Genomic DNA, 57,671 nt, shown 5'->3' with positions numbered 1-57,671 from the left:
AAACTCTGTTGATTTCTTAGTAGCTCAAGCTGATATGATGCCACTTGTTGGTAGGTTCTTAGGTCCAGTACTCGGTCCTCGTGGTAAAATGCCAAAACCAGTACCTGCAAGTATTAAATTAGCTCCTCTTTTAGACAGATTACAAAGTACTGTCAAAGTTGGTGTAAAACAACAAGCAAGTATTCAAATTGTTGTTGGAAGCCAAGACATGTCAGACGAGGATATAGCTGAAAATGTGGAAACTGTTCTTACAGTCTTAGACCGCAATTTAGAAAAAGGAAGAAGTCAAATCAAGTCCATGTTTATTAAAACAACTATGGGACCAGTAGTGAGGGTGATCTAATGGCTCATGTTGCAGAATGGAAAAAGGAAGAAGTCCAAGAGCTCAAAGAACTCATTAATCAACACGAAGTAATCGGTATTGTTGACTTAATGAACATTCCTGCAAAACAGCTCCAAGAAATGAGAAAATCTCTCAACGGTAAAGCTGTAATCAGAATGTCTAAAATCAATCTTATTGAATTAGCTCTTGAAGATTGTAATGCTGATAAAAACAACATTGTTGATTTATCCGAACATATGGAAGGTCAAGTTGCAATTATTGCTACTGAAATGAATCCTTTCAGATTATACAAAATATTAGAAGACAGCAAAACTTCAGCTCCTGCTAAACCAGGATCTATCGCTTCTGATGATATTATTGTACCTGAAGGAGACACCGGTTTTGAACCAGGTCCTTTCTTAGGTGAATTACAACAAGTTGGAATTCCTGCTAAAATTGATAAAGGTAAAATCTGCGTACAAAAAGAAACTGTCGTCGTAAAAGCTGGCGAAGAAGTTTCCAAACAAGTAGCAGCAACCTTATCCAGAATGGATATTAATCCTATGGAAGTAGGAATCGATTTAAAAGCAGTATATGAAGAAGAAGCAGTTTATACTTCCGACATACTTGCAATCGACGAAGAACAAACATTAGCTGACGTTCAAAATGCATTCAGAAATGCATTTAACTTATCTGTAAACGCAGCAATCCCTACTGATGAAACTATTTCCACTATCATTACTCTCGCATACACCAGAGCTATTAATGTTGGTGTAGAAGGAGCAATTGTAACCTCTGAAACTGCTGAACCGATCATTGGTTTAGCTCAAGCTAAAATGTTAGCAATCGCATCCGAAGTAGCTGATACTGAAGGCGCAATTGACGACGAATTAGCTGACAAACTTTCCAACGTTGCTGTAGCAGCTGCTCCAGTAGTTGAAGAAGTTGTTGAAGAAGAGGAAGAAGAGGAAGAAGAAGAAAGTAGTGAAGAAGAAGCAGCAGCTGGGTTAGGAGCTCTCTTCGGTTAAAATTATTATAATTTTTATTGTAAAAACTAACACTTTATAAAATTAATGGTGATAACATGGAATACATATATGCGGCAATGATTTTGCACAGTGCAGAAAAAGAGATTAACGAAGAAAATGTTAAAAGTATTATTGAAGCAGCAGGTATTGAAGCTGATGATGCTAGAATCAAAGCTTTAATCGCAGCTTTAGAAGATGTTGACATTGACGAAGCTATGGAAACTACTGCTATGGCAGCAGCAGCTCCTGCAGCAGCTCCTGTAGCAGCTGAAGCAGCTGAAGAAGAAGAGGAAGAAGAAGAGGAAGAAGAAGCTTCTGAAGAAGAAGCAGCAGCTGGATTAGGTGCTCTCTTCGGATAGGTTTTTTAAATCTATCACCTTTCTTTTTTTTTTATTTACATAACTGAATAATTCTTATTTTTACTTAAAAACCAACTATTTATTTACTGCTATTTTTACTAAAAATCAAAGTTTTTCTGACATTTTTTCACTAATTATTTATTTAACAAAATTCATAGTATATACTAATAAATAATTTGAACTGATTCATATGGTAGAAATTTTTGATAAACTTGGTTATAAACTACAAACTTGTAAAACTTGTGGACAAGAGTTTTACTCTCAAGTTGATAGGGAAACTTGTGGGGACGCTCCATGTGACGAGTACGGTTTTATTGCAAATCCTGCTACTGATAAACCATACAACTTATATGAAATCCAAAAAGTTTTCAGAGAATTTTTAGAAAGTGAAGGACATGTACACGTCCCAAGATATCCAGTTCTTGCTAAAAGATGGAGAGATGACGTATTTTTAGTTGGAGCATCAATTTTCTGTTTCCAACCATGGATTACATCTGGACTTGTTAAACCACCTGCAAACCCTATTGCAATGGCTCAACCTTCAATCAGACTTAACGACGTTGACAATGTTGGAAGAACCGGAAGACACATGACCTGTTTTACTATGGGTACTCATACAGTTATCAACAAAGAAGATGACTTCATTTACTGGGAAGATGAAACCATCAGAATATGTCACGAGTTTTTCAACTCAATTGGAATTAATACTGAAGAGATTACTTTCATCAAATCATGGTGGTCTGGTGGAGGTAACGAAGGACCTTGTTATGAAGTATGTTGTAGAGGAGTAGAACTTGCAACTCTCGTGTTTATCCAATACGAAACTTTAGAAGATGGATCTAAAAAAGAAATTCCAATTAAAGTTGTAGATACTGGTTATGGTCTTGAAAGAATTGCATGGATTTCTCAAGGAACTCCAACAGCTTACGATGCTTGTTTTGCACCTGTTGTTGATAAATTAAGAGAATTAACTGGTGTAGAAATCAATGAAGATGTCCAAGGAAGAAATGCACAAATTGCAGGAATGATGGATATTGAAGATATTGGAGACTTAAAAGAACTCCGTCAACAAGTTGCAGACAGTTTAGGTCTTACATTAGAAGACTACTTAAAAGCAGCAGAACCAATGGAAGCAATTTACATTATTGCAGACCACACACGTTGTCTTGCATTCATGATTGCTGATGGTATTATTCCATCCAACGTAAAAGAAGGATATCTTGCAAGATTAGTATTAAGAAGAACAATTCGTTTCATGAAAGAATTAAACATGGAAGAATCCCTTGCAGATGTAATGGCAATCCAACTTGATTTCTTATCCAAATTCTATCCTGAAATTCGTGACAGTGAAGAACACATCATGAATATTATCACTTTAGAAGAAGAAAGATATGCTGCTACAGTTAAAAAAGGTAAAAGTATTGTTAAAAGATCCATTAAAAGACTTAAAAAAGAAGGCAAAGACGAAATGCCTCTTGACATGTTAATTGACTTATATGATGCTCACGGAATTCCTCCTGAAACCGTTGTTGAAATGGCAGGAGATAACTTCACTGTTAATGTTCCAGATAACTTCTTTACTCAAGTAGCAGGAGCACACGAAAAAGATACTTCCAATAAAAAATCCGCATTTGAATTAGATTTCCCTGAAACTGATTTATTATTCTATAAAGATTTCTACCAACAAGAATTTGAAGCCGAAGTTTTAGGATTAATCGAAAAAGACGGCGATAAATGTTTAATCTTTGATAAAACCTCATTCTATCCTGAAGGAGGAGGTCAGCCTTCTGATATTGGTGAAGTTGTAATTGATGGCAAATCATATGAAATTAAACACGCAGAAAAAATCAACAATGTCGTATTACACCATATTGAAGGAGATATTGATGATGTAGCTGGAAAAACTGCAACCGGTAAAATCGACTGGACAAGAAGAATAACCCTTGCACGTCACCACACTGGAACTCACTTGGTTATTGCAGCTGCAAGAAAAGTATTAGGTCAACACATCTGGCAGGCAGGATCTCAAAACGGACTTACCAGGGCACGTATTGACTTATCTCACTACAAACGTATTACTCAAGAAGAATTAAACGAAATTGAAAAATTAGCAAACGAATACGTAATGGAAAATATTGATTTAGATATTCAATTCCATACAAGAGATGAAGCACAGGAATTATATGGTTTCGTACTCTACCAAGGAGGTATTGTTCCTGGTAAAATGATTCGTGTTGTTAAAATCCCTGGTGTAGATGTTCAAGCTTGTGCAGGTACACACGTACTTAGAACTGGTGTTGTTGGACCAATTAAAATCAACAAAACCGAAAGGGTTCAAGATGGTGTAGAAAGAATTGATTTCTCAGCAGGTCTTGCTGCAATTGATTCAATGCAACATGACAATGAACTTTTAAGAGAAAGTTCTGCAGTATTTAAAGTTGACAATGATCAGCTTCCAAAAACATGTGACAGATTCTTTAGTGAATGGAAAGCACAGAAAAACGAAATCGACAGGTTAAAATCACAAATTGCTTCTCTTAAAATGAATTCACTTGCTGATGACTATGAAGAAATCAACGGATTAAAAGTTGTTTCTGAATTAATGGAATCAGACTTCAAGGAACTTCAAAAAATAGCTACTGACTTTACCGACAATGGAAAAGCAGACATAGTTATTATGGGAAACAACGATGGTAAAATAGTTGGTGCAGCTTCTCAAAACGCAATTGATAATGGAATTAAAATCAATGAAGTTATCAAAACTGCAGCTGGTGTATTAGGTGGTGGCGGTGGTGGCCGTCTTACTTTAGCACAAGGTGCAGGTAAAAACACAGACAAAATGGATGAAGCTATCCAAACCGCTATTGATTTAATTAAAGGATAATTTTTTATCCTTTCTTTTTTTTAGAAAACTTTTATTAATGTATAAATTAAAAATTATACTTGCTGTTATATTTTAAAAAACTAGTATTGAAGGGATTACTATTTTTTCAGCGCGAACTAATTAAAAGAGTTGTTTTAAATGAATTATGATTTAATTATTGCCAGATATGGTGAAATTGGATTGAAAAGTCCAAAAATAAGGTCTCGCTTTGAAAAAAAGCTAGTTAAAAATATTAAAGCTACTTTTGAATGCAGTGTTGATAGAAATCAAGGAAGAATCTATATTTTCCCTGAAAACTTTGAAGATGGAATTGAAAAATTAAACAAGGTTTTCGGAGTTGTTTCTTATTCTCCTGCAACCTCAACCAAAACAAGCTATGAAGATATTGATGAGACTTTAACAAAATATGTTGAAAGCTTAGTTGAAAAAGGATTAATTGATGAAAATACTAAATTTGCAATTAAATGCCGCCGTGTAGGTAAACATGAATTTACTTCCCAGGAAATGGCTGCTCATTGTGGTGGAGTTGTAAGAAAAGTTGTAATGGCTCCTGTTGATTTAACAAATCCTGATTTAACAATATTTGTTGAAGTTAGAGAAAATGATACTTATATTTTCCATGAAAAAATCAAAGGTCCTGGAGGCCTTCCATTAGGAACACAAGGAAAAGTTGTTGTGCTTTTATCCAGTGGAATAGACTCTCCTGTTGCTGCTTATCTGATGATGAAAAGAGGATGTGAAGTTATTGCACTTAACTGTGATAATGCTCCGTTTACAACACCTAAAGCAGCTGAACTTTTCGAACAGTTAGTTGATCAGTTAAATGAATATGCAAAAGGAGTTCCTATTAAAAAACGTGTTGTTCCATATGGAGAATATTTACAGACTGCTAAGGGCACTGCTCCTGAAAAAATGACCTGTGTATTATGTAAATCAGGAATGTATCATATTGCAGAAAAATTAGCTCTAAAACTTGGTGCTGATGCTATTGTTGATGGAAGCAGTGTCGGTCAGGTTGCTTCACAAACATTATCAAATATTTTAGCTACAAGATACGGTGTAGAAATGCCTATTTTATCACCTTTAATTGGTCTTGATAAAGAGGAAATCACTAAAATAGCTAAAAAGATAGGAACTTTTGAAATATCCAAAATCGATGATGGAGGGTGTAGTGCAGTTCCTAAATATCCTGAAACCCGTGCTGATTTAGAACGTGTTAAAAAGGCATGTGAAGATATGAATCAGGACGCTGAAGTTCAAAAAGCTTTTGAAAATATTAGAAGACTTGATTAAGTTTTCTTTTTATACTTTTTTTTAATCATAATAATTAAATACTATACAATATAAAATTAATAAATGTATAGTAAATGGAAATTTACTAATCGAGGTTAATAATATGAAAACTACTGTTAGTGTAATTAAAGCTGATATTGGAAGTGTGTCTGGACACTGTGTAGCACACCCAGAATTAATTGATATTTGTGACGAAGTTTTAAACGAAGCTTTAGAAGCAGGTATCATAAAAGATTATTATATATCCCGTTGTGGAGACGACATTGACTTGATTATGACCCACGACAAAGGGGAAGAAAACGAAGAAGTACACAAAGCTGCATACGATGCTTTCATGAAAGCTACCGAAAGAGCACGTGAATTAAAATTATACGGTGCAGGTCAAGACTTATTATCTGATACTTTCTCAGGTAACATCAAAGGTATGGGTCCTGGTGTAGCTGAATTTGAATTCGAAGAAAGACCATCTGATCCAGTACTCGTATTCTGCTGTGACAAAACTGAACCTGGTGCATTCAACTTACCAGTATTTAGAATGTTTGCAGACCCATTCAACACTGCAGGTCTTGTAATTGACCCAAGTTTACACGAAGGATTCAAATTTGAAGTATTCGACGTAATCGAACACAGAAAAGTTGTATTAAACTGTCCTGAAGAAATGTACGATTTACTTGCATTAATCGGTTCTACTGGAAGATACGTAATTAAAAGAGTATGGAAGAAAAACGGTGAAATCGCAGCTGCAGTAAGTACTGAAAAATTAAACTTAATGGCTGGAGAATACGTTGGTAAAGACGACCCAGTATGTATTGTAAGAGCACAATCTGGTTTCCCTGCAAACGGAGAATGTGTTGACCCATTCGCATTCCCACACATCGTAAGTGGATGGATGAGAGGATCACACAACGGTCCATTAATGCCTGTATCTGAAGCAGAAGCAAACCCAATCAGATTTGACGGACCACCTAGAGTAGTTGGTTTAGGTTTCCAAGTAGCTAACGGTCAATTAATCGGTCCTGTAGACTTATTCGATGACCCTGCATTCGACCCTGCTCGTGAACAAGCAGCAAACATTGCAAGCTACCTCAGAAGACACGGTCCTTTCGAACCTCACAGATTACCTGCTGAGGAAATGGAATACACTTCATTACCTGGTGTAATGGAAAAATTAGAATCCAGATTCGAAGATATGGAATAAATTTAAAGAGATTTAATTTATCTCTTCTTTTTTTAATTTTTAAAATTAGTTTTTATGAGCAGTTATAATAGTAAAACTGCTGGAATTAATTGTAATTCTACAATCATCAACTTCAACATAATAGTTTTTTCCCTGTTTATCAACTTTTGATGATTCCTTTTTAAGTTTTGAAATACAATAGCTAACAGGTTCTTCACTTATTTCAAGATTTTTTTGTATTCTTCCAACACCCATTTCAGTTGTGTGGATTTTATCAACATTTTTTAATAATTCTTCTTTATGCATTTTATCACTCATTTTTTGCATCTTAGTAAATGCTATACTTACTTATTTATATACTCTTGATCTATTTATTATATATGTCATTTTTAAAATTTATTCTTAAAAATCCATTTAGGAGGAAAAATAGTGCAATTTTAGCTATTGTAGGGATTGCAATAGGAATTGTCGTTATTGTTGCTCTTGGTGGAATTACTGATGGTTTAATAGATACTTTTGAAGAAACAATTCACGCGGGAGGTGCGGACTTTTCAATTTCTGGAAAAGAAACTGGAGATTCTGCATACGGAACCAATACGATTGATGCAAATTGGACAGAAAAGATTGCCAATGTGTCTGGTGTAGATAAGGCTTATGCAATTTATGTTGTTTTGACCTCGGTTGGTGATGATTATATGAATACATTAATCGGTATTGACCCGTCCGGTAGTGAGTTGGCAGATATTTCAATCAAAGACGGAAGAATGTTTGAAGATAATACATCTGAAGCTATTTTAGGTGAAATATATGCTGATGACAACAATTATTCTGTTGGAGATAATATTGTAATCAATGGTGAAGACTTTGAAGTTGTTGGTATTTACCAAACCGGTGATCAAAACATGGCTGGTGGAGTATTTACTTCCATTTCCAAAGTTGGAGAATTAATGGATGATGAAGATTCCATTTCAAATATTTATGTTAAAGTAAACAAAGGTGAAGATCCTCAAACTGTTGCAGATAGAATTGATGCAATGTATGGGGAAAACATTACTACTGTGACTTCAGTTATGGAAATGGGTCAGATGGCTGATATGTTAAATATGCTTCAGGCATCTACTTGGGCAATTTCACTTTTAGCTATTGTTGTTGGTGGTTTAGGAATTATCAATACAATGTTAATGTCTGTATTTGAAAGAACACGTGAAATTGGAGTTTTAAAAGCTGTTGGATGGTCCAATAAAAAGATTTTAACCATGATTGTTGGTGAATCACTTGTAATTACAGTTGTATCTGCAATTATTGGTTCATTAATTGGATTTGGAGCATGTACTTTACTTGGTCCGCAAATGGGAATTACCCCACTGTTTAGTCCTAAAATTTTCATCCAGGCATTTTCAATTGCAATAGTTGTTGGAATTATTGGTGGGTTGTATCCTGCTATTAAAGCGGTTAAACTTCCTCCAACAGAAGCATTAAGGTATGAGTGAGGTGATTTTATGAATGCTGTAGAAATAAAAGATTTATACAAAAGTTATGAAAATGGAAAAATTAAAGCATTAAATGGAATTAATCTCACAATCAAAGAAGGGGAATTCGTATCAATTATCGGACCGTCAGGTTCTGGTAAATCCACTTTGCTTAATATGCTTGGTGCATTAGATATTCCTGATTCTGGATCAATATCTGTTGCTGGTAAGGACTTAAAAACATCCAAAAAGTTAAATGAGTTTAGATCAAATCAAATTGGTTTTATATTCCAATTACACAACTTGATTCCAAACCTTTCTGTAGTTGAAAATGTTGAAATTCCAATGTATACTCAAAAAATCTCCTCAAAGGACATGAGAGCTCGTGCATTGAAATTATTGGATGATGTTGGTCTTAATGGTAAAGCTAAAATCTTGCCAAATAAATTATCTGGTGGTGAACGTCAAAGAGTAGCTATTGCTCGTGCACTTGCTAACGAACCATCAATTATATTGGCAGATGAACCAACAGGAGCACTAGATTCAAAGACAAGTAGTAAAATCCTTAAGCAATTAATTGATTTACACGAAGATAAAAATGTAACATTAATTATTGTAACTCATGATATGGATGTAGCTAAACTAGCTGATAGAGTTATCGAAGTTTTAGATGGTGAAATAATTTCAGTTGGTGATGACTCTTTGATAAATAGTAAAATTGATGTTTAGATGATTCCATGAATCATCCTTAAAGCATCTAATAATCCGTGACTGTATTCAATACAACCGAATGCAGTCCTCATATCTTCTTTTTCAAGATAATATTTGGAATCGTTCCAGTAATCAATAGCTCTGTCATACACTTCTTTTTCTTTTCCTTCAAAAGTGATATGTGCTACCTGATTAAGATTTCTTTCTAATTTTGCAATATCTTTTGCTATTTTTTCAGGACTTTCAAGTTCGCTCATTTTAACTGCCTCCAAACATGTAATATTCTCTGTCCAACAGTAAAGTAAGATAAGATTACTAATATGTAAATTATGTATGTAAAGTAGATATCTCCTGCGAAATATCCGATAATTGCTCCAGCCATTAAAATAATCATACGAACCGCACGCTCTGCAATTCCAATATTACATTCAACACCTTGAGATTCTGCTCTTGCTCTTACATAGCTTACACATATTGCAGAATGAATTGCAAGCACTCCAACAAACCAGTCACAATATCCACCAAATATTATTCCAATGTAAATAATAGCATCTGCAAATCTGTCCATTGTTGAGTCAAGAAATGCACCAAATTTAGATGATCTGTTATGATAACGTGCAACAGCACCATCTACAACATCTAAAAATCCGGAAAGAAGAATAGCTATTGTTCCTAAAATCAGTAATTTATTTGCAAATCCATACGCTGCAACAAGTGCAACAAACGGAGAAATCACCGTTACAATATTTGGATTAATATTTAATCTACTGGCAACAGGGTTCAATATTTTAGTTAATAAGGGTCTTAAACTTTGAAGCATAATTTATATATAAAGATTTTATATAATATATTTGTTAGGTAGTTTAAATGAAGATTTTAAAAACAAGTATTGACTGTATTGATGAAGAAATAATAACTGAAGCTATTCGCGTATTGGCTGATGGTGGGGTTGTATTATATCCTACTGACACTGTTTATGGACTTGGAGCCAATATTTTTAATAAAAATGCAGTTAAAAAAGTTTATGATATTAAACAGAGAAGTTTACTTAAACCGCTATCTATACTTGTACATGATATTGAAGCTATTAATTTGGTCGCTAAGGTTTCATTAAGTCAAAAAGAACAACTTAAAGAGTATTTACCTGGACCATACACATTTATTTTAAACAAACGTCCTATTGTACCAAGAACAATCACAAGCGGATTAAATAGTGTTGGTGTGAGAGTTCCGGATTGTGATATTGCACGTAATCTTGCAAGAATTTTTCCAATAACTACAACTAGTGCAAATCTTTCTGATGATGAGGTTTTAGATAATCCTGATGAGATATTGGAACAATTGGATTGTGAAGTTGATTTGGTAATTGATGTTGGCAATTTAAATTCTAATAATCCGTCATCTATTATTGATTTATCTGGTTTTAAACCAAAAATAATAAGAAAATAATATATATTTATACACTACAATATTTATATTATGAAAGTATTAGCTAATTTTGAAGATACTCACAAAATCCTATCAAATTCCGCTCTTGATGTTATGTTAGGTGGTGGATTTGAAAAAGGAACAATTACTCAAATTTTTGGAGCACCAAGCTCAGGTAAAAGTAATGTCGCTTTATCCTTAGCAGTTAATGTGGCTAAATCAGATAAAAAAGTAATCTACATTGACACTGAAGGTGGTATATCTATTGATAGGATTAAACAAATTTCTGGTGAGGATTTCTCAAAAGTTGCTAATAATATAATCGTTTTCGAACCAACAAACTTTTTAGAACAAAACGATACAATCAAATCAATTGATGTATGGCTTAGAAAAAACCACGATGATGTTGATTTAATTATCGTTGATTCTGCTGTTGCATTATACAGAGTAGATGATATGAAATCCTCTCGTCTAAATAAGGAATTAGGTAAACAGATGGGAATTTTATCTAAAATCGCAAGACAATATGATGTTGCAGTTATTCTAACAAATCAAATTTACAGCTCATATGATGATGAGGGAAACAACGATATTAAAGCTGTTGGCGGAACTATTCTACAGTACTGGAGTAAAGCAATAATTCAACTTGAACGTGGTGATGATATCAACCAGAGAATTGCCACATTAAAACGTCATAGAAGTATTCCTGAAGGAAAACAAGCTATTTTCTCAATTACTTCAAGGGGAATTATTTAGGTACTTTTATTAATAATTAATTATATATATCTATTTTGGAATTGTTGAGTGATATTTATGAGGACTAATTTTGATATAAAAAATCCCCCAAAAAAGTTTAAAAAAACTGAAAGGGTGCCTCCAAAAGGTTATGATAATTCAAATGACTTTTTTGAGGATATGTACATGGATGAAGATATGATTTGGATGGGTCAAAACACCAACCATTTACATGATGATACAATAGCTGACGCCATGGTTGAAGCTATTCGTAAAAAAACTTACTGTAGATATCCTGCCCCAGAAGGATTTTCAGAACTTAGAAAATTAGTTTTAGAAGATTTAGGTTTTGAAAACTCTGAAGTATTATTAACTTCTGGTGCGACCGAATCATTATATTTATGTATGCAAGCATTATTAGCTCCTGAAGACAATGTAATCTTATCTGATCCAGGTTATTTCATTATTGGGGACTTTGCAAATAGATTTGCACATGAAGTAAGATATGTTCCTATTTATGATGAAAAATATGGGTATAAATTAACTCCTGATCTTTTAAGAGAAAATATGGATGAAAATACTCGTATGGTAGTTTTAATTGATCCATTAAATCCTTTAGGTTCCTCATACAATGAAGATGAATTAAAAGAATTCGCACAAATTGCAAAAGAAAATGATTTATATCTTTTACATGATGTTACTTACAAAGACTTTGCAAGAGAACATTTCCTTTTAGAAAATTATGCTCCAGGTCAAACCTTAACAATTTACAGCTTTTCTAAAATATTTGGAATGGCAGGTTTAAGAATTGGTGGAGTTGTTTCTTCAAAACCAATTATTGATGCTATTAAAAACGCTGTTGTAAACGATTTGGGAGTAAATATTATTTCTCAATACGGAGCTATTGCAGGTCTTAAATCAAAAGATCTTTGGTATGAAGACATGAGAAATACCTGTTTTGAAAATCAAAGATTAATTAAAGAAATGGTTGATACAGTTGATGGAATATTCTTACCAGTTTATCCGTCTGATGCAAACATGATGGTTATTGATTTGTATGAAGCTGGAATCAATCCAAAAGACATGTCAAATTACTTGATTCAAAAAGGACTTTTCACAAGAGAAGGTGAATACACTTCTGATAAATTTGGAGACAGATACTTACGTATTAGTTTCTCAATTCCAACAGAAGAAATCAAAGTATTCTGTGAAGAGTTCCCTAAGGCTGTTGAAGCTTTAAGAAAATGATTAATGTAGATTTTGAGGGGTTTAGATACCACAAACCTCTTCCTAATTTTTATAAAATAAATAATCCTGAAAATCCTAAACGTGAAATTTCAGATGAGTTATTAGATGAATTAAATCAGCTTGCTAAAAAATATAATTTTTCATCAATTAGCTATTCAAAATTGTCTGATGAGTTTAAAAAGGATTTTAATATTGATTTTGATAATGTAATTATTTTTAAATTTCTTATGGGTGATGAGTTATTAAAGATGCAACCCTCCCGTGAGAAATGCAAATTGATGGATGAGGAATTCCAAGACTATGGGGTTCATATTTATGAATTTGCCGACTTTTTAAGAGAAAACGGATTTCAAGCAGATTTGTTACATCCTTTAGATGATGGTCTAAGTTTAAGGGCAATTGCTATGCAATCTTGTGAGTGTATAATTACTAGAAGCAACATATGTTTATTTAAAGATGGTTTGCACAATGGCTTTTTTATGATTCACACATCAATAGACAACTTACCATTTAAAAATGAAAATGAAATGTTATGGGTTGAAGACTTCTGCTCAACCTGTGGTGTTTGTATTGATATGTGTCCTGAAGATGCATTTGATGAAAATGAAAAAGTCTTGCGTAAAATTTGTACTGCCCACAAGGAAGGTTGTAATGTTTGTATTTTAAGATGTCCTTTCTTTAAAAGAGGTTATGATAAAGTTAAAAAACGATACGAAAGAATGAAAAAGTAGGTGTAAAAATGTGTGATAAAATTGCTTTAGTTGCATGTAGTGGTTTAAGTCCATTAGGTTTAGTTGTAAGAGCAGCTAGTGTTGAATTAGCTTTGGAAAATGATAATATTGTTGCAGCATGTATTACTGAGTATTCTGCACAACAAAAAGATTGTTCTCCAATTTTAGAAGATGCAAAAATCGTTACAATCACAGGTTGTGGAGATGACTGTGCTGCTGTTATCTTAAAAGATAAGGATGTAAATCCTATTATTAACATTTCTGCTGATAGTGTTGTAAAAGCATATGATTTAGAACCATTGGATGCTGTTCGTTTAGATGAAGATGGTGAAAAAGCAGTTGATGTTTTGAAAAAATATATCTTAAAAGAACTTGAAAATATCTAAAAAAAATAAAATAAAAAAAGGAGATACTTAATCAGATAAGTAATAATACTCTCCTTTCTCTTTTTGTTCACGGTCTTTATAACTGTCAAGTTTATTCACTCTTGGTCTTTTTGTTTCTTTATCTCTTCTAAATGTAATGTTGAGATTTCCTAAAAATTCGTTCATAGCATTTCTTAAATCAGTTGGTTTTGATGCATGACCGTTTAAACCAGGAGTTCCGTTAAATACCATTGCTCTATCGGAGATGTAATCGATAAATACAATATCGTGATCAACGATAAGTGAAGCTGCGTTTCTACTTTCAACCATTTTACGGATTACTCTTGCAGCTATTAATCTTTGTTCTACATCTAAAAATGCTGTTGGTTCGTCGAAAAGATAGATTTCAGCATCTTTTGATAATGTTGCAGCAATAGCTAATCTTTGAAGTTCCCCACCACTTAATCCTTTAACTGGTTTATCTAACATATCATCTAAGGATAATGGTTTCATAATTTCACTTTCAAAGATTTTACTTCCGAAACTAGGAGCATTCATGTATAAGAAGTCACTAACGCTTCCTTCGAAGTTGGATACAATGTATTGTGGTTTGTATGCAATTGTAACTTCGCTGTCAACTTCTCCGTCAGTTGGTTCTTCAACTCCTGCAAGTAATTTAGCAAAGGTGGTTTTACCAATACCGTTAGAACCAAATGCAGTTACAATTTCATCATAAAAGATTTCTCCTGCATCAGCGGTTAATTTAAATCCGCCGTAATCTTTGTTTAAATCAGAATAGCTTGAAAGTGCATCTCCTTCATCTTCAGGTGTTGGGGGTCTGATTGTAAATTCAATTGGATTTCTTCTGATTCTTACGTTTTCTTCTGATAAGAATCCGTTGATGTATGCATTGATTCCTAAACGAACACCTTTTCTTCCGGATACAACCCCGTATCCTCCAGGCTGACCATAAAGAATGTGGATGTTATCGGATAGTGCATCTAAGGTAGCAAGGTCGTGCTCAATTACAAGAACGCTTTTTCCTTCTTCAGCAAGAGAACGGATTACTTTAACTGCATTTAATCTTTGAGATACGTCAAGCCATGATGTTGGTTCGTCAAAGTAATAGAAATCTCCTTCTCTTAAAACGGTTGCAGCTATTGCAACTCTTTGAAGTTCCCCACCACTTAAGTTTTCCATTTTCCTATCTAATACGTTTTCAAGTTGTAATTCTTTTGTAACGAATTCTAATTTGTCTCTTTCGTTTACATTGTTAAGTAAGTCTTTAACTTTTCCTTTTACAACTTTTGGAAGTTGGTCCACCATCTGTGGTTTTAAAACAGTTTTAATTTTACCTTCTGATAAGTCTTTGAAGTATTTTTGAAGAGATGATCCTTTATAAAAATCAATAACTGCATCCCAGTTTTCAGGATTGTTTTCAAAGTCTCCGAAGTTTGGAATTAAATTCCCGGACAAGATATTCATGATTGTAGATTTACCAATACCGTTTTGTCCAAGAAGACCTAAAACAGTTCCTTCTTCAAGGGTTGGAAGTCCAAACAATTCGAATTGGTTTTGACCAAATCTATGTATTGGCTCTCCTGCTGCTTCTGGTAAGTTAATGATTGTAATAGCATCAAAAGGACATCTGTTTGTACAAATACCACATCCTTCACATAATTCTTCAGATATCAACGGTTTTTTAGTATCTTCGTCAATTATGATGGTGTCTTCATCCATTCTAACACCTGGACAGTAATTGATACAAAGATAATCACATTTTTTTGGTTGACATCTATCTTTGTCTAAAATTGAAATACGAGTCATTATAATCACATAAAAAATATAATCATTAATAGTTATGTTTATTATAATAATTAAACCTTATTTTCAAAAATTTTTTAACATAATAGTTTAATATTTAATGTTATGAAACAAGTGATGATTGTTAGAACAGAGTTAAAGATGGGTAAAGGAAAAATAGCTGCCCAATGTTGTCATGGTTCTATTGGTTCTTATAAAAAAGCTTCACCTGAAAAGATTAGAAAATGGGAAACAACAGGTTATGCTAAGGTAGTTTTAAAAGTTAAGACACTAGAAGAATTAAGTGAACTTAAAAAACAGGCAGACATAAATAAAGTTCCTAATTATCTTGTTGTTGATGCTGGAAGAACTCAGATACCTACATCAAGTGTTACAGTTTTGGCACTTGGTCCTGATGAAGATGAAATAATTGACAAAATAACTGGGGATTTAAAACTTTTATAGTTAATGATAGCTATTTTTATTAAATGTGGTTGTAATTATGAGCATTAAACAGGTTGTTAAAATTGGGGGAAGTTTATTTCCAAATTATGCAATAGATTTGGCTAAAAAACTTGAAAACACCAATTCACTTATAGTTTTGGGTGGTGGTGAATTTGCAAATCTTATTCGTAAATACGACAGTGAAATTAACTTTAGTCAAGAAACTAATCATTGGACAGCAATAGATTGTATGGATATAATTGCAAAACTTGTAAATGATAAAGTTGAGTCTACAAAATTAGCATATTCAATTGATGATGCAATAGCTATTTCAGATGAAGGTTTTACTCCGATTTTTGTAGTTTCAAAGTTCTTGCGTGAAGATGATCCCTTTGAATGCTCATGGGATGTAACTTCAGATTCAATTGCAGCTTACATTTCACACCTTCTAAATGCAAACCTTTTAATAGTAACAAATGTAAATGGTATATATACCCAAGAACCTAAAGAGTCAGGTTCAACATTCATAAGTAAAATTGATGCAAAAACTATGCTAAATTTTCCAGAGTCATCAATTGATGTAATGTTACCAACTCTTTTATTAAAGTTCGGGACTAATTGTTATGTTGTGAATGGGAAGTACCCTGAAAGGGTTTTATCTTTAATAGATGATAATATAAATGATTATAACTTCGATTACACACAAATAATAGGTGATTAAAAATGAAAACTGTAGAATGCATTTCATGTAAACAAGAAATTCCATTAACTGGAACATTCGTAGAATTCGAATGCCCAATTTGTGGAGCAAAAATCGCAAGATGTGAAAAATGTCGTACTTTTGGCCACGCATACAAATGTGAATGTGGTTTCGAAGGACCATAGATTTTGATATGGAGGAATTAGAATGGGTGACGTATTAACTACTATGAAAATTATGCCTGACAGTCCAGATGTAGATTTAGATGCTATTAAAGCTACTATTGAAAGTTCCATGCCTGAAGGAGCAAAACTCCACGACATGGCTGAAGAACCAATCGCTTTCGGTTTAGTTGCTATTATCTTACAATTCATCACTGATGATGGTGAAGGTGGATCTGAACCTGTAGAAGAAATGGTTCAAGCTATTGACGGCGTAGCTAGTATCGAAATTACTGGTGTCGGAAGATTAATGTAAATTGGTTTATACCAATTTTTTATAGAGTTATTTTTTAATAACTCTTTTTTACTCTATTTTTGTTTTATTTACTGTTTTTAAAGTTGTTTAAATTTTAGGTTCTAATTTTTTAATAAACACTCCCATAAATATCACAATTGAAGGGAAAAACAATCCGTAGATTACAAACAGTAATTCTGAAGAAATTACATCTCCTAAAACTGTTGATCCTGCCATTAACATTATTAAACTAATTACTGGTGTTAAAATGGCAATAAATGTATAAATCAAGATAAATGAATTTAGTTTTTGAGAATATTCCTTTAGTTTTATCTGCATATCAAATGTAATGTCTTTTGCAATTATATCTAAACTGTTTGCAAGGTTTCCACCTACTCTTAGTGTACTTATTATTTGGTGTATTGCACGTGTAAGTCCATCTGATTTGACTCTTGAAGACATTTCAAGCAATGAATCTTCTGTTGAATTTCCAAATTTAATTTCTTCAAGTACTCTTGTAAATTCTTCTGAAATGGATCCATAATTTGCATTTTTTATTGTAATCATTGTGTCATGAAGTCCTTTTCCGGATTTTAATTCAATTCCCATATGTCTTAATGCATATGGCAATTCCTGATTGATATCTTCATAAATTCTATTCTTTTTGATTTGCGGATAGTAAAAAACAAATGTGTAGGTCATTAAAACAAGTATGGCGTAAATTCCAGCTATTTCAAGGCTTGTGTATAAGATTAACAATATGAAAATTACTATATCGATTCCAACAACTGGTTTTTTTATTAGAAGTTCTTTAATTTTGTCCTCTTCACTTTGATGTACTTTAACAGCATTTGATTTGAGTTTTACATTCGGTACTTTTTTAAATAAGGTAATAAAGCTAATGGCTGCATCACCAATAGCTATAAAGAATTTTGAAATAATTTAAATCACCTTATTTCATTTAAAATCTCTTCAGGATTTTTGTAATATCTCTCTAAAATGTTATTTACCTCACTAACCGAACGGATATTGTTTCTCACCATATGGCTTAAAACCATTTCCCGTTTTTCAATTTCATGATACAATTCATTCATTGATTTTCCACTTAAATTGGCAATTTGTGAGAGTGTTTTACTTGTAATGCTTACATTATCAATTGTATCTGTTTCTGGAGTCCACTGAAAAATCTTATTTAGTTGAACTACTCCTTCTTCAATTCCCACAACTTCTGCTACTTCATTGATTCTTCTAAAGGACTTTCCAGATGGTGTGTAAATTCTGTTTTGCATTATAATAAAGTCAATTGCCTGTATCATTATTTCAGGTACTGACATTGGTTCATTTGTAAGTCTTGTTATTGTTTCTCTTGCATCATTTGAATGTAGAGTTCCAAATCCTGAATGTCCTGTGTTAAGTGCGGTAAATAGTGTTATTGCTTCCTCGGCTCTTACTTCTCCAACAATTATTCTGTCTGGACGTTGTCTAAGGGAGTTTTTTACCAAATCATTCATTGTTAACTCTCCTTTGTTTTCAACATTTGCTACTCTTGTTTCCATTCGAATAACGTGTTCATGAGGTATTTGCAGTTCTAATGTATCTTCAATGGTGATTATTCTCTCACTTGGGTTGATGAAGGCTGAAAGAGCATTTAGTGTAGTTGTTTTTCCGGAGCTGGTTCCTCCAGAAATTATTGCATTTGCTGATTTGACTCCTAATCCGTCAAAACAAAGCCAGAAGAACGCTGCAAGTTCAACAGATATTGTTTTTGAATTTATCAAATCAACGATTGTAAATGGGTCTTTTCTAAATTTTCTTATTGTAAGTGAGAGTCCGTCAGCAGATATTGGTGGTATTGTGGCGTTTATTCTTGATCCGTCTGTTAATCTGCCATCTAAAATTGGTGATTCCTGGTCGATGCGACGGTTAATCTGTCTTGCAATTGTGTCAATTAAATCCAGAAGGTCCTGTTCATTGGTAAATGTAATATTTGTTTTCATCATCCCGTAAGAGCGATGATAAACAAAAACTGGTTTATTTATTCCAATAATCATGATTTCTTCTAAATCATCATCCTGGATTAGTGGATCAATTTCTCCATATCCTGCAATGTCTCGAAGTATTTTTCTTGATAGTTTGTTTATGTATTCAATAGGAACATCATCTAACCTATCAAATAAAAAGCTCTTAATGTTATTTAATAACTTCTCTTCGTTTGCCTGAATATTTTCACCAGTTGATATTGCTAAGTCAACAAGATTTTCCCGTATTTCTCCAAGCAGTTCTTTTTCTTTTGTGGTGTAATTTTGTTTTGTGATGTTATATTGTGGTATTATGTCTTTGTCCATATTTTCACCAATGGCGATTTTTAGTTACAAATACAGATTAGTAATACTAACTTATATAGTTTTTATTACTTTTGACATCAAAATTACAATTAAATGGCAATAATGGTTTTTTAGAGTAAAAAAAGATGGTGAGCCTAATTAAAGGCTCTGTGTTTATATTCCAAGTATCCAAGTAACAAAGAACATTACTAATGGAATTGTTATGCAAAGAATACCTATTATATCAATGAAAATTCCCGTCTTAATCATCTTAGTAATTGGTATTTTTCCTGATGAATAGAATATCGCATTTGGCGGTGTTGACACAGGAAGGACAAATCCTAAAGATGATGCAAGTGCAATAGCTACTGCAACTGGAATAGGATTAATTCCAGCAGTCATTGCGGTTGTAATTGCAAGAGGACCAATCATGTTTGTTGCTGCAGTGTGACTTGTAAGCTCTGAGAGGAAAAGTGCTAATAATGAGAAAATCAAGATTAACTCGAATAATGTTGGTGTTCCACCTAAGAATCCTACAATTGCATCTCCAAACCATTTGGAAAGACCTACTTTATACATCATACTTCCAAGAGCAAGACCTCCACCAAATAAGATTAAAGTTCCCCATTCAATTCCTTCTTTTGCTTCTTCCCAGTTAAGTGTAACTTCATGTTTTCTTATATTTGTCGAAATTATGAATAAAAGCAAAGCTCCAAGCATTGAAGCAATTGATTCAGGAATTAACTGATTATAAGTCTGAGTTATTGGATGATCATTTCCAAGAGCTATTGATAATACTCCAGGTAATACCCAAAGGGTAACTGCAAGCATAAAACAGAATAATGTGTTTTTTTGAGCTTTAGTCCATTTTCCAAGTTCTGCACGTTTTGCACTGATATACTCTTTAGCTCCTTCAATTTCCTTAACATCTGCAGGGAAGAAACGTGAAATTACAATATAAGCAAGAACAAAGTATAATGCCATTGCAATAAATCCCCAAGTCATCCATTCAAAAAAGGAAATGTTGACTTTAGCCATGTCATGTAAAAAACTAAGCATTATTGTGTTTGGAGGTGTTCCAATAGGAGTTAATACACCACCAATTGAGCAGGAATATGCAGTCATCAACATTAAACCTGTTGCATATTTGTAGTTGTTTAAATCAATATCTCTTCCGTTTGCTGCAAACATTTCTTTAATTAATTCCAAAAGTCCTACACAAATAGGAAGCATCATAGCAGCAGTTGCTGTGTTACTAATCCAACCTGAACAAAGACATGCTGCAATACCAATAACGATTAAGATACGTTTAGGGTTTGAACCGACCCATCTACGGGATAATAACCAATAAGCAAATCTTTTATCAAGTCCATGTTTCATCATTGCAGCAGCCATAATGAATCCTCCAATAAAAAGGAAAATCATAGGATTTGCAAAGGAACTGAAAGCATCATTTACATTTACTACTCCAGTTACAACAGCTAACGTTGGGCCTATAAGTGAAGTAACAGGGATTGGAATTGGTTCTGTAATCCACCAACATGAAACAAACACCATAATTGCCAATAGCTTATGAGCAGCCATGTTAATACCTGAGATTGGTGTTAAAAACACTAAAATAGCAAGTAGTGGGCCTCCAATAAGACCAATCATACGACGATAATGGTCAAATGATTTGGTGTTATCTTTAACCTGGTTATTCATATATGGCCTCCTTTATTAGTTGTATATGAAAAGAAGTAGCTAGTTTTTTTAAAATAAAGGTATTCTTATCATACATACTTTTTTTTGATATTTAATAATATTTAAAATCCATAATCATTATAAAAAAGCAACAATAAACAATTAAATATTGGTGTTTTATATGATAGATTTAGATGAAAAGATAAATGCATTGGACTATTGTAGCAATTGTAAGGATGTTCAAATAAAAAAATTCAATCCTTTAGCTGAATTAATTGATTTTGATAAACTTGATGGCGATTACATGAGGTGTGAGTGTGGAAAAAGACCTCTTGATATTGTAATGAGTCATATACTAAAAGTAATGATTGAAGGAAAAATTGTTCCTGAAACTGCAACATTAAGGCACAATACTCCAGTACCATTATCAGAATTCTACTACAGTAATCTAAACCCTCAATTTATTGGTGAGGATACATTAATATTGCTTCATCCGGATTTCAACTCAGATGTTGCTTTAAAATTAGTTAATGAAGTTCCTGAAGTAAAATGTGTTTTAAAAGGATCTCCACAGGAAAATATTGGTCAGTTTGACAAGGATTCTCAAATTAATCACTTTGAACTTCTTGTTGGTGATGATGAACAGATTAATGTTATGAGAACACTAATTGATGAGAAAATAATTTTAGTAAAAAATCAGTCAAAACACCATATAGAAGTAGCAATGACTATTGAGGAAAAATTACTAAGATTACATAATTATTTAGACAATAACAATATCAAAAAAGGCGTAGCTATTGATGCAATGTGTGGTCTTGGTGCTTTAGGGATTTATCTTAAAAAATACGGATTTGAAAATGTAATATTTAATGATATAAATCCTGAAATGATTGAAAACTTAAATAAAAACCTAAAACTCAATAATATTGATGATGGTTTTGAAGTATTCAACAAAGCTTTTGAAGATTTGGATGTTGAACATGTGGATTTATGTGTTATTGATGCTTATCCTGGTGCAGACACCTCTGAAATTGTAAAAAAAGCAGAAAAAATAGCTGATAATGTAGTAGTTATCTAAGCTATTAAATAAACATTTTCATATAAATTACAATTGCAGGAATTATCAAAACACCCATTAAATGGGATTTTCCAACACCTATGTAGTGGGGAAGCATTCCAAGAGCAGTTGAGGTAATAAGTGCAATTGTCATATAAACCACAGGTGCTTCATAATAAAAGATAAACACATACAATATTACAATCTGAAGTAAAATAACACCAATTGACAATTTTTTATAATCAACCATTCTCATTATTTTAGAAAATGAATCTCCTAATTTTAAAGACAATGCCAGTGAAACAGACACTGCAAGAAGTGATGCAAAAATAAAGATTGCAAGATGATTAATATTCATTTCTGAAATCAAGTAAGACATATAAACTGCAATTCCACTTCTAGGATTTCCAATAATGTATATTGCAATTAAAGAAAAAAGACAATCGGAAATGTTAAGTCCTGATGTTGCAAGCAGGAAATTTACTGTATCGTCATCTTCATTATCATTTGTTCCACTTGCAGCTTGTGCTATTATTGTTCCCTGTGCAGGTCCAAATCCTGGAAGAAATCCTAAAATTGCTCCGGTTATTCCTCCGGCAAAAATGCTTTTGAATTTATTATAATCAAGATTTAATGTGTAAAATGGGTTTTGTGCAGGCAGTGTCGATGAGTCATTTAAGCTAAATAATATTGTACTTATTCCAAAAAGCCCGGAGAATGTACACATTAATGTAACTCCTGAGGATATGGGTGTTTGAAAGGTAATCCATCCTAAAACTCCGGATAATATGAATAAAAGTAGTGACCATAAAAAGTCTCTAAAATTGCCTGTTAGGTTATATGTCAGGTAAATTGAAGCTACAAGAAGAATTATCCATGTGTATGGCTTTAAAATTCCATGTAAAAATGGTAGGGCTATTGAAAAGATTGGAAGCATTATTATTGTGACTAATATTGCTCCAAATCCTCCTACTGATACAATTCTGATTACTTCTTTTGATCGCCCTTCCAGTACCATTCTGTGACCTGGAAGTATTGATGTTGCGGTTCCTTCCTGTGGAACTCCTAAAAGCATTGAAGGTACAAATTCAATCAGTGCGTGAGCTATTGACATTGAAACCATTAAAACACAAAGAAATTCGGCTGAAACTTGAGATAATAAAAAGGCTGATGATGCAAACAGTATTGCTCCTGCTGTATTAACATGTATTCCTGGTATTAAACCTGTTGTTGTTCCAATTAATATTCCTATAAAACATGCAATTACTAGTTCTATCATAGCTATTAATTAATCAAACTGTAATTTAAGCTTTGTTTAAGTAAAACGAGAAAATTTAATTGATTTAATAAAATTTAGAAATAAAGAGAGATATTATGACTCTTCAATTGAGAAGAATCATAAAAAGAGAGATAGATGGTGTCTTACAACACCGTTTTTAAATCTTGGCAGATTTTTATTAAATTAGTAAATTGTGTAAACCTAATTTAATATGAAAGATATATATTTTGGAGATTGTATTCTCTCTTTGGCTAATAATTTTTTTAAAGTGATATATTTAGGTACTCCTAAATATATGTCACTTGTATTAAAGTTTGTTTTAATAGTATATAAATGTTTCTATTTTTTTAGGTTAGCCTAAATTTATTATTAAAATTCTTTTTAGAAATTTTGTGTATAATTCAATTGTCCTTTATAAAAAGCCAAATATTTATATAATATAAAATGGAAATTAATATCTATTTAGGATAACCTAAAGAATATTTTATTTAATTATGGTGTTTGCTAATGAAGAAATTAATTGTTGGATTAGCAGGAAACCCTAATGTAGGTAAAACATCTGTTTTCAATCAATTAACTGGTATGCATCAACATGTAGGTAATTGGCCTGGGAAAACTGTTGAAAAAGCTGAAGGTCACTTTACTCATGGTGAATATGAATATGATCTTGTTGATTTGCCAGGTAATTATGCTTTAAGTGCTCATACAATGGAAGAAATTGTTTCTCGTGATTTCATTGTAGATGATGATTCTGATGTTATTATTAATGTGGTTGACGCGGCTAATCTAGAGCGTAATTTATATTTAACAGTTCAAATGATGGAACTTGGAGCTAATCTAATTTTAGCAGTAAATATGAATGATTTTGCATTAAAAAAAGGTCATGTTATCAATATGGATTTGATGAGTGAGCTTTTAGGATTTCCAGTAATTGAAATCAATGCAAAAACAAAAGAGGGCTTTGAAGAATTGCTCTGTACTGTTGAAAAAGTAGCTGCAAATCCTAAAGATTCAAGTGAAAAACTCTCATACAGTAATGATATTAAAGGTCACTTGTTTGAGATTCAGGATTTCATTGAACAAGATGAAGGGTTATTAAATGTTCCTTCTATCTGGACTGCTATCAAATTATTAGAAAAAGACACCATTGTTATAGATAAGGTTCAACATGCTCCTAATGGGTCTAGAATCATGGTTGAAGCCGATAAAGTAAGTAAACATTTGTATGATGTTTATAATGATGGTCCAGAAGAAGTTATTGCAAGTGCAAGGTATGCATTTATCGATGGTTTGGTTGCTGAGGTAGTAGCAAAACCTGAAGTGGAAATAGAAACCCTTTCTGATAGAATTGATAAGGTAGTTACTAACAGAATTTTAGCACCTTTCATATTCGTTCTTGTCATGTTTATAATGTTCCAGGTAACCTTTGTTGTTGGTGCTCCTTTCCAAACTGTAATTGAAGAAGCATTTTCAGCATTAAGCTCATGGTTAGCCGCACAGTTAGGTCCTGGGGTAATTTCATCAATTATTTGTGATGGTATTATTGGTGGTGTAGGTGGTGTTTTAACATTCACTCCAATTATCTTCCTGATGTTTTTATTCCTAAGTTTCTTGGAAGACTGTGGATATCTTGCAAGAGCAGCTTTTACTTTGGATAAACTCATGCACAAAATTGTTGGTCTTCATGGAAAAGCATTTATTCCAATGATTTTAGGTTTTGGTTGTGGTGTACCGGCTATTATGGCAACAAGAACCATGGAAAATGAAGGGGACCGTATGCTTGCAATGATGCTTGTTCCGTTCATGTCCTGTACTGCTAGATTGCCGATTTATGCAATATTTGTTGCAGCATTCTTCCCGGAAAATGGTGGTTTAGTATTACTTTCAATTTACTTGTTAGGTATTGTTGTAGCATTAGTTGTTGCAGCTATTCTTAAAAGAACAATGTTTAAAGGATTGTCTACTCCATTTGTTATGGAACTTCCAACCTATAAAGTACCTTCTGTAAAAGGAACATTATTGCATGCTTGGGATAAAACCAAAGGATTCTTGAAAAAAGCAGGAACAATTATTCTTACCTTTGCAATCTTGCTATGGCTTTTAGAAAACATTTATCCATTTGGAGGAACTGATCCTCAAATGAGTATTTTAGGAATGATTGGTACAGCTATTGCTCCGATATTTGCTCCATTAGGTTTTGGAACCTGGCAGGCAGCAGTAGCAATCTTGTCTGGATTGGCTGCTAAGGAAGTTGTAGTTTCTACATTTGGTACTCTTGCGGGAATGAGTGCAGATGATCATACTGGAATAACTCACTTGATTCAAACTTCATTTACTCCATTGTCAGGATTTTCATTTATGGCATTTACATTGTTATACACTCCGTGTGTGGCAGTTATTGGTGCAATTAAAAGTGAAACAAACGGATATAAATGGGCATTGACCATGTGTGCTATTACTGTTACAACTGCATACATTGTATCATTTTTAATCTATAACATTGGTTTATTGTTAGGATTTGGATAATTTATTTATCCATTATTTTTTTTTAAATTTTTAAGTTTTAGGCATACCTAAATATTTATATATTACTTGCAACAAAGTATTGATTAAGTATTTTTAGTCATAACTAAATTTTAATGGAGGTTTATATTATGCGTAGTAGAAGTGGTATTAGAGGAGTTAAGACTCCTAAAGATGATGAATAATTATTATAATTTAATTTTATGAGGTGTAATTATGCGTAGTAGAAGTGGTATTAGTGGAGTCAAAACTCCTAATAAAAAATAATTTAGGATAAACTATAAATCTTTATATATGTCTTGTAATAAACTATTAAATAAGAATTTTTAGATACCTAAAAATTATTATTTGGTGATATAAAATGAAAACCTTAAAAGATGCGAAACCTGGTGAGACTGTAACAATAGTTAAATATCATGACACTGGGGATGTTGATTTAAAAAGGCATTTATTAGGGATGGGTTTTGTTAAAGGAGCAAAAATTACTCTTAAAAAAGTTGCTACTTTAGGAGATCCTATTGAAATGACTATAAAAGGATATGATATTTGTCTTCGTAAAGAAGAAGCTGGAAATATTGAAGTTGAATAGCTTCAATGTTTTTATTTTTTTTTAAATACTTTTTATTAAAGGTCATAATATGAAATGTAGAATGTGCGGTTTTGAATTTGATGAAAATAAGTTAGAAAACCGTGGATGCAGTAGTTGTGGAAAACATAACTGTAATCAGGTTCACTGTCCTAATTGCGGATTTGGGAATTCTCTGGAACTTGATGAAGAATTTGAATTTATTAAAAAACTTAAAAATAAATTTAAAAAAAGAAAATAATCTTATTTTTTTGTGATGTCAAGAATTTCATTAACCAGTTCATCAACTGTTATTTTATGAGTATCGACATCAAGTCCATTTTTTTTTAATTTGTATAAAATTTCAGTTGTTATTGGTGCTTTTAGGTGAGCTTTTTTTAATAATTCCTTATCAGAGAATATTTGGTGTTTATCTCCTTTAGCTATTATTTCTCCACCATATAAAACAAATATTTTATCTGCAAAGTGATTAACCATTTCAATATCGTGTGATGAGATAATAATGCTCATTCCTTCTTCGTTAAGCTTGTTTAAAATGTTTAATACTTTATCAACACCTTCTGGGTCAAGACCTGCAGTTGGCTCATCAAGAATCATTATTTCTGGTCTCATTGCAATAATTCCTGCAATAGCTACTCTTTTTTGCTGACCTCCACTTAAATGATGAGGAGTTTTATCTTCAAAACCACTCATACCCACCATTTCCAATGCTTCTTTGATTCTTGCGTTTACTTCATCATAGTCAAGACCTAAATTCATTGGTCCAAATGCAACATCTTCTTTAACAGTAGGTGCAAATAACTGGTCATTTGGATCTTGGAACACAATTCCTACTTTTTGTCTTACTTTAAGCAACTCTTCTCTTGTAAAAACTATCTTTTCACCATCAATTTCAACATGTCCTGATGTAGGTTCGCTTAAACCATTAAAATGGGAAAATAATGTTGATTTTCCAGCACCATTAGGTCCCATAATTGCAATCTTTTCTCCTTTTTTAATTTGAATATTTACATTTTTTAAAGCTTCAGTTCCATCAGGATAAGTAAAAGATAAGTTTTTTGTCTCTAAATGAATTTGTTGCATTATGTCACCTAATTAATTGATAAGTTTTGACCAATATAACCTAATTGACCACTGTATTTGAATATAATAATTTCAAGTATGATTATGATAAGTATAATTGAAATAATAAATGCATAATCGCTTTTTTCAGGAGATTTTTTTTCATCAAACATTTCTGATGCATCAGAAAATCCACGACTAACCATACTTCTGTGAACACGTTCTCCTTGTTCATATGATTTTAAAAACATCATTCCTATTGTGTATCCAACTTGTTTTACTCTCCATTTATATGGGGTATTTTTGGAATGAATGTTAAAATTCCTTGATTTTTGACTTTTTCTAATTGATGTAAGCTCATCAATAAATAAGAACAAGAATCTTACCATAATTGATAAAATCATTGCCAAATCTCTTGGCATTTTTAATTTTCTAAATGAACTTGCCATTTCCTGTAGCGGTGTTGTTGATGAGTAGATAATAATTGTTGTTAAACAAACAATCATACGTACAAACAATAAAATTGCCCAGTTAAGTCCAAAATCAGTAATATGTAACCAGGAATAACTCCAAATTATATTTCCCGGTTGAATAAATGGTTGGAATATTATTATTGCTCCTCCAAATGGAAGTAACATTAATAATCTTTTTGCTGAATCAATATATGATAAATTAGCTATTTTTAAGATAATTAATAACATTATCTCTAAAATTATTGGTATAAAAAGTTCTTTTGAGGTAACACAAATGAGTATTATTAAAATTGAGGTTATTAATTTAATTCTTCCTTCGAGATTATGAATTGGACTTTGCTTGGATGCAAGTTCATCAAACCTCATTATTTGTGTTATATCTACCATATTAATTCACTAATATAATATTAAAAAATAGTAATATATTATTATTTTGTTTTTTATGTAAAAAAAAGAAGAAATTAATATAATTTAATTTCTACTTTTTAAAATTGTTGCAACTCCATATCCAATTCCAAGAGTTAAAATTGTACCGATTACCAGTGCTACAATTTGTAATACTTGGTTATCTGGAGCATTTGAAAATGCGTAATCTGGGAAGATTGCTTCAGGAATTCCGTTAATTTGTTCAACTTGGTATCCTTCAGGAACATTTGCGTCTTCTGCAGATTTTTCAAGACCGTCTGGATCACCAGATGCAATATATGGTGAAAGACAACTTATTACGACACAAATAACAACTGCAACAATAATTAAAGATACATCTTTTTTATCCATTTATATCTCTCCTTTAATTTTTGTTCCATGCAAGTAAGTCTGGTCTAAATTTGTCTAATGCTGCAACAACAACTACAGTTAATACTGCTTCGATTATTCCAATAAAGAAGTGGTATAATACCATGGAAGGGATACCGATATTTATTGGGAAAGTTCCAGCAATGCTCATTTCAATAGCGCATGCTAATGCTGCAAGTACTGTAGCTAACCATGCTGCGATTCCTACTGCAGGGTAGTTTCCGATTTTGGTGTTTAATGCTTTAAATGTGTATAAACCTACTGCTCCTCCAACGATACCCATATTAATTACGTTTGCTGCTAATGCAGTAAGTCCTCCGTCTCCGAATATTAATGCTTGGATGAGTAATACAACTGTGAATACTAAAACAGCTGCTTCAGGTGCTAAAAATACAATAGCTACGAGTGCACCTCCAACCATGTGACCACTGGTACCAAATGGAATTGGCATGTTCATGGACATGATTGCAAAGATACCTGCTGCAAGTACTGCTAAAAGTGGGATACGTTTTTCATCTAAGTTTGATTTAGCCCATTTTACAGAGAAGTACAATGCAACAATTAAAATTACATAATATATTAAACATTGTGCGATTGGTATAAATCCATCAGGTATATGCAAATTAAATTCCTCCAATATTTAAGTGAGTAATACTTTTTTATTTTTTATTTATATACTAAGTATTACTAAATTCGCTTATTTGCGTTTTATTTATTAATTATCAAGATTATTTTTTAGTTTTTCATGTTTAACTAAAACAAAATCCTTATTTTGTCTTGATATTTAATTATATTGGGTGGTTGGAGTATATAAATGTTATTAAAGTAATACATTTTTGTATTATTTTACATTTTATGTATTACTTTATGTAAAAAATAGTAGTCATTTTAAGTTCTTTTTAATGATTGTCAAATAGATTAGAATAGCTATTGCAAAGTATAATAAAACCTGTATGTCTAAAATTCCAGTTTCTATACCTAAAATTGAGTATGTTAAAATCAATGCGTAAATAGCAATGTAGAAGTAATCTTTGGTCTTCTGCATTATTTTAAATCCAGTACCTAAAATAAATCCTAAAAGACACATCTCAACTGCCACACCTAATTTTCCAAAGTCCACTACCATCTGTCCGATAAGTGTAGGGGTAACTGTAACTTCTGTTCTCCATGCAATAATCTTTCCAACAAGCATTCTTGGTCCTAAATCACTTCCTGGAATAGAACTTGCCAATAATTTACCGTGGGTAAGTCCAAAGTTTCCACCAATAAAGTCAAGTAGGTTTAATACATGTAAAGTAAAATCAGCTCTTGACTGTAATGTGTAGAATGGATTTGTTGATGAAGTTATTGTTAATTCTCCAAGTGATCTAAAATAACCAATTCCGATGATTGCACCTACACCAATCACTCCTCCCATTACAACTTCCCAAAGAGATACAATATTTCCATAGAAACCTATGATAATTATGATGAGAAATGCTGCAAGTAGTGGTGTCCTATAACCTAAAAGTAATAATATGCCAATGTTGATTGCGAGCAATACAAGGAATCTGAATCTTGCCTGTGATCTGGTGATGTTTTTTAATTGGAATTCTTTTAGATAATAACCAGCAACCAGACATGTTCCAGGTATTATTAAAAATACTGGCATTGTAAAGATTGGTTTTAATAAATATCTGATAGATGGTTTTAAAAGTGGAATTCCTCCAACAGATGCAATACATATTCCAAAAAATACGAAACTTACTAATATTAAACAAAATCCAATTGAATAAATGTCTTTTTTATCAAAGGTTATGGTTTTAATATTCTTGCTATTTAATATGTATCTTGGAAGTATTGCGGATCCAATAAAAAATGCAATAAAAGCAATGGCTAGAGTAATCACTAAACTTGTTGAGGGAGCATTTAGTGATAAAATTAAAAACATTGCAAATAATAAAAGCACAATTAATGGGTTGAATAAATGATTTTTTAAAATGTTTATTTTATTTAAAAGTCCTAAAAAGTTTTCATCAGGATACAATCCTTTAAAAAAGCTGTTAACCCATTGCTTTTCAATAAATGCCAAAATAGAAAATATTGTTGTGAATAAAAAAGATTTGTGAAATTCATCACTAATCCTATTTATCACTGAAGTTAATTTTGAATAAATGATGCTCATTATCTAACACATCTTAAAAAGTTCTTATATTTGCAACATCGTAGCTGCTTTTAATCTGTTCTAACTGACTATCGCTGCAATTGTATACTCTAATTGTAATTTCTTCGCTAAGTCCGTTTATATTGCCTAAAACTGAATCACTAATATCTAATGTTTCTTTGTTAGCATTTTCCAATATTAAGCTATTGCATACTCCAACATTTGGTGCTTTAATAGCTACTCTCTTATCATTGGAATTAATTATATTTTGAATCTCTTGAAGTTTTACTATGTCAAACGGGTTAAGAGAGATTGTTGTAGACATTTCAAAATCACAATTTGATATATTTTTATTCAAGTCGTTAATTGAGGTAATGTTTTCTTGATTTGCTTTAATTTCCACTAAATTTGGATATGTGCTTCCATCTGTTTCAAGTGAAATTTTATCTATGTAAATATCTGCTTCTGGAACACTTTTATACAATCCTGCAAGATAAGTTGAATTATTAGATTCAATTAAAATCCTGACATCTGTTCCACCATTGTTTCCAATCCATTTTACAGTACCGTTTAATGTTGTTTTCTCGTTATTGGTTGCATTAAATCCATCAACATTAGCTTTTACAATAAATCCATCTTTATAGTAATTTGAATAAGTATCTGGAATTTTATTTATTGTTGATGCATCAAATGCGGTTTTTTTAATATTTGAAGAGTCATCTGTTGTAATATGTATAAATGCAAATGCGATAGCACATATGACTAAAATAATTATCAAATAATCAATTAAAGTAAATTTTGGTTTCATATTTTATCCTACTCATCAAAAATAGCTCCAACTGGGCAAACATCAACACATTCGCCGCAATCAGTACATTTTTCACTATCGATTGTTACTGTATATGCTTTTCTTTGAATTGCTTCTTCTATACAAACATCAATGCAGTCTTCACAAACTCCACATTCTTCAACGTCAATTTTCAATTAATACACCTCTTAAAATAATATTAATGGTAAATATTTAAATAGTTTGTCCATCAAATATTATTTTGTAGTTTTATTGTTTTTTTGAGTATATGTCTGAAAAACAGAAACGTTTATATACTAGTAAAACAAATATTATTATTGTTGTATGCAAGGGTGCCCGAGCGGCCAAAGGGGGAGGACTTAAGATCCTCTGGTATAGGCCTTCGAGGGTTCGAATCCCTTCCCTTGCACTATTTTATAATTTTTATTGATTCTTGACTATGCCTTAGTGGCTCAGCCGGTAGAGCGCCACCTTGGTAAGGTGGAAGTCGGGGGTTCGAATCCCCCCTAAGGCTTTCTAACTGATTTTTTTTTAATAATTATTTTTTTATAATATCAATATTTTCTAAAGTTTTTATTTTATCGATATTATCATTTAAAAGAAGTAGAACTATTTCTAATGTTTTTATAATTCCGGAATATGATCTGTTATACAAATCATCGCTTTTTAACTCATTTAAATCAGCATAAACGTTTGTGGTGGTGGTTATTTCATATTCTTTAGTGATGATTGTTATTGCTCCACGACCAACTCCTGCTGTAGTTCCAATAGCAATATCACAGTCACTTAAATCTCTAACTGCTTTTGCCATTAGCTTACTTACTTTTTTATCTCCTTCTTCGTCATAAACCTTTATTCCTTTAATTAAAGTGTCAGGTTTTGGAGGATTATCTATTTTTAGTATCTTTTTTACAGCTTCAATTGTAGGGATAAATAAACTACATGTTACACTAAGTTTATTATAGTCAAAATCCCCATATTCGCAAGGATTTTCAATATAATCTCTTCCGAAGTTTCCTTCGTAGTTTTGTGCTAAAGCATGTAGTTCTCTTCCGATTTTTCCCTGTGTGAAACACTCGGCGGTAGCTATTTTAATCATTTTTATCTCTTAGTTGTTTTAATGCGTTAATTGTAAGGACTTTTGCAATTTCATCAAGTGTGTATGGTGTAATAGGCTCATTATCTCTAATGAACTTATTTGTAGTTACAATAAGATGGTCTTTTGTAATTCCTTGTGCTCTTAATTCTTCAACAGCAGGGTTTGTGTTGTCAAATTCGGATATGTCTTTTACTTCAATGTTTTCATCTCCAAATCCGAATATTCCTGCAGTTCCTATTGTTTTTGCTCCTCTTTTGTGTGCGTGTTTTATAATATTTGATGCAGTTTCAATTGTATTTCCACCAGCAACCATAATAACTACAACGTCACCTTCAATTAAGTCTAAATTATCTTCGCTGATGTATTCTGGAAAACTTTTAATTTCTCTGAATTTTTCATCATGGGTACATAACTTTTTTACAAAGTCAGTTTTGTTTTGTCCGTTTTTAGCACCTAGCATGGTAAATATTACGTCTCCACCATCAATTTTTTGACCGTCAAAAGCACCAATAACTTTAGGTCCTCCTCTATGGACTTGCATTAAATTGATACCAACTCTTAATCCTAATCTTCCACATCCAATTAAATCAATTCTTCCTTTTGGTGTTTTGTTATCTTCCATTTTTTGTATTTCGTCAATCATTTTATTACCTCAATTGGATTTTTATCAATGATTTCAACATCAATATTTAATTCATTAATTACTTTTTCAAGTTCATATAATCCTGGAACTTCACTTTCGTGGTGTCCTAAGTCAATAAGAGTAATGTTTAAATTCTTTGCAAGAATTGCAGTTTCCTGACATAAATCGCCAGAAATAAGTACATCTAAATCTTTTTTCTTGGCAAGTTTTATATAATCTGGATTTTTCAAACCAAAACCTGATATTACTCCAACTTTTAGATTTTTGTGGTCATCGAAATTATTTACAATTCTAATGTTTTTAAAATTTTCTAAAACAGTTTCTTTTAAACTATGATTTGATTTGCAAACTCGTCCAATATGTGTTTTATCGTCAAAATAATCAATTACATCTAATTTTAAAGTTTCACATAATGCTTCATTTGCCCCACCATCAATAATATCCCAATTTGAATGAATTGTATATGTTGGTGTTTTTGGAGTAAATATTGGCGGGTGGTGTGTAATTATCAATGTATTATCGTTAAAATTGTCAAAATCAGGTGTTAAATCCATAAAAATCTTAATTGAATTAATTTGAGAATCTAAATCATAATCTCCCATTAATCCAACATTATCAAAATCCAAAGCTAAATTAGTTGGTACTTTTTCTTCTAAAAATGAAATAATCTCTTTAAGCTTCATTTAAATCAGTTTTTATTTTAGAGATTTCATCTATAAGTAATTCATCACAACTAAATGGATTAATTGTAGAAATTTTAAGAGCTTGAGTGTCAACTAACTCGATAAATTTAGAAATATTTTTTTCTTTAAAGATAACTTCTTCAAAAAAGCCCATTTCACAGGCACTGTATAGTACACCTTCTTTTTCTAGGCATTTATTCAAGACATTGGTTAAAACGCCAATTGTTAATGTCATTGTTCCGGAAGTTTTTGTGTCAATTCCTTTAGTTTTAATTATTGCCTTGTTGTTTGCTTTTGCACAACTTAATCTTTTATGAATATTATTTTTATTAGCTAAAAGTTCATCGTTATCTTCAGCTACAGGATCTTCAATAATAAATGTGTCAACATCAAATTTTTCAGATTGTTCAGGAGTTATCCCTCCAAAACCAGTAGTGTCAATAACAACATCTCCACTATATATTAAATCCAAATCAGATGAAAATTCAACAGAATTTGCTAATTTTCCACCAAGTGGTGTGTCTAATAATTCTTTTAAGTGAGGATATATGTCAATTAATAAGATATTTTCATATTTTTCACTTAATTTCTTTACAATACCTACTCCTGTAAAATAAGTTCCAATAACTACTATTTTAGCATCTTTTTTTATATCTAATTCATTTATATAATTAAAAACAGCATTGGATTTTTTATCAATAATTTCATTAAAAATGTCAATTAGTTTGATTTCAGATTTTATAGTTAGCACTTCAGATGTAATTCCAGTATCAATATTCATTTTTTATCCTTCTTTATTGAATCCTATTTTTTCTAATGCTTCACATGCTTCATTATAAACAGCTTCTTCGATAGTTTTTTTATGAATTACATGTGACGGGGAAGTACCGCATGTTAATATTCTTCCCTTATTATCTATAAAAATAAGTAATGAGCCTGATCCAGGAATACCTAAGCGTCCTCTTGCTATAATTAAATCAGCATCACTTTGATCAAGTGCAATGTATGCTTTTGCAAGAGCAGGAATTCTACTGGTATCAGCAGTATTAGTATTAAGTTGAAGTATTTCAGCTTGGGGAAGATTATATTCTTCTAAAACTTTATTTAATACTTCTACTTTAATTCCGTTCTTATTGGGGATATATACTTTTTTAGCATTTTTTATATAGTTTTGAATTTCTTGTATTTCTTCAAGAGTATCTCCAAATCTGGAGTCGTTTAAAGATTCTTCAAATGCATTTTGTATCATCTTTTCAAATGCCACAATATCCCTCTCAAAAAAAGATTAAATGGTTTGAGGTATTAAGCCTAATTTCTCAATTACATTAACTACTTTGTTGTAATTACCGTATTCTGGTGCTCCTACACCTTTTACTTCATGTGGGTAATTATCTGCAATTACAGTAGCTAAATTGTTTGCACCTGCTTTTAGTGAAAATTCCACATTTTCAGGACCAACAGTTGGTGTTGGCATTGTAATTCTAATATGAGGATACATTATACGTGTAATAGCAACCATTTTTAATTGTTCTTGTAATGGGAATGGTTCTTCATTTGCCATTGGAGTATCATCATAAGGATTAAAACCCATTATTGGGATTTCTTCTAAGGTTTCAAAAGTACCTAAAAAGCGTAAATGTTTTAATCTATCTTCAACACTTTCCCCAATTCCTAAAAGTAATCCTGAGGATAATCCTATTCCTGCTTTACTAATTCTTTCACAGGTTAATATTCTTTGTTCTAGTGAATCTCCAGGTTTTCTTTTATAAAATACTTCTTCGTTGATGGTTTCAAGATTACAACATATTGTATCAGTATTTAGCTCTGCAAGTTTGTTAATGGATTCTTCAGTTAAATCTCCACCCACATTAACTAAAATTTCCAAATCAGAGTTTTCTTTAACTATTTTACATGCATTTACAGCCTGTTTTCCTTTGTAACCATATCCTCCAGAACAGCTTACACGAGGTATGTCTGCTTCTTGGATGGATTTAACAGCGCATAAAATTTCTTCATTTGATTTATAAAATGCATTATAATATCCTTTAGAAGAAGTCTCTTCTGCAAATCCACAGTATTCACACCTAGGTTGGATTTGACATTTATTTGTAATGTGGATTGTTGAAGTTAATTTGATTGTTTTTGATTGTTGATCTCTTATTTTTGCAGCAGTTTCAAATAGTTTATTCAAGTCTTCATCATTACTTATGTTTAGTAATTCTAAAAATTCCTCATCTGTTAATTTTTGATTATTTTCTGCTTTTTTTAAAATTTCATCAATCATAAACATCTCTCTATAGTATATATTTTGTATTTAGTTTAGAAAATAGCATTTAACTTATTTTTTAATAGCTATTTTACTAACGATTAAAAAATAAGTTAAAAAATTGTTGATATAAAATCAACAATTAACTTACTTTGTTCGCATCTATTCGTCTTTACCTAAGTAGTCTAATACGGTAGGAACGATTTCTGCTAAGGAACCGAAGTTCATTGAGTCAGCAGTACCTAATAATGCAGCTGGGTCTAAAGCAGCATCCATTTTGTCGATACCTTCGTTTTTCATTAAAGCGGTTACTTGGGTTAAAGCTTCGTTAGCCATAGATTGTGCGAATCCTGCAGGAGCACCTAAAATTTGAGTTACGGTGTCTCTGTAAGCTAAGATACCTGCGTAGGTAATTGCAGTTACTGCGGAACACATGTCACATACAGGACCAACCATGTTAGCTGGTAAAGTGAATGCAGATCCTCTTGCTTTTTGACCTAAGTCCATTAAAGTGTCGATGGAAGCTTGGTCAGCGAAACCTTCAGCGATGTAAACTTGTCCTTTCATTTCAGGTACAGCACCTGGGTGGTAGGAAGCTACGTTTACGTTGGTTCCTAAGTCTTCGAAGATTTTGTTTAATCCGGTAGTTGGGATAGTACATGCGTGAGTTACGATAGCTCCTTCTTTGATATCATCAGCGAAGTTTTTGATGATGTCAGGTTGCATACCTCCTTCTGGTAACCAGGTCATTACCCAGTCAGCGTCAGCAACAGCTTCAGAATCGTCGGTGGTAACTTTCATTCCTAAATCTTCTGGGTGAGTAAAGTGGATAGCACCTTTAGATGGTTTAGGTACGGTTTCAGCTAATTCTGCTACTTTTGCTCTGATTGCAGGCATTACTTCTTCAGGGTTTCCAGCTTTGTGTGCTGCAATTACTTCAGCATAGTCAAAGTCGTCTACTACAGTGAAATCGCCGTCAAAAGTTGGGTCGGATACAACAACTTCGTCCACTCCAGCTAATTCTAATAATTCTGCACCCATTTCGATAGTTGAGTGGGTCATTGAAATGTTTTCTTTTCCGGTTGCTTCAGCAACTTCACAAGCTCTTGCGAAGTTGGTAATTCCACTTGCAGCATGAGTTCTGTAACATCCTGCACCTAAAATTGCTACTTTCATTTTTCAGTCTCCTTTTATATTTTTTTATTCAATATATGTTACACATATATTAGATACATTTAATCTTACTACAGTGCTATTAAAAAAAAGAGTATGCATTTTTTTTGGTAGTTAAACATGTAGTAATAGTTATACTTAAAATTTTGATACTATTTAAATTTTTATATCGTGTCGTAATGCAACTTATTTATATTCGATATATTTTTTTCTTGATTTTGTAAAATCAAAACAAAAAGTTTTTATTAAACTTGTTACTTATATATACTAAATTTATGTTAACTGGAGGAATGCATCGTGTATGATTTAATTAAAAAGGCAGTTTATGACGATGATGCTGCTATTGCAATATCAAAGATGAAAAAAGATGTTGGTTCTGTTGTTGATGCAATATCAGAACTTTCACTAGAAGAAACCATGAAATTGGGAATGCAATTTAAAAGATTCCCATTAGGATGTGATTTAACAGAAGTTGTTGCAGGTACTTGTGCTTCTGATTTAGAATTAATGGATTTATTAGGTAACTGCCGCTTATCTGATATGATAGGTGCTCCAATTCACATTTGTGCTTATGCATTTTCAGATATTGGTGAAAAATTTGGAATGACTGGGCTTGACGTAATGAAAAAAGTGCACGAAATTGTTGATGTTCCTCTTGATTTGGATCACTTTGGTGTAAATGGTGCTATGAGGCTTCCAAAAAACATCTCAGGGTGTGGTGGGGAATGTTACAATAAAGGTCCTGGATTTACTGAATGTCCTCGTGGAAGAATCCATGAAAGATTAATTGATAAAGAATTAGAACAAAAAGGCGATAAGGAAGAATGGGTTAAATTAGCTTCATCTGTTGCAGTTAATGTTTCATCAGAACAAACTGGTGATGCTCATGCAGCACCATTAAGCGAAGCACAAGACATTGCGGATTTGGCTAAAAAATACGGTAAAGGTGTAGAATCCATCATGTTTGTTGGTGATGGTTATGATGAAGTAATTACCGGTTTTGAAAAATCAATCAAACTTGGTGCTGATGTTGTTGTAGTCGAAGGAGGACCATTCAACAGATGTGAAAATACAACAGAAGGATTTGCAAAAGCAATTGCTGCTGCAAGAATTTTATCTCCGGGTAAAGTTGTAGCTACCAATGGGGCTTATGAAAATGAAGTAAGAGCAGGTCTTAGATCTGGTTTAAACATGGTCATCACTGGTTTTCCTAAAAACCACCATGGATACATGTGTGGATTTGAACCAGGTACTGCAAGAAGAGGAAAATTTGGTCTTCCAAGAATAATTCAAATAATCAACGAAGAATTCCCAAACAGAGGTCTTCCAGCTCAAAAGCACGATTTACTTGCAATAGCTACTGCTGTTAAACTTGCAGGTCCAGATAATATTTATCCAAACAAAATCGGTTCATATCATGTTGGAGATGCTCACTGGGCAACTTTGGTTAATTCAAGAATGTATGAAAACATTGAATTAAAACACACCTTAGATGATATCGTAAATATGGCTGATGGAAACACCATTTCTTTACATGGTGGAAGATTCATCTCCTGGGTTCTGGCTAAAGAATTAGATAAACACGTTGATGAAATTATTATTGCTGATGTGGACAAATGGGTATTGGACAATACTGTTGATAATTTACAAGATGTATTGAACGCTACTATCATTCCTGAAAGTGATGATAAAGTTGCTGCAGATAAAGCAGATTTCTCAATTGCTTCATCAACAATGATTCCTGTTAAAGATAATATTTTAAAGAAAGTTCCTAATGCTTTAACTATTGTTTAAGGTTTCCTTAAAGTTTAAATTTATTAAAATAAATAATATTAAATAGTATTAACTATACTATTTTATTATTTAATAATAAATTTTTTTTAAGGTGAATTAATGAACTATAAAAAACTTGCATTGGTAGGTTGTATTTCTGCACTCGTTGCTGTTTTAACTTCTATTATGGGTGTTACAGGTACAATTATAGGTTCAGTTATCTCTTCTGTTCTTTATAATATGTTAACTGAAGCTTTAGAAAAACCAATTGGAAATAAAAGTTTTACTTCAAGTTTTGAATGGGAACTTGCATATATATTCCCTATTGCTGTTATTGCAATTATTCAATTACTTCTAATTTTAGCACTATTGGCTGAACAAGGTACTATCCCTTATACTTTTGTTAATGTGTACTTGTCAATTCAAGATGCAGTTAATAATAACCTCTACAGAATTTTAGGTTTAGCATTATTGGTTATGGCAGGATATTCATTTGTATTAAAAAGAGTCGTTGTTAAAAAAGTAAGTGTAGCAACTATTGTTTTTGTTGGATTAATCTTTTTAGCACGTGGTTTTGTAGATTGGGGAAATAGTATTACAGAACTTTATGGTACTGTGTTCCAATATTTTGATTTACCTATAGCTATTGTTGCATTTGGATTATTATGTGAGGTAATATTGAGTATTCTTATCCACTCAAGAGACTCTGATGATACACCAAATGTAATTAATCATAAAATTAATGAGGAAAATTTCTCTACTCCTAAGGTTCACAAAGTGCGCCATTCTAAAATACATAAAGATTTTGATTATGCTGAAAAAGGAAGAAGTCTAAAAGAATCTTTCAATAAATCACAACATAATCTTAATCATGAAAAAACAATTAAAAAAGAGGTTAAACCAGAAACTGGAATTAATACATCCTCTGAAAATATTCAATTTGAATCTAATGATTTATTAGATGAGTATAAATAGTGGTATAATGGGTAAAAAAGATAAAACATTGAAAGATATTTTGGATCTCATTTTATATGAAAATCCTGCAACTCAAGATGAGATTGCTTTAAAGTTGGGTATAACTCGCAGATATGTTGCTCAACTTCTACAACCTCTTGTTAAGGACGGAACTGTAAAAAGAGCATATATGATTGACTTAAAAAGTTATGAAAGTATTGCTGAGTCTTTAAGTGACTATCATGTTAATGAAACCAAAGGAAATGTTATTGTCAATGATATGATTAACAATATGGCAAAGCATGTTCACTCTCAAATTGAGGTTTCATTTGATGCAGTTTTAGAATATGATAACGAAAAGGCAAATAAAGCTCTTGAGATGGATTTTGCTACTAACAATATGGTTGAAAAGATAAGAACATCTGTTGAGACTATTGTTAGTATGAATAAACATTCTGAAATATCTAAACCAATGCTTTACAATGAAATTGCCTATGATTTAGAACGTATTGGAGATTATTGTGCTCATATTGCTAAATTTGTAATTAATGACATCTACAAAATTGAGGAAAATGTTTTAAAGAAATTAAAAAAGATGTATAAAATTGCTAGAAAAATGATTCGTTTAGCTATTACTTCTTTTCTTGAAGGTAAAACCGAGCTTAAAGATGATTTAATGAAGTTAGAAGAATCAATTCATATTCTTCAAACTAAAGCTATTAATTTGATTGCAGAACAAATGGCTGAAAGTTCATTTGATGAAAAAGAGCGTTCAAATTATTTTATTTATTTATTTAGAGTTATTAAAGCATTTGAAAGAATGGGAGATATTTCTGTTGAAATGATGGATGTTTCCATTGAGTTTCATGAAAATATTCCAAGATCAACTACTCCGAGAACTTTCAGATATTAAAAAAAGTAATTAGATTAAAAATAATCTAATTATCATATATTTTTGTTGTTGCATGTCTATCTGCCCAACATTGGATACAAACACCAACAGGTAATCCTGCAGTGTGGGTATGTGCTTTTAAGATTTTAACATCAAGACATGTTGTTTTTCCACCAAGACCCATTGGTCCGATTCCTGAATTATTGATTTCTGCTAAAATTTCTTCTTCAAGTTTAGCTATTTGTGGGTCAGGATTTCTTTTACCTACTTCACCAAGTAAAGCTTTTTTACCAAGTTTTAAACATAAATCGGATGTTCCACCAATTCCAACACCAACAACGGTTGGAGGACATGGTTTTCCTTTTGCTTTGAGAACTGATTCTACTACAAATTCTTTGACTCCTTCAATTCCGTCAGCTGGAAGTGCCATTTTCAAAGCGTTATTGTTTTCAGAACCAAATCCTTTTGGCATTATTGTAATTTCAAGATAATCTTCATCTACTAATTCTATATCGATTGGAGGAATGAAGTCTCCAACATTAACATTAGTATTTTCTCTTGTTAAAGGATCAACGATGTTAGGTCTAATTGGGATTTCTTTTGTTGCTTTTTTAATCCCTTCTTCAATACCTTCACGTAAATTTTCAACTTCAACATTTCCTAATTTAACAAAAACAACAGGTAATCCAGTATCTTGACACATTGGAATTTGCTTTTCTTCTGCAAGTTTAATATTTTTCAATATTGCTTCAATATTTAACTTTGCAAGGTCATGTTCTTCATTTTTGAGAGCATCTTCAAGTGATTTTCTTACGTCATCACCTAAAACAATTGCTGCTTTTTTGTAAAGTTCATAAACGGTTTCTTTAATAGTATCTTTAGTAATCAAAATAAAACCCTATAAAATTTAATTAATCTTATTTTTTGATTTTAAGATATTTAAATTTTAATTATGCCGATAGGACATACTTTAACACAATCTCTGCATCGGGTACAGTTTTTACTATTAATGGTTATGGCTCCGCCCATGATTTCAATTGCATTTTGCTTACAAACTTTTAAACATGGCGCATCTGATGGTTGACAGTGCATACAAAATAAAATTGGAGTGTCAACATTTGGTGTTTGTTGACAACTTCCACATGTTGTACAATCAGTACAATTTCCTAAGTTATACATAATTCTTTTTATTCTAAAAAGTGGCTTACTCTAGCTTGACATGTTACAACATGAACAAATCCACTTTTTTGGCTTTCAGGTTCATAGACTCCACTAAGTTTAGCCAAGAATTTTTCTTGGTTTTTAGCTTTAACTTTTTGAGGGTCTGCAACACTGATAGCTCTTTTAGTACATGCTTTAATACAAGCAGGACCTTCTTCTCTGTCTGCACAGAGATCACATTTTTCTGCGACTTTAGATTGGAAAGTCATTGCACCAAATGGACAAACCATTACACATAATCCACAACCGATACATTTTTCACCATCAACGCCTTCGTCGCTAATAGCTTCGGTTGGACAGATTTTTTTACATGGTGCACTTTCACAATGTTGACATACAATGGAGTAAAAGGAAGAATCATGTTCAATAATTTTTATCCTACTAGCATTATGTACAGATGCACACATGTTTTCACAATTCATACATCCGTCACATAAGTTGCTATTTACAAGAATACTTTCCATTGATATTCCTCCTATAATCCTAATTCTTTACACTGTGCATCAACATATTTTTGGATTTTTTCAATGTGTTCTTCATCTAAGTGTTTGAATCTTTTTTGAACAGATAAGTAATCTTTAACAGGTTTTCTTTCATCTGGTCTGTAGGTAATATCGAAGTTTCCATGGTCAATTTCATATAATACCCAAGATCCGGTTTCTACTGCTAATCTACCCATTTCAATGGTTTTTTCAGATGGGTATCCCCAACCAGTAGTACATGGTTGTTGTAAGTGTATGTAAGCAGGACCTTTAATTGAAGCTGCTTTTTTAACTTTTTTAACGTAGTCTTCAGGATATGCAATAGATGCGGTAGCTACATATGGAATTCCATGAGCTGCCATAATCATTGGCATGTTTTTCTTAGGTTTGTCTTCTCCGAAACTTCCGATACCTTTTGGTGAAGTAGTTGTACTTGCTCCGTATGGAGTAGCTCCACTTCTTTGGATACCAGTGTTCATGTATGCTTCGTTATCGTAACAGATGTAGAGCATGTCGTGGCCTCTTTCCATAGCTCCGGATAAGGATTGTAAACCAATATCTACAGTTCCTCCGTCACCACCGAAAGCAACAACGTTAACATCATCTTTTCCTTGGATTCTTAATGCACTTTCTACACCAGATGCAACTGATCCGGAGTTTTCAAATGCAACGTGAATGAATGGTACTTCCCATGAAGTTTCTGGGTATGGGGTAGTCATTACTTCAAGACAACCTGTAGCAGAAATAGCTACAGTGTTTTTGCCTAATGCGTTAAGAGCTAATTTCACAGCAATTGATGCTCCACAACCAGCACAACCTCTGTGTCCTGGTGCTAATAAATCTTTATCAGGTATATCCATATCTATTCCTCCTTAAGTCCAATCCATGTAACTTCTTGTTCAGGTACTTTTGTTTTTTCATAAGCTTCAACAATGTATTCAGGTATAATGTCTCTTCCACCTAAACCTGCAACAAATCCATAGATTTCTTTATCAATTTTAACTTTCATATCAGCATATAATGCTCCACCAATTCCGAAGGTGAAGTTTTTATCAATAACAGCAATTTTTTGACAGTTTTTAACTGCGTCTTTGATTGCTTCAACAGGGAATGGTCTGTATGCTCTAATTTTAAGTAAACCTACTTTTTCTCCTTTTTCTCTTAATTGGTCTACTACAACTCTAATGGTACTACAAAGTGAACCCATTGCAACAATAACAATATCTGCATCTTCGGTTTTGTATGGTTCAACAAGACCATATTCTCTTCCAAAGATTTCAGCAAATTCTTTACAGGTTTCTTCAATAACTCCAATGGATTTGGTCATTGCAACTTCCATATCATGTCTTGCTTCTGTATAGTAGTGAGTATCTGCAAAGTTACCAATGGACATTGGGTCATTTGGATCAAGATATGCATGTTTAGGAACATATGGAGGTAAGAATTTATCTACACTTTCTTGATCTGGAATTTCAACAGGTTCTACAGTGTGAGTTAAAATAAATCCGTCTAAACATACCATTGATGGAAGTAATACATCTGGGTTTTCTGAAATTTTATATGCCATTAAAGTAGTATCTAATGCTTCTTGTGCATTTTCAACATAAATTTGTAACCATCCAGCATCTCTTTGTGCAATGGAGTCTTGTTGGTCGTTCCAAATGTTTAAGGGTGCAGAAATTGCTCTGTTTGCATCTGCTAAAACAATAGGAGTTCTCATACCTGCTGCTGCGAATAAAATTTCGTGCATTAACATTAATCCTTGGGAGGATGTTGCGGTAAAGGTTCTTACTCCAGCACCACTAGCTCCAACTGCAGCACTTATTGCACTGTGTTCTGATTCTACTTTAACATATTTAGCATCAATTTTTTCGTCTGCAACGTATTGAGCTAAGTATTCTGAAATTGTAGTTTGTGGAGTAATTGGATAAACGGGAATAACTTGTGGTTTAGCTAATCTTACAGCTTCTGCAACTGCTTTGTTTGCGGTCATTACTTCTTTTATCATTAAATCACTCTCTTTATTCTTTTACCATTTCAATTGCATCGGAAGGACATTCATATGCACAAATTCCACATCCTTTGCAGTAATCATAATCTATGTCATGTTGTTTGTTTACACTGGAATCTGGACAGAAGATAATACAATTATTACAGTCAATACATTTTTCTTTGTCTAAAATTGGTTTAAAAGTTCTCCAACTTCCAGTTTTGTTAATTCTACTATTACCTGGTGTTTTAATTACGCATCCTATGCTTACCATTCTCTTCACCCTTTTCTATCCCATTTCATAAGCTTTTTTAGTAGCTTCTACATTTAGTTCTCCAACTTTTCCAGGGAATGTTTCTCTAATTACTTCAAGTAATGATTCGATACTTACAAGTTGGGTTTTTTTAGCAAAATATCCTAAAATAATAGTATTTACAATGTTACGTCCTAACATGTCTAATGCAACTCCGGTTGCATCAATACTGTGGACGGTATGTTCTCCACTACCTTCAAAAGTTTCGGTGTTGATAATAACTTCAGTATTGTCTTTGATTCCTGAAAATACATCCACTACGTTTAATAATCCATCATCTAATACTAATACATAGTCCGGATTGTAGATTTGGTATCTCAAATCAATTGGCTTGTCATCAATTCTGGTGAACGCCATAACTGGAGCTCCTCTACGTTCTACTCCAAAGAATGGAAAAGCTTGAGAATATTTGCCGTCTTTGAAAGCTGCTTTAGCTAAAATCTCAGCAGCGGTTACAGCTCCTTGTCCTCCTCTTCCATGAAAACGAATTTCAATCATTTAATTTTTCCTCCATATATTTATCATGTATAATCATTATAAATTCCAAAATATATAAAGGTTTATGTTACTTTTTATACTCTGATTTTTATTGTGAAAATTTCAAAATTTTAAAAGAATTTAATAATAATGTTTAGTCATATAATATAATTAGAAAAATCTCATTGGAAGGTATTATGAAAGTTTTAATTATCACAGGAGAGTTGGCATATCCTTTAATAAAAGATGTTGTTTCAAACTCAAAAGAAGATATCATTGTACATATTGTTGACAATACTCAGGTTGCAGCATTTTTAACTCCAAGATTAATTATTAATGAAGTTAAGAAATGTTTTGCAGACCAAATGGATGAAATTGATATGATTTTAGTTCCAGGTTTAATTAAAAAAGGAACAAAAGAAATTACAAAAGAACTTGGAATTCCAACATTTAAAGGATCCACTGACGGTGCAGACTTGGCAATGGTTTTAGACTTAATTGAAAAAATTGAATTGTCACAAACCACCCCTGCAGATAAACTGATTAATGAAGAAAAAAGAAAACAGGCTTTAAAATTCATTGAAGATTTTGAAAATGACACTGAGACTATTGAAAAACTTCTTGAAAAACCAAATAATATCCTAATTAGAAATCTTCCGGTTGGTGAAGACTTCCCAATGAGAGTACTTGCTGAAATAGCTAATGCACCATTCTTATCAAAAGAAGCATTAATAAACAAATGTCAGTATTTCGTTGATTCTGGAGCAGATATGATTGATATAGGAATGGCTGCTGGTGAAGATTTTTCAGATAAAATTCCTGAGTTAATTGAAACATTACGTCCTATTGTGGGCGATAGACCATTAAGCATTGATACATTAAATCCAAATGAGATTAAAACAGCTGCAGAAAATGGAATTGATTTTGTATTAAGTCTTGATTTAGGAAACAACAGTGAAGTTAAAGAAGTATTAAAAGAAAAACAGATTCCTGCAGTTTTACTTCCAACAAACTTTTCTCAAGGTAAATCTCCAAAATCTCCAAGTGAACGTGTTGAAGCAATGCATCAGTTAATAAAAGACACTGAAGGAGTAAAATACGTTGCAGATTTAATTTTAGATCCTGTTAACAGTGCAAGTATTGTAGAGTCAATAATCGCATGTAATGAATTTCACAAAACAAACCCTGCACCAATGTTTTTCGGTGTTGGAAATGTTACCGAGCTAATGGATGCAGATTCAGGGGGAGTCAATGTTTTATTGGCAGGTATTGGTATGGAACTTGGAGTAAGTATATTATTTACTCCTGAAGAAAGTGGAAAAACACGTGGTAGTGTTCGTGAATTAGCTACTGCATCTAAAATGATGTTTCTTGCAAAACACAGAAAATCCATTCCAAAAGATTTAGGAATCAATTTGGTTGAATTTAAAGATAAACATAAAAGAAATGATATCATAGTAAACGAAAGAGATGGAGTTCCTGAAATTCGCCAGAAAAAACCAATGAAATTCATAAGAGATAAAGCAGGCAGTTTTAAAATTCATGTTGACTATGCAACTACTGTAAAGGACAGCAGAATTACTGCTACTCATTTTAAGAAAAATGAACCTGACTTTGTAATTGTTGGACATTCTGCTAAAGAAATCTATGAAGAAATCATTGAAAAAGAATTAGTTACAAGAATGGAACACGCTGCATATTTAGGTTCCGAATTGCAAAAAGCAGAAATTGCAATGATTACTGGAAAAGAATATGTTCAGGATTTTGAATTATTCAAAAATCCTGACGAACTTAAAAAATAGTATTAACTGAAATCCTCTGGATCAATTGTGCCTTCGTTTTGTCCGGCTTGTGTGTCAGATTCAGTTGGTTGTTCTACTGGTTCACTATTACTGCTGCTTGAGTATGAATAGCTGGATTGTGAACCACTATAGTATCCTTGATTACTATAGCTTACACTGCTTGTACCACTACTTTCTGGACTTGAAGCACCGGTATCGCGAACAGAAGTGTCATCTGATGTATTATTAACTGTATTATTGGTTGTAATGTTTGTTGTGGTATTGTTCATTACAGGTACTGGATCATTATTGAATGAAATTCCACTGCTTGTAACAAAAAATGCAAGTGCTCCACAAATCACGATTAAGACTACTAATCCTACAATAATCATGTCTTCAGTTTCCATAATCCACCCCCATTTTTGAATTATTATTAATATATTGTTGCATAAACTTTAAATAAATTTAGATTAAATCTTAACTTATAATAGATTGGAAGGTTTAAAATTGCAAATTGAAAATATTAGTATTAAAGATATTGATAAAAGTCTGTTAAGTGCAGATTATGTTTCAAATAATGAAATTTCAACTACTTTATATTTATCCTTATTACTTGGAAAACCAATGCTTATTGAAGGACCTCCTGGTGTTGGAAAAACAGAGCTTGCAAAAGTAATTGCAAAGACTTTTGATAGGGACTTTTTCAGGATACAATGTTATGAAGGAATTAACTTCGAACAAATTGTCGGTGAATGGAACTATCAAAAACAACTTCTTCATTTGGAAGCTGCTAAAAATGATTCCGTTAAAGAAGATAAAATATTTGATGAGGAATTTTTCATAAGACGTCCTTTACTTAATGCATTTTTAAATGATAATGACTCAGTATTACTTATTGATGAAATTGACAAAGCAGATGAAGAAGTAGAAAGCTTCTTACTTCAGGCATTAGGTGAAAAAGAAATAACAATTAATGATTTGGGAACTTTCCAATTAAAAAACGATTTGATTGTTATTTTAACATCAAACTCTCAAAGATCATTACTTAATGAGACTAAGGATAGATGTTTGTTTTTATACATCCCATATCCAACTGTCGAACGTGAGATTGAAATCGTCAAATCCAAATTACCTCATGCAGATGAGGGCATTATTTCACATATTGTTAAGATTGTTCATGATATTCGTAATCTTAACTTAATGAAAAAACCTTCTGTTAGAGGTACTGTTGATTGGGTTCAGTCAGTCATGAGTTTAGGCACTGATGATTTGGATAAATCTTTAAAAGACAGTGTTGGTGTAGCTATTAAAACAGAAAGCGATAGAAAAAGAGTTTTAAAAGATGTTTTAGATAAGGATTAAAATGATAAATAAAATAGTAGATTTATCCGCCCAGTTAAGGCAAAAAGATGTCCCTGTAAGTATTAGAAGTACTAAGGCAGCTATACAGGTTTATGAGGACTTGGGTGAGGAAGACAGAAACTTGCTTAAAACTGCACTGATGGCAGTTTATGTTAAAGACAAGTATGATATTCCTAAATTCAATAAGGTTTTTGAAGAAATATTTGCTATTAAAAAAGTTGAAATGCCTGAAGAAGTTAAAAGAAGTAAAGCATATGAGGGCAGAGGTCCTAAATCAAATAAATATATCATTAAAAAACAGGAAAGCATGGCTCAAAGTATTAGAAAAGAAAAAATTACTAATGAAAAATTGAAAATGCTTTCAGGCCAACCATTACTTGAGGAAGCTAAAAAACTCGAACGCGATGGGGAATTAATGAATAAAGACTTAACCAAATTAAATCGTTTTGATCCAAGAATGCTTGAAATCTGTCAGCAGTTAGGTAGAAGAATAGCTAATAAGCGTTCAAGAAGAAAATCTAAAATGAACTGTAACAAAATTGATATTAGAAGAACCATAAGAGTTAATTTAAAATATGGTGGGGTTCCGCTAGAGCTTATTAAAGCAAAACCAAGGCCTCATAAGAATGAACACTTATTTTTAAATGACATAAGTGGTTCATGTGAATGGATTAGTAGCTGGTTTTTCATGTTGATGTTTTCAGCTCAAACAGCATTCAAACGTTCTAGAACATTTGAATTTGACAATAAAGTAATTGAAACATCTTCTGCTCTAAAAGAAGAGTATCTCTTAGATGCATTTGTTAAAGTGAAAGATTTACGTGTTAAAAATATGATGGTTCATGGTACCTCAAACATGTATACAGCATTTAAGAGCTTTCAGGAGATGGCAAATATAAATAACAAATCCCATGTTATTATTTTATCTGATTGTCGTGATTGGGCAGGGCCAAAAGTAAATGGAGTTCCTGCCAGTGTGGATATTGTTGAGGAAATGGTAAGAGATTCCAAAAAAGTTGTAATTTTAAACCCTGAAGATAAAAACAAATGGGATGTTGTAGACAGCTGTGTTTCACTCTACAGAGACGCTGGAGCACAGGTTTTTGAAGTTAATACTCTTAATCAACTAGCAAGATTTGTAGAACAAATGTAGGTAATAATTATGCAATGTAGTAAATGTGGTAATCCTAAAGTTATTATTAAAAAAGAACAGTCCGGCCAGCTATTATGTAAGGATTGTTTTATTGAATCAGTTGAGAAAAAAGCTATTAAAACCGTTAGAAAAGAAAAACTGTTAGATAAAGGAGATAAGGTTTTAGTTGCTCTTTCAGGTGGAAAAGACAGTGTAACAACACTTGAAATCTTAAATACATTTCGTGAAATGCACATTATTGACTTGTGTGCAGTAACAGTAGATGAAGGAATTGATAACTATCGCCAAGACGGTGTTGATATAGCTATTAGGCATGCTGAGAGATTAGGTATTGAACACAAAGTAGTTTCACTTAAAGACGAATATGGAATTACCTTAGATGAAATAATGCAAAGAGAAAATCATAAAGGTTCCTGTACCTACTGTGGAGTATTTAGAAGAACCATTATTAATAAAGCAGCTCGTGAAATGGGAGCAACAAAAATAGCTACAGGACATAACCTTGATGATGAAGTTCAGGGAATTTTAATGAATTATCTTGAAGGAAACACTGATAACTTAACTAAATTAGGTGCAAAAACAGAATCCAAAGCTGAAGAGTTTACAGTTAAGATTAAACCTTTACGTGAAATTCCGGAACGTGAAATTGGATTATATGTTGTTGCAAAAGAACTGGAAGTTCACTTTGACAGTTGTCCTTATGCAATGCAATCATTTAGAGGAGAAGTTTCTGAGGTTATAAATCAGCTTGCAGAAAAACATCCTACAATCAAATACTCTACTCTTAGAGGATATGATAAAATTAAAAATGTATTGAAAGAAGACTTTAAAAAAGATTTCAATCATGGAAGATGCAAAAGATGTGGTGAACCTTCAGCTAATGAATTATGTAAAGCATGTTCCTTTTTAGAAGAATTAGGATTGTGATAAAATGGAATTTACATTAAAATACAAATCAATTGATGAAAAAAGAGAATTGCCAAATGATAATTACACAATTAAAGATGTACTCACTGAATTAGGATTATCTGCTCAAACTATAGTATCAAAACAAAACGGAGAACTTGTAATTGAAGATACTGTAATTGAAGATGGTGATGAAATTCAATTAGTTCAAATTATATATGGTGGTTAATTTTGGATATTAGTTATGAATGTGGGCCTTGTTTTTTAAGACAGGCTCGTGAAGCTTTAGATTTATCAACTGATGATGAAAATGTTAAAATGAAAGTAATGGAAGAAATCTTCAAATTTCTAAGCACTACTTTCAAAGCAGGAACCAATTCAAACAGTACTGGTTCTTCAATGCATAAAATCATCAAACAAAAAACCGGCTGTATGGATCCATATTACAAAGAAAAAGTTGAAGGCAATGAAATTGCACTTAAATACTTGCCTGAAGTCAAAAAAATATTGGATGAAGATGACAGTTTAGAAAACTATGTTAAAATAGCTATTATAGGTAATATTTTGGATTTTGGAGCTTTTACCTTAGATGATGATATTGAAGGTGTAATTAAAAGTTCACTAAAAAAAGATTTGGCAGTTAAAGACATTGAAGAATTTGAAAACTCTCTGAAAACTCATGATAAAGTATTGTATTTAGTAGATAATACTGGAGAAATTGTATTTGACAAGCTATTATTAGCTAAACTAAAAGAATATGATTTGGATATTACAATTGCTGTTAAATCAGAACCTATTTTAAATGATGCTACTATGGTTGAAGCACTTGACGTTGGACTTGATGAATTTGGAAAACTTGTTGAAATCGGTGCTGGAACTGTAGGTTATGTTGATAGTGAAATTTCAGACGAATTTAGACAAATCTTCGATGATCATGAATTTGTAATCTCAAAAGGTATGGGAAACTATGAAGGTTTAACTGAAATTGATTTATCCAAAAAAGACATCTACTTTTTGTTATGTGTAAAATGTAATACTATTGCAAGGCATATTGGTGCAAACTTACATGACATGCTTCTTTTAAGAAAATAACTGGTGATGTTTATGATTATAGGACTTATTGGATTTGGAAAGGTTTTGCAAAATCTTACAAAGATAATTAAGTCTGATGAAATCACCTTTTTAACTTCAACTGAAAATAGATCTCATAAAACAATTGAAGCTATTGAAAAATCAGGAATTGAAGTTAAAGACACATTTAAGCAGGTAGCTATTGATTCAGATATTCTAATTTCTGCAAATTCTCCAAAAAATGCACTTGAAGTTGCAAAAAACTATGGAAAATTTGCCAAAGGAATTTATCTGGATTTAAATAATATATCTCCTGAAACTACTTTTAAAATAAGTCAATATGTTGATAATCTTGTTGATGGTGCAATTATTGGAAAAATTGACTCCGATAATCCAAGTTTATATATTTGTGGTGAACAATCTGATGAGTTGTTATTTTTAGATGAGTTTATTCAAACAAGAAAAATCAGTGATAATCTAGGTGAGGTAGCTATTTTAAAACTACTTAGAAGTAGCTATACAAAATCCTTATCAGCACTATTGATTGAAACGACTGAAACTGCAAAACAATATGGTTTAGAAGAAGAGTTTTTTGATATACTTACTTTGACTGAAGGAGATGATTTTAGACAAAAATCTCTATCAAGAATAAACAATACTTTAAATAATTCAAAAAGAAAATCTGAAGAACTTGAAGAAATAATTGAGTGTTTTGATAAAAATGAGTTAATTATGGTTAAGGCAGCTCTAAAAAAGCTTAACCAATAACCACTTCAACTTTAAATCCTTTTTTAGCTTTTTTTATACTTCCACTAACAGGAATAAAATGAGCATCCATAATGTATCTTAGATAAGTAACCTCTACAGCAGGAAGTCTTAAATTTGTTTTAATTTTTTTACCTTCACTTTTAAACTGAACAGAAATCTTACCTTTCTTATCCACATATAAATCAGTATTTATTCCTTCTTTTGTAATCTTAGTTTCAAATTTAGTTAAATTTAGTCCTGCTTCAAGTTTTAGCGGAGCATCAACCTCAATAAATTCACTTCTGAATTTTTCATTTGCCTCACGAGCATCTAAATCGCTGCTTGCAACATACCATGCTCTGTCAATTACTCTTTGGACTTTCTGATTATCAGGAATAACACCTTTGGATTCATAGCTTTTCATTAAATCCATTACTTCTTTTTTTGTAACATCCATTTCAATTGCACTAATTGCCAATCTGGTCATTACTGGTCCGTAGTTTGATCTTCTAAAAACAGCCCAAATGGATTCTGGGTCTCTATAAACTCTTTTTTTAATAATTTCGTTTATTGTATTACCATTAAGATAAGCTATTTTTTCAAGATTTCCTCTAGAATAGGTGTTCATTCTTTTATAAATATCATCCCAGTTTCTCTCTTCAGGAATATTTCCAGCATCAATTTCGCGCTGAAGAATATCAACTGTTGATTTTGGAAGTACTTTTTTAACATCATCAGTTATTGTCATGTCATTATCAATAATGGATTGTCTGATTAATCTTCCGGAATATTTGTCTTTGTTTAATTCCTTTACAACATGATACTCTAGTTTTGATCCAAGAAACTGATTTATAGCATACCATCTGATTTCATTTCTGTTTGTATAGTGTTTTGGCATTCCAACGAAATTTCCCTCATCAATAAACTTCTGTGCTTTTGATTTAATCTCATCAAGTGAAATGCTTGCTGAGGTAATATAATCAGTTACTCCATCATCAATCATCTGTTGGAGTCTGATTGGCACACTATATGATAAAACTAATCTGTGATGAAGTCCTTCAAAACATCTAACTTCATCAGCACCTAATGCTAATGCCATTTCTTTTCTAGCTTCAAAACTTGCAAAAAAAGGAGCATGATTTGCACTAAATCCTTTATTTAAATAAACAACAACTTTTTTGTTTTTTTCATCAGCAAGTTTTCTAGCTTCTTTAATTAATTTTTCATGACCTTTGTGAACAGGGTCAAAATCTGCACTAATTCCAATCAATATTAACACCAAAAAAAGAAAAAAATTTGGATAGTTTATCTATCCATAAAATTTAAAATACCATTTATCACTAACCATACTCCAATAAAAGTACCGAGAATAATTGGATTTGAAAGGTAAGTTCCAACGATTATGTATAATAAACCAAGTATTATTCCAAGAATTCCAGTATAAAATCCATATCTGGAATTGCGGTTATTAATTAATGAAACAACAGCAACAATGATTAACATTATTCCTGAGAAATACATTGATAGTTCTGTTAAAAATCCAAGTAATGCTGGATTGAATATCAAACAAATACTTACAAATAAAAGTAAAAGTCCTAACACTAAATCAAGTATGGCTCCTCTACTATTATAATCAATAATTGTAATTCCAGTAACAAGTAAATAAATGGACATTAATAATGCGGATAATCCAATTAATGAACTAGCTCCGATAACTCCCATTAACGGGAATACTATAATTATTAATCCGAGAAATACAGCTAGTAAACTAACAAATTTAGTTTTCATATTTTCCTCCTAATAATAATATTGGCACTTTTAATTATATTAATATAATGGGATATGTTTAACTTCGACAGTGGATTTATTCATATCGGAATTGTTAATTTCAGCCAACCATTCACTTTTACATTCACATTCATATTCAATTTTGGTTTGTGTCAAATTGTTATCAATTATCATGTGTTTTAAATCTTTATTACATTTCTTACAGTTGTATGGACCACGTCTTGATCCAAATCCGGATGTATCTAAAAGTGCAGGTATATCTAATTCATCACGCACTTTGTTTATAATCTCAACACATGACCAAATCCAAGGTGGTTGGTATGCTCCTTTTCTCCAGAATCTTTCAATTACAGTTCCACCATGTATGGTTGCTGGACAAAATGAAAGTCTGTCTACATTAATAGAATCACAATATCTTGCAGTTTCAATTGCCTCATCTATTGCTTGTTTTTCAGATACAAGAATAGGTTTTACAAAGACATATGCTTTTGTTTTTAAGTTGTATCCTTTTGTTTTTCTTAAATCTTGCATTAATTTTGTAGCATTTTCAAAGTCTTCGCAAGTGAAACCTTTATTGATTTTTTTAAGTCTTGTATAATCATTTGATGTTTCAAGTCCAATACTTACTTCAAATAATGTGTCTCCGATAATATCAAAGATTTCATCTAAGTATTCTTCTTTTACATATTCTGGTCTTGACTCAACAATGATTTCTGTAACATTTCCTAAATCCATTAATGTTTTTAAAATTTCATCACGTGCATCTTTTGGAAGTTCATATGGGTTTAAGAAACTACCTGATGCAAATAATTTAACTGAAATTTTATCTTCTTCACTAATTGGATGTCTGGATAAATGTTCATTAAAAATTCTAATAATTGTTTGAGAATCAATTGGTTCTAATGTACAGTCAGAAACATAGCTGCACATTGTACATCCACCACTATCTCCAAGTGCCCAGGAACATCCTGGTGTTGGTAATATAATAAATAATGTTTTTGCAATTCCATCATAAGTTAAATCATCATTATACCAACTTGCACCAACTTGTTCTGGAGTTTTTGGATCTTTTCTATCAAAAGCTCTAGTTCTTATCTCTTTTGTTATATTTTCAATTTCCATCATAATACCTGCAATTTATTAATGTAATATTATATTATTATGATGTTTTTCTAATTAAAAATTATTGTTGAAAAAAATAGTTTATGAATAAGTTGTGTATATCTGGTTTAAAAAAATAAAAAAAGAAAAAGTAAGCAAGTTTAGAAACTTGCGATTACGTCTCCTAATAATTTAATGGATTCTTCTACGTCTTTACCTACTGGGGAACCAGCAACGTATTGAGTTACACCCATTTCAGCTAAGCCTTCAATTTTTGGAATGAACTCATCAGGAGTACCACATACGGAGAATGCGTCGAGTGCTTCTTCAGTAATAGCACCAATAGCTCCACCGAAGTCACCTTTAGCTAATAATCCACCTAATTTTTCGTTGTATCCTTCAGGTAATCCGTGTCTTTCGATAACTTGTGGTGGGGATCCAGCTGCGATGAAAGCAACTACGATTTTAGCAGCGTTTTTAGCTGCTTCGGAGTCAGCACCAATAGAGGTTGCAGTGTATGCACCTACGTCGAATTCTTTTTCACCAGCGGATTCAATACCTTTTTTAATCATAGGCATAGCAGCTTCGTAATCTTTAGGGTTGGAAGCGTTAATTAATACACCGTCAGCGATTGCTCCAGCAGTTTCTAACATTTTAGGACCTTGTGCACCCATGTAAATAGGGATGTGGTCTTGTACTTTTTTAACTCCACCTAATGCTGCTCCAGCTTCAGTTTTTCCACCGTCTAATAAGGTGTTGATGTCATCAATAGCGGATTTAATAGTAGATACAGGTTTAGTCCATTCAATTCCTAAAGCGTCGAAAGTTGCTTTGTCACCAGGACCAATACCGAAGGTTGCTCTTCCTTCTGAAATTTCGTCAATGGTTGCGATTGCAGAAGCAGATATTGCAGGGCTTCTTACGTATGGGTTAGTTACACCAGGACCGATTTTAATGGTTTCGGTGTTTGCTGCAATTAATGCTAAGGTTTCGTATACATTTTTGTTGTTGTAGTGATCAGTGATCCATGCATATTCAAAACCGACGTCTTCTGCTAATTTTACTAATTTTGTAATTTCATCCAAAGGTTTATCTGGTACGAATTCTATACCGAACTTCATATTTTATCACCAGTAATAGTTTGGCTAGTAATATATAAAGTAATTTTTATTTGATTTAGATAGAAAATTTTATATAATGTATTGTATTTTTTCTGAACATATGCATTAAAAATAGCCTTTTATTAAAAAATTTATTTTTAGTAATACTTATTTTCATTCTTTATTATAATATTTATTATTAAGAAAGTTGTAATAGAAATATTAATTTTTGTTATTTATTTCTTTATTTTTTAGCTATTTTTATTTATTTTATTTTAATTAATTTTAATTTATCTTATTTTGATGTATTAATTAATTTTGCAATATTTTTTAATTATCTTTGTTAATGCCATTTTTGTTTCTATAGTATGTGCTATATGTTTATGGCGATGGTTTAAGTCAATTATTGCATGGAGCAATTTATGACTATGATGACTGCTTTTTTCCGCATGTAGCTATAATTTTATCATGTTTATTATATTATTAATGAATGTGCTTTTATGAGTATCTGAGTTTTTCGGATATGATGTACGTTTTGTAGATGTGGTGAAATTTGATTATAGAAACTTTTGGTTTTTATGAATTAGATTTTATTTTATGTGTAATATATTATACTCGTCTATGTTTTTTATGTGTACTTCAATTATGCTAATAATTAGTGTATTCTGTTTTGTGTTCAATTCTGTTTGATCCTGGCAGATGCTACTGCTATTGGGATTCGATTAAGCCATGCAAGTCGAACGAGTTTAGACTCGTGGCGTACGGCTCAGTAACACGTGGATAACCTACCCTTAGGACCGGGATAACCTT

At 32.0% G+C, this 57,671-nt stretch carries 65 protein-coding genes, 2 tRNA genes and 1 rRNA gene (1 of these 68 running past the window's edge); 34 read left to right on the top strand and 34 right to left on the bottom strand.

The features are described 5' to 3' along the window. From PUD86_05000 to fbp, 6 genes are all read left to right on the top strand, one after another. Positions 1-343, top strand: partial view of a 50S ribosomal protein L1 gene (locus tag PUD86_05000; protein ID MDD6776629.1) — the 3' portion only. Its footprint begins 296 nt before the window's first position; only the last 343 of its 639 coding nucleotides appear in the window; its start codon lies beyond the left edge, outside the window; it ends in the stop codon at positions 341-343. After that, positions 343-1,350, top strand: a complete 1,008-nt coding sequence (locus tag PUD86_04995) for a 50S ribosomal protein L10 (GenBank protein MDD6776628.1) — start codon at positions 343-345, stop codon at positions 1,348-1,350. Before PUD86_05000 ends, PUD86_04995 begins: the two co-directional genes overlap by 1 nt. A 56-nt stretch (positions 1,351-1,406) precedes the next feature. After that, positions 1,407-1,709 (top strand): 50S ribosomal protein P1, encoded by a 303-nt coding sequence (rpl12p, locus tag PUD86_04990; protein MDD6776627.1) that lies wholly within the window; start codon positions 1,407-1,409, stop codon positions 1,707-1,709. A gap of 190 nt (positions 1,710-1,899) precedes the next feature. Next, positions 1,900-4,593: an alanine--tRNA ligase gene (gene alaS, locus PUD86_04985; protein MDD6776626.1), complete on the top strand. Its 2,694-nt coding sequence runs from the start codon at positions 1,900-1,902 to the stop codon at positions 4,591-4,593. Between the two features lie 138 nt (positions 4,594-4,731). Next, the gene (thiI, locus tag PUD86_04980; GenBank protein ID MDD6776625.1) at positions 4,732-5,886 is read left to right on the top strand and encodes a tRNA 4-thiouridine(8) synthase ThiI; all 1,155 of its coding nucleotides are present in this window, start codon (positions 4,732-4,734) and stop codon (positions 5,884-5,886) included. A gap of 103 nt (positions 5,887-5,989) precedes the next feature. Further along, the gene (gene fbp, locus PUD86_04975; GenBank protein MDD6776624.1) at positions 5,990-7,084 is read left to right on the top strand and encodes a fructose-1,6-bisphosphate aldolase/phosphatase; all 1,095 of its coding nucleotides are present in this window, start codon (positions 5,990-5,992) and stop codon (positions 7,082-7,084) included. A 45-nt stretch (positions 7,085-7,129) separates the two neighbouring features. Here fbp and PUD86_04970 read toward each other — a convergent pair whose 3' ends face one another. Then, positions 7,130-7,369 (bottom strand): DUF3781 domain-containing protein, encoded by a 240-nt coding sequence (locus tag PUD86_04970; protein MDD6776623.1) that lies wholly within the window; start codon positions 7,367-7,369, stop codon positions 7,130-7,132. A 74-nt stretch (positions 7,370-7,443) separates the two neighbouring features. Between PUD86_04970 and PUD86_04965 the strand changes: the two genes are divergently transcribed. Continuing rightward, positions 7,444-8,553 (top strand): ABC transporter permease, encoded by a 1,110-nt coding sequence (locus PUD86_04965; GenBank protein ID MDD6776622.1) that lies wholly within the window; start codon positions 7,444-7,446, stop codon positions 8,551-8,553. Between the two features lie 9 nt (positions 8,554-8,562). After that, positions 8,563-9,261: an ABC transporter ATP-binding protein gene (locus PUD86_04960; GenBank protein MDD6776621.1), complete on the top strand. Its 699-nt coding sequence runs from the start codon at positions 8,563-8,565 to the stop codon at positions 9,259-9,261. Here the strand turns inward: PUD86_04960 and PUD86_04955 are convergent. Together PUD86_04955 and pgsA are read right to left on the bottom strand one after the other, a co-directional pair. Beyond that, positions 9,258-9,500 carry a DUF357 domain-containing protein gene (locus PUD86_04955; protein MDD6776620.1) on the bottom strand — a complete coding sequence of 81 codons (243 nt, stop codon included), beginning with the start codon at positions 9,498-9,500 and terminating at the stop codon, positions 9,258-9,260. The genes PUD86_04960 and PUD86_04955 overlap by 4 nt on opposite strands. Further along, positions 9,497-10,063: an archaetidylinositol phosphate synthase gene (gene pgsA, locus PUD86_04950; GenBank protein MDD6776619.1), complete on the bottom strand. Its 567-nt coding sequence runs from the start codon at positions 10,061-10,063 to the stop codon at positions 9,497-9,499. The genes PUD86_04955 and pgsA overlap by 4 nt, the downstream gene beginning before the upstream one ends. Before the next feature lie 47 nt (positions 10,064-10,110). On the opposite strand from pgsA, the gene PUD86_04945 reads away from it, so the two are divergent. From PUD86_04945 to PUD86_04925, 5 genes are read left to right on the top strand one after another with little or no spacing between them, the layout of a single operon-like run. Beyond that, complete coding sequence (locus tag PUD86_04945) at positions 10,111-10,692, top strand: L-threonylcarbamoyladenylate synthase (protein MDD6776618.1); 582 nt, start codon at positions 10,111-10,113, stop codon at positions 10,690-10,692. 30 nt (positions 10,693-10,722) lie between these two features. Further along, the gene (gene radB / locus PUD86_04940; GenBank protein MDD6776617.1) at positions 10,723-11,427 is read left to right on the top strand and encodes a DNA repair and recombination protein RadB; all 705 of its coding nucleotides are present in this window, start codon (positions 10,723-10,725) and stop codon (positions 11,425-11,427) included. A gap of 57 nt (positions 11,428-11,484) precedes the next feature. Next, the gene (locus PUD86_04935; GenBank protein ID MDD6776616.1) at positions 11,485-12,654 is read left to right on the top strand and encodes a pyridoxal phosphate-dependent aminotransferase; all 1,170 of its coding nucleotides are present in this window, start codon (positions 11,485-11,487) and stop codon (positions 12,652-12,654) included. After that, on the top strand, positions 12,651-13,385 hold the full coding sequence (locus PUD86_04930) for a 4Fe-4S binding protein (GenBank protein MDD6776615.1): 735 nt from the start codon (positions 12,651-12,653) through the stop codon (positions 13,383-13,385). The genes PUD86_04935 and PUD86_04930 overlap by 4 nt, the downstream gene beginning before the upstream one ends. An 8-nt stretch (positions 13,386-13,393) precedes the next feature. Further along, entirely contained in the window at positions 13,394-13,771 is a 378-nt protein-coding gene (locus PUD86_04925) for a putative zinc-binding protein (protein ID MDD6776614.1), read from the top strand. Between the two features lie 27 nt (positions 13,772-13,798). Here the strand turns inward: PUD86_04925 and PUD86_04920 are convergent, their stop codons facing one another. Continuing rightward, a complete protein-coding gene (locus tag PUD86_04920) occupies positions 13,799-15,577 on the bottom strand; it encodes a ribosome biogenesis/translation initiation ATPase RLI (protein ID MDD6776613.1) in 1,779 nt (592 codons plus the stop codon). A 102-nt stretch (positions 15,578-15,679) separates the two neighbouring features. Here PUD86_04920 and pth2 point away from each other — a divergent pair, with 102 nt between their 5' ends. From pth2 to PUD86_04900, 4 genes are read left to right on the top strand one after another with little or no spacing between them, the layout of a single operon-like run. Next, positions 15,680-16,018 carry an aminoacyl-tRNA hydrolase gene (pth2, locus tag PUD86_04915; protein ID MDD6776612.1) on the top strand — a complete coding sequence of 113 codons (339 nt, stop codon included), beginning with the start codon at positions 15,680-15,682 and terminating at the stop codon, positions 16,016-16,018. Between the two features lie 37 nt (positions 16,019-16,055). Then, positions 16,056-16,718 carry a delta 1-pyrroline-5-carboxylate synthetase gene (locus PUD86_04910; protein MDD6776611.1) on the top strand — a complete coding sequence of 221 codons (663 nt, stop codon included), beginning with the start codon at positions 16,056-16,058 and terminating at the stop codon, positions 16,716-16,718. A gap of 2 nt (positions 16,719-16,720) precedes the next feature. Beyond that, positions 16,721-16,882, top strand: coding sequence for a zinc finger domain-containing protein (locus PUD86_04905; GenBank protein MDD6776610.1), 162 nt, complete (start codon positions 16,721-16,723; stop codon positions 16,880-16,882). A 22-nt stretch (positions 16,883-16,904) separates the two neighbouring features. Continuing rightward, a complete protein-coding gene (locus tag PUD86_04900; protein MDD6776609.1) occupies positions 16,905-17,174 on the top strand; it encodes an elongation factor 1-beta in 270 nt (89 codons plus the stop codon). A gap of 87 nt (positions 17,175-17,261) precedes the next feature. Here PUD86_04900 and PUD86_04895 read toward each other — a convergent pair whose 3' ends face one another. The 3 genes from PUD86_04895 to PUD86_04885 form a co-directional block, all read right to left on the bottom strand. Continuing rightward, the gene (locus PUD86_04895) at positions 17,262-17,912 is read right to left on the bottom strand and encodes a type II secretion system F family protein (GenBank protein MDD6776608.1); all 651 of its coding nucleotides are present in this window, start codon (positions 17,910-17,912) and stop codon (positions 17,262-17,264) included. Between the two features lie 188 nt (positions 17,913-18,100). Beyond that, the gene (locus PUD86_04890; protein MDD6776607.1) at positions 18,101-19,498 is read right to left on the bottom strand and encodes a CpaF family protein; all 1,398 of its coding nucleotides are present in this window, start codon (positions 19,496-19,498) and stop codon (positions 18,101-18,103) included. A 153-nt stretch (positions 19,499-19,651) separates the two neighbouring features. Continuing rightward, positions 19,652-21,181 carry a DASS family sodium-coupled anion symporter gene (locus PUD86_04885; GenBank protein ID MDD6776606.1) on the bottom strand — a complete coding sequence of 510 codons (1,530 nt, stop codon included), beginning with the start codon at positions 21,179-21,181 and terminating at the stop codon, positions 19,652-19,654. A 160-nt stretch (positions 21,182-21,341) separates the two neighbouring features. Between PUD86_04885 and PUD86_04880 the strand changes: the two genes are divergently transcribed. Then, entirely contained in the window at positions 21,342-22,238 is an 897-nt protein-coding gene (locus tag PUD86_04880) for a methyltransferase (protein ID MDD6776605.1), read from the top strand. 4 nt (positions 22,239-22,242) lie between these two features. On the opposite strand, the gene PUD86_04875 is transcribed toward PUD86_04880, so the two are convergent. Next, positions 22,243-23,496 (bottom strand): tripartite tricarboxylate transporter permease, encoded by a 1,254-nt coding sequence (locus PUD86_04875; protein MDD6776604.1) that lies wholly within the window; start codon positions 23,494-23,496, stop codon positions 22,243-22,245. Positions 23,497-24,003: 507 nt separating this feature from the next. On the opposite strand from PUD86_04875, the gene feoB reads away from it, so the two are divergent. From feoB to PUD86_04860, 3 genes are all read left to right on the top strand, one after another. Further along, the gene (gene feoB, locus PUD86_04870) at positions 24,004-26,022 is read left to right on the top strand and encodes a ferrous iron transport protein B (protein MDD6776603.1); all 2,019 of its coding nucleotides are present in this window, start codon (positions 24,004-24,006) and stop codon (positions 26,020-26,022) included. A gap of 358 nt (positions 26,023-26,380) precedes the next feature. After that, positions 26,381-26,608, top strand: coding sequence for a FeoA family protein (locus PUD86_04865; protein ID MDD6776602.1), 228 nt, complete (start codon positions 26,381-26,383; stop codon positions 26,606-26,608). 49 nt (positions 26,609-26,657) lie between these two features. After that, complete coding sequence (locus PUD86_04860) at positions 26,658-26,846, top strand: hypothetical protein (protein MDD6776601.1); 189 nt, start codon at positions 26,658-26,660, stop codon at positions 26,844-26,846. Between the two features lie 2 nt (positions 26,847-26,848). Here the strand turns inward: PUD86_04860 and PUD86_04855 are convergent, their stop codons facing one another. The 7 genes from PUD86_04855 to PUD86_04825 all read right to left on the bottom strand — a co-directional run bounded on the left by PUD86_04855 (position 26,849) and on the right by PUD86_04825 (position 32,062). Next, positions 26,849-27,688, bottom strand: a complete 840-nt coding sequence (locus PUD86_04855) for an ATP-binding cassette domain-containing protein (GenBank protein MDD6776600.1) — start codon at positions 27,686-27,688, stop codon at positions 26,849-26,851. Between the two features lie 8 nt (positions 27,689-27,696). After that, complete coding sequence (gene cbiQ / locus PUD86_04850) at positions 27,697-28,527, bottom strand: cobalt ECF transporter T component CbiQ (GenBank protein MDD6776599.1); 831 nt, start codon at positions 28,525-28,527, stop codon at positions 27,697-27,699. Positions 28,528-28,611: 84 nt separating this feature from the next. Beyond that, entirely contained in the window at positions 28,612-28,917 is a 306-nt protein-coding gene (locus tag PUD86_04845) for a PDGLE domain-containing protein (protein MDD6776598.1), read from the bottom strand. Between the two features lie 13 nt (positions 28,918-28,930). Further along, on the bottom strand, positions 28,931-29,557 hold the full coding sequence (gene cbiM / locus PUD86_04840) for a cobalt transporter CbiM (GenBank protein ID MDD6776597.1): 627 nt from the start codon (positions 29,555-29,557) through the stop codon (positions 28,931-28,933). 261 nt (positions 29,558-29,818) lie between these two features. Then, positions 29,819-31,099, bottom strand: a complete 1,281-nt coding sequence (locus PUD86_04835; GenBank protein MDD6776596.1) for an oligosaccharide repeat unit polymerase family protein — start codon at positions 31,097-31,099, stop codon at positions 29,819-29,821. Positions 31,100-31,112: 13 nt separating this feature from the next. Next, positions 31,113-31,886, bottom strand: coding sequence for an adhesin (locus PUD86_04830; protein ID MDD6776595.1), 774 nt, complete (start codon positions 31,884-31,886; stop codon positions 31,113-31,115). Positions 31,887-31,894: 8 nt separating this feature from the next. Then, the gene (locus PUD86_04825; protein MDD6776594.1) at positions 31,895-32,062 is read right to left on the bottom strand and encodes a 4Fe-4S binding protein; all 168 of its coding nucleotides are present in this window, start codon (positions 32,060-32,062) and stop codon (positions 31,895-31,897) included. A gap of 150 nt (positions 32,063-32,212) precedes the next feature. Between PUD86_04825 and PUD86_04820 the strand changes: the two genes are divergently transcribed. Further along, a tRNA-Leu gene (locus PUD86_04820) sits at positions 32,213-32,295 on the top strand. 32 nt (positions 32,296-32,327) lie between these two features. After that, positions 32,328-32,400: transfer RNA gene (locus PUD86_04815), tRNA-Thr, on the top strand. Between the two features lie 24 nt (positions 32,401-32,424). Here PUD86_04815 and PUD86_04810 read toward each other — a convergent pair. From PUD86_04810 to hmd, 7 genes are all read right to left on the bottom strand, one after another. After that, on the bottom strand, positions 32,425-32,985 hold the full coding sequence (locus tag PUD86_04810) for a UPF0254 family protein (GenBank protein ID MDD6776593.1): 561 nt from the start codon (positions 32,983-32,985) through the stop codon (positions 32,425-32,427). Continuing rightward, positions 32,978-33,628: a hypothetical protein gene (locus PUD86_04805; GenBank protein ID MDD6776592.1), complete on the bottom strand. Its 651-nt coding sequence runs from the start codon at positions 33,626-33,628 to the stop codon at positions 32,978-32,980. Before PUD86_04805 ends, PUD86_04810 begins: the two co-directional genes overlap by 8 nt. Continuing rightward, positions 33,625-34,311 carry a Nif3-like dinuclear metal center hexameric protein gene (locus PUD86_04800; protein ID MDD6776591.1) on the bottom strand — a complete coding sequence of 229 codons (687 nt, stop codon included), beginning with the start codon at positions 34,309-34,311 and terminating at the stop codon, positions 33,625-33,627. The genes PUD86_04805 and PUD86_04800 overlap by 4 nt, the downstream gene beginning before the upstream one ends. Beyond that, on the bottom strand, positions 34,301-35,092 hold the full coding sequence (locus PUD86_04795) for an SAM-dependent methyltransferase HcgC family protein (GenBank protein ID MDD6776590.1): 792 nt from the start codon (positions 35,090-35,092) through the stop codon (positions 34,301-34,303). The genes PUD86_04800 and PUD86_04795 overlap by 11 nt, the downstream gene beginning before the upstream one ends. Before the next feature lie 3 nt (positions 35,093-35,095). After that, entirely contained in the window at positions 35,096-35,575 is a 480-nt protein-coding gene (locus PUD86_04790) for a DUF3236 domain-containing protein (protein MDD6776589.1), read from the bottom strand. A 21-nt stretch (positions 35,576-35,596) separates the two neighbouring features. Then, on the bottom strand, positions 35,597-36,595 hold the full coding sequence (hmdB, locus tag PUD86_04785) for a 5,10-methenyltetrahydromethanopterin hydrogenase cofactor biosynthesis protein HmdB (protein ID MDD6776588.1): 999 nt from the start codon (positions 36,593-36,595) through the stop codon (positions 35,597-35,599). A gap of 144 nt (positions 36,596-36,739) precedes the next feature. After that, positions 36,740-37,753 (bottom strand): 5,10-methenyltetrahydromethanopterin hydrogenase, encoded by a 1,014-nt coding sequence (gene hmd / locus PUD86_04780; protein ID MDD6776587.1) that lies wholly within the window; start codon positions 37,751-37,753, stop codon positions 36,740-36,742. A gap of 294 nt (positions 37,754-38,047) precedes the next feature. Between hmd and hmdC the strand changes: the two genes are divergently transcribed. From hmdC to PUD86_04765, 3 genes are all read left to right on the top strand, one after another. After that, complete coding sequence (gene hmdC / locus PUD86_04775) at positions 38,048-39,544, top strand: 5,10-methenyltetrahydromethanopterin hydrogenase cofactor biosynthesis protein HmdC (GenBank protein MDD6776586.1); 1,497 nt, start codon at positions 38,048-38,050, stop codon at positions 39,542-39,544. A gap of 99 nt (positions 39,545-39,643) precedes the next feature. Then, positions 39,644-40,498, top strand: a complete 855-nt coding sequence (locus PUD86_04770; GenBank protein ID MDD6776585.1) for a hypothetical protein — start codon at positions 39,644-39,646, stop codon at positions 40,496-40,498. Positions 40,499-40,505: 7 nt separating this feature from the next. Next, complete coding sequence (locus PUD86_04765) at positions 40,506-41,390, top strand: PhoU domain-containing protein (protein ID MDD6776584.1); 885 nt, start codon at positions 40,506-40,508, stop codon at positions 41,388-41,390. Between the two features lie 25 nt (positions 41,391-41,415). On the opposite strand, the gene PUD86_04760 is transcribed toward PUD86_04765, so the two are convergent. The 7 genes from PUD86_04760 to PUD86_04730 are packed head-to-tail and all read right to left on the bottom strand — an operon-like array spanning position 41,416 to position 45,873. Next, the gene (locus PUD86_04760; GenBank protein ID MDD6776583.1) at positions 41,416-42,258 is read right to left on the bottom strand and encodes a fumarate hydratase; all 843 of its coding nucleotides are present in this window, start codon (positions 42,256-42,258) and stop codon (positions 41,416-41,418) included. Positions 42,259-42,308: 50 nt separating this feature from the next. Beyond that, positions 42,309-42,548: a 4Fe-4S binding protein gene (locus PUD86_04755; protein ID MDD6776582.1), complete on the bottom strand. Its 240-nt coding sequence runs from the start codon at positions 42,546-42,548 to the stop codon at positions 42,309-42,311. A gap of 8 nt (positions 42,549-42,556) precedes the next feature. Beyond that, a complete protein-coding gene (locus PUD86_04750) occupies positions 42,557-43,054 on the bottom strand; it encodes a 4Fe-4S dicluster domain-containing protein (protein ID MDD6776581.1) in 498 nt (165 codons plus the stop codon). Between the two features lie 11 nt (positions 43,055-43,065). Next, positions 43,066-43,932, bottom strand: coding sequence for a pyruvate synthase subunit PorB (gene porB, locus PUD86_04745; GenBank protein ID MDD6776580.1), 867 nt, complete (start codon positions 43,930-43,932; stop codon positions 43,066-43,068). A 2-nt stretch (positions 43,933-43,934) separates the two neighbouring features. Beyond that, positions 43,935-45,080, bottom strand: coding sequence for a pyruvate synthase subunit PorA (gene porA / locus PUD86_04740; GenBank protein ID MDD6776579.1), 1,146 nt, complete (start codon positions 45,078-45,080; stop codon positions 43,935-43,937). 13 nt (positions 45,081-45,093) lie between these two features. After that, positions 45,094-45,336 (bottom strand): pyruvate synthase subunit PorD, encoded by a 243-nt coding sequence (gene porD, locus PUD86_04735; protein ID MDD6776578.1) that lies wholly within the window; start codon positions 45,334-45,336, stop codon positions 45,094-45,096. Positions 45,337-45,351: 15 nt separating this feature from the next. Beyond that, positions 45,352-45,873 carry a pyruvate ferredoxin oxidoreductase subunit gamma gene (locus PUD86_04730; GenBank protein MDD6776577.1) on the bottom strand — a complete coding sequence of 174 codons (522 nt, stop codon included), beginning with the start codon at positions 45,871-45,873 and terminating at the stop codon, positions 45,352-45,354. 176 nt (positions 45,874-46,049) lie between these two features. Here PUD86_04730 and PUD86_04725 point away from each other — a divergent pair, with 176 nt between their 5' ends. Then, positions 46,050-47,654, top strand: a complete 1,605-nt coding sequence (locus PUD86_04725; GenBank protein ID MDD6776576.1) for a dihydropteroate synthase-like protein — start codon at positions 46,050-46,052, stop codon at positions 47,652-47,654. A 2-nt stretch (positions 47,655-47,656) separates the two neighbouring features. Here PUD86_04725 and PUD86_04720 read toward each other — a convergent pair whose 3' ends face one another. Further along, positions 47,657-48,040 (bottom strand): hypothetical protein, encoded by a 384-nt coding sequence (locus tag PUD86_04720; GenBank protein MDD6776575.1) that lies wholly within the window; start codon positions 48,038-48,040, stop codon positions 47,657-47,659. A 100-nt stretch (positions 48,041-48,140) separates the two neighbouring features. Here PUD86_04720 and PUD86_04715 point away from each other — a divergent pair, with 100 nt between their 5' ends. From PUD86_04715 to PUD86_04690, 6 genes are read left to right on the top strand one after another with little or no spacing between them, the layout of a single operon-like run. Continuing rightward, a complete protein-coding gene (locus tag PUD86_04715; GenBank protein MDD6776574.1) occupies positions 48,141-48,995 on the top strand; it encodes a MoxR family ATPase in 855 nt (284 codons plus the stop codon). Between the two features lies 1 nt (position 48,996). Next, on the top strand, positions 48,997-50,148 hold the full coding sequence (locus PUD86_04710; GenBank protein MDD6776573.1) for a VWA domain-containing protein: 1,152 nt from the start codon (positions 48,997-48,999) through the stop codon (positions 50,146-50,148). 9 nt (positions 50,149-50,157) lie between these two features. After that, positions 50,158-51,075 carry a TIGR00269 family protein gene (locus PUD86_04705; GenBank protein ID MDD6776572.1) on the top strand — a complete coding sequence of 306 codons (918 nt, stop codon included), beginning with the start codon at positions 50,158-50,160 and terminating at the stop codon, positions 51,073-51,075. A 4-nt stretch (positions 51,076-51,079) separates the two neighbouring features. Then, the gene (locus PUD86_04700) at positions 51,080-51,283 is read left to right on the top strand and encodes a MoaD/ThiS family protein (protein ID MDD6776571.1); all 204 of its coding nucleotides are present in this window, start codon (positions 51,080-51,082) and stop codon (positions 51,281-51,283) included. A gap of 2 nt (positions 51,284-51,285) precedes the next feature. Beyond that, positions 51,286-52,146, top strand: a complete 861-nt coding sequence (locus tag PUD86_04695; GenBank protein ID MDD6776570.1) for an ARMT1-like domain-containing protein — start codon at positions 51,286-51,288, stop codon at positions 52,144-52,146. Positions 52,147-52,158: 12 nt separating this feature from the next. After that, a complete protein-coding gene (locus PUD86_04690; GenBank protein ID MDD6776569.1) occupies positions 52,159-52,893 on the top strand; it encodes an NAD(P)-dependent oxidoreductase in 735 nt (244 codons plus the stop codon). On the opposite strand, the gene PUD86_04685 is transcribed toward PUD86_04690, so the two are convergent. From PUD86_04685 to mer, 4 genes are all read right to left on the bottom strand, one after another. Then, positions 52,883-54,151, bottom strand: coding sequence for an adenylyltransferase/cytidyltransferase family protein (locus PUD86_04685; protein MDD6776568.1), 1,269 nt, complete (start codon positions 54,149-54,151; stop codon positions 52,883-52,885). The genes PUD86_04690 and PUD86_04685 overlap by 11 nt on opposite strands. A gap of 26 nt (positions 54,152-54,177) precedes the next feature. Next, complete coding sequence (locus PUD86_04680) at positions 54,178-54,660, bottom strand: DUF308 domain-containing protein (protein ID MDD6776567.1); 483 nt, start codon at positions 54,658-54,660, stop codon at positions 54,178-54,180. 39 nt (positions 54,661-54,699) lie between these two features. Then, positions 54,700-55,782, bottom strand: a complete 1,083-nt coding sequence (locus PUD86_04675; protein MDD6776566.1) for an archaeosine biosynthesis radical SAM protein RaSEA — start codon at positions 55,780-55,782, stop codon at positions 54,700-54,702. Positions 55,783-55,922: 140 nt separating this feature from the next. Beyond that, a complete protein-coding gene (gene mer, locus PUD86_04670) occupies positions 55,923-56,882 on the bottom strand; it encodes a 5,10-methylenetetrahydromethanopterin reductase (protein ID MDD6776565.1) in 960 nt (319 codons plus the stop codon). A 658-nt stretch (positions 56,883-57,540) separates the two neighbouring features. Here mer and PUD86_04665 point away from each other — a divergent pair. Then, positions 57,541-57,671, top strand: a 16S ribosomal RNA gene (locus tag PUD86_04665); the annotation flags it as partial.

Source organism: Methanobacteriaceae archaeon (genome assembly GCA_029219465.1).
Lineage (GTDB): Archaea > Methanobacteriota > Methanobacteria > Methanobacteriales > Methanobacteriaceae > Methanocatella.
Note: the sequence above shows the minus strand (reverse complement) of the source record. Positions and strands in the feature narration are given on the sequence as shown.

Excerpts from the sequence above, each read along its gene's own strand:
- PUD86_04960 (MDD6776621.1), top strand. The coding sequence starts at position 8,563 with ATGAATGCTGTAGAAATAAAAGATTTATACAAAAGTTATGAAAATGGA.
- PUD86_04805 (MDD6776592.1), bottom strand. The coding sequence starts at position 33,628 with ATGATTGACGAAATACAAAAAATGGAAGATAACAAAACACCAAAAGGA.
- PUD86_04710 (MDD6776573.1), top strand. The coding sequence starts at position 48,997 with ATGATAAATAAAATAGTAGATTTATCCGCCCAGTTAAGGCAAAAAGAT.
- PUD86_04995 (MDD6776628.1), top strand. The coding sequence starts at position 343 with ATGGCTCATGTTGCAGAATGGAAAAAGGAAGAAGTCCAAGAGCTCAAA.
- mer (MDD6776565.1), bottom strand. The coding sequence starts at position 56,882 with ATGAAGTTCGGTATAGAATTCGTACCAGATAAACCTTTGGATGAAATT.
- PUD86_04910 (MDD6776611.1), top strand. The coding sequence starts at position 16,056 with ATGAGCATTAAACAGGTTGTTAAAATTGGGGGAAGTTTATTTCCAAAT.
- PUD86_04845 (MDD6776598.1), bottom strand. The coding sequence starts at position 28,917 with ATGGATAAAAAAGATGTATCTTTAATTATTGTTGCAGTTGTTATTTGT.
- PUD86_04800 (MDD6776591.1), bottom strand. The coding sequence starts at position 34,311 with ATGAAGCTTAAAGAGATTATTTCATTTTTAGAAGAAAAAGTACCAACT.
- PUD86_04925 (MDD6776614.1), top strand. The coding sequence starts at position 13,394 with ATGTGTGATAAAATTGCTTTAGTTGCATGTAGTGGTTTAAGTCCATTA.
- PUD86_04700 (MDD6776571.1), top strand. The coding sequence starts at position 51,080 with ATGGAATTTACATTAAAATACAAATCAATTGATGAAAAAAGAGAATTG.
- PUD86_04920 (MDD6776613.1), bottom strand. The coding sequence starts at position 15,577 with ATGACTCGTATTTCAATTTTAGACAAAGATAGATGTCAACCAAAAAAA.
- PUD86_04970 (MDD6776623.1), bottom strand. The coding sequence starts at position 7,369 with ATGCATAAAGAAGAATTATTAAAAAATGTTGATAAAATCCACACAACT.
- PUD86_04930 (MDD6776615.1), top strand. The coding sequence starts at position 12,651 with ATGATTAATGTAGATTTTGAGGGGTTTAGATACCACAAACCTCTTCCT.
- PUD86_04835 (MDD6776596.1), bottom strand. The coding sequence starts at position 31,099 with ATGAGCATCATTTATTCAAAATTAACTTCAGTGATAAATAGGATTAGT.
- cbiQ (MDD6776599.1), bottom strand. The coding sequence starts at position 28,527 with ATGGTAGATATAACACAAATAATGAGGTTTGATGAACTTGCATCCAAG.
- PUD86_04675 (MDD6776566.1), bottom strand. The coding sequence starts at position 55,782 with ATGGAAATTGAAAATATAACAAAAGAGATAAGAACTAGAGCTTTTGAT.
- PUD86_04860 (MDD6776601.1), top strand. The coding sequence starts at position 26,658 with ATGAAATGTAGAATGTGCGGTTTTGAATTTGATGAAAATAAGTTAGAA.
- PUD86_04935 (MDD6776616.1), top strand. The coding sequence starts at position 11,485 with ATGAGGACTAATTTTGATATAAAAAATCCCCCAAAAAAGTTTAAAAAA.
- PUD86_04795 (MDD6776590.1), bottom strand. The coding sequence starts at position 35,092 with ATGAATATTGATACTGGAATTACATCTGAAGTGCTAACTATAAAATCT.
- PUD86_04885 (MDD6776606.1), bottom strand. The coding sequence starts at position 21,181 with ATGAATAACCAGGTTAAAGATAACACCAAATCATTTGACCATTATCGT.
- PUD86_04705 (MDD6776572.1), top strand. The coding sequence starts at position 50,158 with ATGCAATGTAGTAAATGTGGTAATCCTAAAGTTATTATTAAAAAAGAA.
- PUD86_04810 (MDD6776593.1), bottom strand. The coding sequence starts at position 32,985 with ATGATTAAAATAGCTACCGCCGAGTGTTTCACACAGGGAAAAATCGGA.
- PUD86_04905 (MDD6776610.1), top strand. The coding sequence starts at position 16,721 with ATGAAAACTGTAGAATGCATTTCATGTAAACAAGAAATTCCATTAACT.
- fbp (MDD6776624.1), top strand. The coding sequence starts at position 5,990 with ATGAAAACTACTGTTAGTGTAATTAAAGCTGATATTGGAAGTGTGTCT.
- thiI (MDD6776625.1), top strand. The coding sequence starts at position 4,732 with ATGAATTATGATTTAATTATTGCCAGATATGGTGAAATTGGATTGAAA.
- PUD86_04955 (MDD6776620.1), bottom strand. The coding sequence starts at position 9,500 with ATGAGCGAACTTGAAAGTCCTGAAAAAATAGCAAAAGATATTGCAAAA.
- PUD86_04770 (MDD6776585.1), top strand. The coding sequence starts at position 39,644 with ATGAACTATAAAAAACTTGCATTGGTAGGTTGTATTTCTGCACTCGTT.
- porD (MDD6776578.1), bottom strand. The coding sequence starts at position 45,336 with ATGGTAAGCATAGGATGCGTAATTAAAACACCAGGTAATAGTAGAATT.
- PUD86_04965 (MDD6776622.1), top strand. The coding sequence starts at position 7,444 with ATGTCATTTTTAAAATTTATTCTTAAAAATCCATTTAGGAGGAAAAAT.
- PUD86_04720 (MDD6776575.1), bottom strand. The coding sequence starts at position 48,040 with ATGGAAACTGAAGACATGATTATTGTAGGATTAGTAGTCTTAATCGTG.
- hmd (MDD6776587.1), bottom strand. The coding sequence starts at position 37,753 with ATGAAAGTAGCAATTTTAGGTGCAGGATGTTACAGAACTCATGCTGCA.
- rpl12p (MDD6776627.1), top strand. The coding sequence starts at position 1,407 with ATGGAATACATATATGCGGCAATGATTTTGCACAGTGCAGAAAAAGAG.
- PUD86_04900 (MDD6776609.1), top strand. The coding sequence starts at position 16,905 with ATGGGTGACGTATTAACTACTATGAAAATTATGCCTGACAGTCCAGAT.
- feoB (MDD6776603.1), top strand. The coding sequence starts at position 24,004 with ATGAAGAAATTAATTGTTGGATTAGCAGGAAACCCTAATGTAGGTAAA.
- PUD86_04945 (MDD6776618.1), top strand. The coding sequence starts at position 10,111 with ATGAAGATTTTAAAAACAAGTATTGACTGTATTGATGAAGAAATAATA.
- pth2 (MDD6776612.1), top strand. The coding sequence starts at position 15,680 with ATGAAACAAGTGATGATTGTTAGAACAGAGTTAAAGATGGGTAAAGGA.
- PUD86_04755 (MDD6776582.1), bottom strand. The coding sequence starts at position 42,548 with ATGTATAACTTAGGAAATTGTACTGATTGTACAACATGTGGAAGTTGT.
- radB (MDD6776617.1), top strand. The coding sequence starts at position 10,723 with ATGAAAGTATTAGCTAATTTTGAAGATACTCACAAAATCCTATCAAAT.
- PUD86_04890 (MDD6776607.1), bottom strand. The coding sequence starts at position 19,498 with ATGGACAAAGACATAATACCACAATATAACATCACAAAACAAAATTAC.
- PUD86_04690 (MDD6776569.1), top strand. The coding sequence starts at position 52,159 with ATGATTATAGGACTTATTGGATTTGGAAAGGTTTTGCAAAATCTTACA.
- PUD86_04830 (MDD6776595.1), bottom strand. The coding sequence starts at position 31,886 with ATGAAACCAAAATTTACTTTAATTGATTATTTGATAATTATTTTAGTC.
- PUD86_04765 (MDD6776584.1), top strand. The coding sequence starts at position 40,506 with ATGGGTAAAAAAGATAAAACATTGAAAGATATTTTGGATCTCATTTTA.
- PUD86_04880 (MDD6776605.1), top strand. The coding sequence starts at position 21,342 with ATGATAGATTTAGATGAAAAGATAAATGCATTGGACTATTGTAGCAAT.
- PUD86_04750 (MDD6776581.1), bottom strand. The coding sequence starts at position 43,054 with ATGGAAAGTATTCTTGTAAATAGCAACTTATGTGACGGATGTATGAAT.
- PUD86_04865 (MDD6776602.1), top strand. The coding sequence starts at position 26,381 with ATGAAAACCTTAAAAGATGCGAAACCTGGTGAGACTGTAACAATAGTT.
- porB (MDD6776580.1), bottom strand. The coding sequence starts at position 43,932 with ATGGATATACCTGATAAAGATTTATTAGCACCAGGACACAGAGGTTGT.
- hmdB (MDD6776588.1), bottom strand. The coding sequence starts at position 36,595 with ATGATTGATGAAATTTTAAAAAAAGCAGAAAATAATCAAAAATTAACA.
- PUD86_04725 (MDD6776576.1), top strand. The coding sequence starts at position 46,050 with ATGAAAGTTTTAATTATCACAGGAGAGTTGGCATATCCTTTAATAAAA.
- pgsA (MDD6776619.1), bottom strand. The coding sequence starts at position 10,063 with ATGCTTCAAAGTTTAAGACCCTTATTAACTAAAATATTGAACCCTGTT.
- PUD86_04730 (MDD6776577.1), bottom strand. The coding sequence starts at position 45,873 with ATGATTGAAATTCGTTTTCATGGAAGAGGAGGACAAGGAGCTGTAACC.
- PUD86_04855 (MDD6776600.1), bottom strand. The coding sequence starts at position 27,688 with ATGCAACAAATTCATTTAGAGACAAAAAACTTATCTTTTACTTATCCT.
- PUD86_04680 (MDD6776567.1), bottom strand. The coding sequence starts at position 54,660 with ATGAAAACTAAATTTGTTAGTTTACTAGCTGTATTTCTCGGATTAATA.
- porA (MDD6776579.1), bottom strand. The coding sequence starts at position 45,080 with ATGATAAAAGAAGTAATGACCGCAAACAAAGCAGTTGCAGAAGCTGTA.
- PUD86_04875 (MDD6776604.1), bottom strand. The coding sequence starts at position 23,496 with ATGATAGAACTAGTAATTGCATGTTTTATAGGAATATTAATTGGAACA.
- alaS (MDD6776626.1), top strand. The coding sequence starts at position 1,900 with ATGGTAGAAATTTTTGATAAACTTGGTTATAAACTACAAACTTGTAAA.